Source organism: Legionella busanensis (assembly GCF_900461525.1).
GTDB lineage: Bacteria > Pseudomonadota > Gammaproteobacteria > Legionellales > Legionellaceae > Legionella_C > Legionella_C busanensis.
Window position 1 is genome coordinate 1330073 of sequence record NZ_UGOD01000001.1, and the last position, 57671, is coordinate 1387743.

Genomic DNA, 57671 nt, shown 5'->3' on the forward strand with positions numbered 1-57671 from the left:
CGCTTATTCTCATTTCTTGCAACAAGAAAAAGCGTTGGAATATGCACGTGAAGCTGTGCGTGAAGCTTTAATTAATTTGGAAGCTAAAGCAGCACCCGCTGGAACAATGCCTGTAGTACTTGGCCCAGGTTGGCCTGGGGTGTTATTACATGAAGCTGTAGGCCATGGTTTAGAGGGCGATTTTAATCGCAAAGGGCTATCTGCTTTTTCTGGTAAATTAGGTCAGCAAGTAGCAGCAAAAGGAGTCACTGTTGTTGATGACGGTACGCTGCCTGATAGACGTGGTTCTCTAACTATCGATGATGAGGGTACACCTAGTCAATGTACAACATTAATTGAAGACGGCAAGCTAGTTAATTATATGCAAGATAAACTAAATGCCCGCTTAATGGGGATGCAACCCACCGGGAATTGTCGTCGCGAATCATACGCTCATTTACCTATGCCGCGCATGACTAATACTTATATGCTTGCCGGCAAACATGAGCCAGAAGAAATTATTCGCTCAGTCAAGCGAGGCTTATATGCTGTTAATTTTGGGGGCGGGCAAGTTGATATAACTTCTGGTCAATTTGTATTTTCTGCTAGTGAAGCTTATTTAATTGAGGATGGTAAAATAACTCAACCGGTTAAGGGCGCAACACTTATTGGTAATGGGCCTGATGTAATGAAAAAAATCAGTATGATAGGTAATGATTTAGCACTTGACCCAGGCATTGGTGTGTGTGGAAAAGATGGGCAGTCAGTGCCCGTTGGTGTAGGCCAGCCCACATTGAAGATTGATGCTTTAACAGTTGGTGGTACAGCTTAGTAAGTTTACTTTAAAAGGATAATTAGTTAGATTCAGTATCTATTGTAAAGTCATTTTATTTAATAGAGCATTTGTATATTTTATTAATTTAGTTATGCTTAAGTTTAATATTATTTAATATTTTGTAGATTAAGTAAATTGAGTTAATTTCACCGATTAAGTTTATCTAATGAGAAAGAGTAAGTTGCCTGAGAAAATAAAGCATCTATTTTGGTATAGCTAAATTTTAAGCCATCACGATAAGACATTTCTTTCCCCTAAGAATTTTTTTCTTTATCGGCGTTCTTAGCTAAAAGTTGAATAATTTTATACCGTGATTAATTGGCTTTAGAACTCAAAGGAGGGCAACGTATAAGGCTCTAAAGACTGATAAAAAGCTAGGTTTATTAAAACAAATTTCTTCTGACAACTGAGACAAAATAAAATAATTAAGTTTAGGAATTGATTTTAAATAACTGCCCATCTTAAAATTTAGCAAAAATAACTTGGAAATTTTAATTAAAACTATAAGTTTCAATAATATTTTATAGTTTTTATTATTATTTTAATTCATTAAAGGATGAAGTAATGCCCGTAAAACCTACCGCTAAAAAAGATGATATACAAGTAATTAATCAAATTTTTACTGCAACTTTTATACCTGTACATGGCTCTTCTAATGGTACAGCAAAAGAAAATATCGAAAAAATCTTATCTCTTGCAACAAATGGAGATATTGTTGGGGGTGATTTTAATATTAATTTTTTAGACCAAGCAAATGTGGAAGTATTTATTAAATACTTAGATGAACAGCAATGGCGCATAGCTATTTCAGAAAATGTAGTTAAAGACTTACAACCTTGGTTTAAAATGCGTTCTGTTAATTCCTTATATAGCCAACAACTTTTAAAAATTGGATGCCAGATATTTTCCTAAAAGATTTATCTTTTAAATTAATTAAAAAAACGAATCCTGCTGAGCCGAGCATTCCTGATTTTTTACAAGCTAAGTTAACTGAGTTACAAAATATACGTAAGCAATTATTAAATGCAGCAGAACAATTAAAAGCGAATGGTAGCTTTGATGAAACATCTATTAGCTTACTGTGTGATAAATTGGGGGTAGTAAGCTATCACAATCTTGAGCAATCTTTTGGTAACGATCACCCTTATAGTTATTATTACGATAATGACACAAATACCTTATTTTTCTCGCAAAACAGTGTTCAACACATAGCTTATGATTTTGAAGCGCACTTTAAAGACGGGAATAAGGTGGATGTAAACGACTTAAAAGAACTTTATTCAGATTTAGATAACCTTGTCTACATAGAAATGTATAAGTTACTTGCTCTACGTGATGGCATCGAAATTAAAAGGGAAGAAATTAGACAATTAAGTAAACAAGATAAAATAGGTTTTATTAAAAACCATTTAAAGACCAACCGAACTAGCTCTAATCAAGATAGTACATTTACTCTCTCCAAAGAGGATATAGCTATTTACTTCAATACTATTCTTCGCTCAAAAGAGTTGGCAGCAATTAATGTTCTTTTAAAAAAACCTTTTAATCTCTCAGAAGAAAGCTTTATTACAGCGCAGCTAGAATCATTATTATCAGATAAAAATTTAGCTGCTTATAGAACTGGCATTGATAAAATTATTAATACCATTTATCAAGCATTAAGTCCTAATAGAGCAAAACCAGGTGAGCAAACAATTGCATTAAATGGAAACGGGTTTTTACCCTTTAGAACGAGTAAGAGTGAATTAATACCTCTTGCTAAAATTGAAGCGATTCAAATTGATTTTCAAATAGAAGCATTGAATAAATTACATGAGCAATACCCAAAAGCTATGTTTGTTGTTGCGATGATAGAAGCGAATGGGCAAGAACATAAGTGTGAAATTATAAGGCAGACTGTAGAAAGGATAAATTTAGAAGCAAAAAAGAGCTCACCAGTTAGCATAGGATCTAGTAGATCAAGCTTATTTAATCAGCAACCAATGTTAGATAAAGAAGACACCTCGAAATATCAATACGGATTCAATTAATCTTTATTCATATTAACTAGCAAGCGTAGGTTTAGCCATCGGCCCAACAAACTAAACTGAATTTTTCCATGAAATTTCCATAAAAAAGTTTTTTATTTAAACAAGAATTTGTTGGGCCGGTGGCCCAACCTACACTTACATTTTTTTCGCTAAATAAATTTTAGACATATATGGAATATTTAGCATGCCGTGTTGATCTAAATAATTATTAGCTAATTTCAGTAATTTTTGCTTAGCTACTTTTTCACTTAAATTATTAATAGCTTGTTGTCCTGAAGTCGATGATTTTGCCATTTCCCAGAAAGCTTCAGGGGCCATATCTTTTACCCAGTTCACTTGTTTTTCCATTGTATTTGCAAAATATTTTGTCAGCTCTTCTTTGAAAGGAAAAGCGCGATAATTTCTTGAATAATGCTTTTGATTTATATCATAGGAATTCTTTTCAAGGAAAATTTCAAAATACTCTAAAAAAGGGCTTGCTTGCCAATTGCGGTTATTTTCAATAATGGCAATGGTGCCATTTGTTCGCAGCACTCTTTGAGCTTCGGTATAAAAAATCTGTCTGTTAAAATATTGCATAGCTTGTGCAACTAATATAATATCAACCGTGCTATGTTCTAGGGGTAAATTTTCAGCTTGTCCTGCAATAAAAATAAGATTTTTATTAAAACCAATCTTATTAGCTTCTGCTAGCATTCTAAGATTAGGTTCTATGCCAAATACTATTGTATTTTTTTGTATGGATGCATAAATACCGCGTGTAGCAATACCAGTTCCACAACCAACATCAACGATAATAAAGGGTTTGGTATTTAAAGAGGGCTTTGCATATTCAAAAAGGGTAGAGAATAATTGGGCAGGATAATTTGGCCTTGCTTTTGTATAACTTTGAGCATCACCTAGAAATAATTGTTTACTTTTTTTGTCCATAAAAATCTTAGTTTAAATTTATCTAAATAGTATGAATGAACGCTAGGTCATGCATACCTTAACTTGCTGATAATTATAAATTATTAATTTATTATGATAAAATTCATTTTTTATTAATTTTGAAGTTTTATGAAAATAGATTTAAATACCATTAATACAATTGTATCTGTTATATCAACTGAGCACACAGCAATACCAAGTGTTTCGCTTTTTGTAAATTATTGTGAAGAATTAATGGTTGAGATGGTAGGATTATATGATGCTCATACACAAGAGCCATCTTCGTTTTTATTCAAAAAATTAGAATCTATAGCTGAACAAATTGAAAAAATCTACGTATATAGCTTCGAAAATATAACTAAGGAGAGTAGTTATTCTGATATATTTAGAATAGAAAACTCAGCTTTCAGAATGTCTGTCATGCTCTTTGTAAAACACATAATATTTCAAGCACAGCAATTAATACTTCAACCAGAAAATAATTTAGATACATCAAAAAATTTTATAGAAAAACAAAATGTAATTGAGAGCGATGTCAAAAAATTAATGGAGTTCATTAAATTAAAAATTCAAGTTTACTTAGTTGATGAAAATTCTGAGAGCCTCACGAAGATTGACCAGAAAGTAAATGAAGAAGTACATAGAGTCGCTCAACTTTTATTTGGTGAAGAAGAATCAAGCGTGGCTGTCAAAAAATTACGGAGTCTAGAGACTGTTTTTACAGAGTTGGGCGAAGAAAATGCTTTTCATCTTGATGAGTTAAATAAGGCAAAAAAAGAAATTAAAGAGTTACAGCAAAAGCTTGAATTAACCAGTACAACTTTTATGACCGAACTGAGTAGATTAGAAGCCCAAAGAAGTTTTGATAGTCAAAGCAATATTAGCGTACTTAATCAATTACAATCACTCATTCTCGAAAACAATAATTTAACAAAAAACATTAAAAGTGATATGCGCCAGATGCAAAATGAAATTCTAAGTTTAAAGGGACAAAATGCAGCATTTTCCTTTCCAGGTAATAACTCGTCTCAGCCAATACCTAATGAGCATGATAAAAAGCATTCCGGTATTAGTAGTTTTTTTCGCAATCGATGACACTATTGTAGGTTGGGCCACTCGGCCCAACAAGCCCACCTACTTCAAAGTGATTACCGATTTGCTATGTCTTACCTCAGATGTAGGAGATTACGTAAGATACTCAATCGCCTTTTTTAATTTACATGCCATTTATTCTAGTGACTTGATTAACTATAAAAATAAGCTGCACTTGGCAAAAAATTTTTGTGATATTACATTGGATTAGACTGAATTTTCCCATGAATTTATATAAATAAGTTTTTACTTTAATCAAGGATTTGTTGGGCCAACGGCCCAACCTACGCTAACTTCAATAAAAGCGTCTGAATCTCAAAAATACGTTCTTCGGCAGTAACTTTATCGAGTATAAAACGTAATTTAGTTGGCCCTTCGAGTTGATAGCGTTTTGCATGGACTTGAATTAAGTTAATTAAAACGCTGGCATTAATTTTAGGATTTTCGCTAAATTCAATTTTTCCCTGTTGCTCTGAAGCATTGATTTTATTAATGCCTAGTTGCGTAGCTAGTAATTTAAGCTCCGTAATTAAAATTAAATTTTTAACCGGCTGTGGTAAAAGGCCAAACCTATCAATCATTTCTATTTGTAATTCTCTTAACTGATCTTTATCTTTGGCATTTGCAATTCGTTTATACATAATTAAACGGGTATGAATATCATTGATATAATCTTCAGGAATAATAGCGCTCATTCGTAAATCAATTTCAGGGCCTTGTTGCATGGGCGCAGTAAGTTCGGGCGTTTTACCTGCTTTCAAGTCTTCTACGGCTTTATCTAACATATCCATAAATAAGTTAAAGCCAATGGCTTGCATATTGCCGCTTTGTTCTTCACCTAATAATTCACCTGCGCCTCGAATTTCCATGTCATGAGTTGCTAATGTAAAGCCTGCACCCAAATCCTCTAAAGAAACAATTGCTTCTAAACGTTTTACCGCATCTCTTGTTAGTAACTTTTGATTGGGCGTTAGAAGATACGCATAAGCTTGATGATGGGAGCGACCAACTCGCCCTCGTAGTTGATGCAATTGAGCTAAACCAAATTTGTCTGCCCGATCAATAATAATTGTATTAGCAGTTGGAATATCTATGCCTGTTTCAATAATTGTTGTACAGACTAAAACATTAAAGCGGTGATGATAAAAGTCAGACATGATCTTTTCTAACTCACGTTCACGCATTTGACCGTGTGCCGCGCGTACTTTAGCTTCAGGGACGAGTTGCTGTAATTCTTGACCTATTCTCTCAATGGTCTCAATATTGTTGTGAACAAAGAAAACTTGCCCACCACGTAGAATCTCTCGTAATAATGCTTCTCGAATAATATTGTCTGTTTTTTCCTGCCAAAATGTCTTAATGGTTAGGCGCTTTGCTGGCGGTGTTGCTATTAAAGAAATATCGCGAATGCCAGCCATAGCCATATTTAATGTACGAGGTATAGGTGTTGCTGTCATTGATAAAATATCTACGTTTAAACGCAATGCTTTAATATGTTCTTTTTGTTTCACACCAAAGCGATGTTCTTCATCGATAATTAATAGGCCTAAATTTTTAAATTGAATGTCTTTAGAAAAAAGTTTATGCGTACCAATAACAATATCGACACGCCCATCTTTTAATGACTCAATAATTTTTGCGGTTTCTTTGGTGCTACGAAAGCGAGAAAGCAATTCAATATTGACAGGAAAATCAGCGAAACGATCTCGGAAGTTTTCATAATGCTGCGTCGCAAGCAAGGTAGTAGGAACTAAAACGCAAACTTGCTTACTATTTTGTACTGCGAGAAAAGCAGCGCGCATAGCAACTTCGGTTTTACCAAAACCGACATCACCACAAATTAATCTATCCATGGGGCGTGGCGATTGCATATCTTGCTTGATTTGCTCTACGGCATGTGCTTGATCAGGTGTTTCAATAAATGGAAATCCGCTGGCAAAGCGTTGATATTCTTGTTGATCAATTTGGTAAATAAACCCAGGTTTGGTCTCACGTTTAGCATAGATTTCCAGTAATTCGATGGCGACATCATGAATTTTTTCAGCTGCTTTTTTCTTTTCTTTTTGCCACTGATCACTACCTAGTCGATGTAAGGGTGCATGCTCACTATCTAAACCAGTGTAACGGCTGATCAAATGTAAAGACGTTACAGGTACATAGATTTTATCATCACCTGCATATGCTAAAACTAGAAATTCGTTGGCAGTACCATCATTCTGAATGGTTTTTAAACCTTGATAGCGTCCTACACCAAATTGTAAATGTACAACTGGTGCATGCAATTGAAGTTCTGCTAAATCGCGAATGATTAAATCAGGATCAACCGATTTAGTCGTGCTTCGCCGTTGCGGAGTACTGTAATCACCATACAATTGTGCCTCAGTGATAAGCACAATTTTTTCCTCAATTAATTCAGCGCCATCTGCTAAGGGACCAACAATAATACCCGTATGGTGATTACTATTTAGAAAATCTTGCCAAGTATTGTAAAGGATTGCTGATAAATTTTGCTGCTTCATTAAATCAAGCAGTACTTCACGTCTACCTGCACTTTCTGCAACGATAAGAAATCGATTATCAGGATTAGCTAAATAATCAGCCAATTTTTTTAAGGGATTAGCTGCTTTGCGATCGATAAATAAAGAAGGCCCAGCTTGAATAGGGAAATTAAAGACATTTTTCTTTTCTTTTTTATCATGATAACAATGAATTTGCTGATAAAGATTTGCTTTAGTTAGAATTTCATTAGCTGAAATAAAGGCTTGTTCCGGTTGTAGTAAAGGACGTGAAACATCGTAGCGACGTTGTTCATAACGAGAAGTTACTTCATGCCAAAATGTTTCTGCTTGAGTAGAAATATCATCAATTGTAAAAATAGTAGCATCTTTGGGAAGATAATCAAAAAACGTAACAGTATTGGTAAAAAATAAGGGTAAGTAATATTCGATACCAGAAGGAAATTGTGCATTACTGACGGATTCATAAATAGGAATTAAACTTGGGTTTCCTGGGAATTGCTCCCTAAATGAGCGACGAAATAAAGTAATGCTTGACTCGTTTAAAGGAAATTCTTTTGCGGGTAGCAATTTAATTTCTTCAATTTTAGCAATGGTACGCTGTGTTTCAGTATCAAACCGACGTAAGCTATCTATATAATCATCAAAAAGTTCAATTCTAAATGGATGCGTGCTTCCCATAGGAAAGACATCAATAATAGAGCCTCGAATAGCAAATTCGCCTCGCTCAAGTACTTTATTAACTGCATAATAACCTGCTTCTTGCAAATGATATTGAAATTGTGATAAATCTAATTTTTGCTGTTCTTTAAGTATAAAGGCATATTGATGAAGAAATTGAGGCGGTGCTAGTCGATGCATTAACGTAGCAATTGAGCTTATAATAATCGCGTTGCTCGTTTGTTGCACGCGACTTAAAGTCAATAAGCGTTCAGAAATAATATCTTGATGCGGTGAAAATTGATCATAGGGCAGTGTTTCCCAATCTGGAAAAAAAAGTATTTCTTCTGAATTAGAAGAACTATAGAAAAATTGTAGCTCCTCAAGTAATTGCGTAGCAGTTAAATTATCTGGCGTAATAATTAATTTAATGCCGGCGTTTTTTTGAAAGTATTGAGCTAATACTAAGGGAAGGCTTGAGCCATATAATTGGCCCCAAGTTTGTTTTTTGCCAGGTTTTGGAATAGATGTCAGCATAATACTACAATTAAGCAAAAAATAATCAGGCAGTATACTATAACTATTATAATTTTCGGTAAAAAATTATAATTAAAAGCTGAGATTAATTCTTCCACTTAAATTGAAATTAAGTGGAAGATTATTTTCTTATTATTCAGGTAAGCAAGAAGGGTTACAGTTGTTAGGGTTTATGCTATTTGCATCACAAGCATTCTTAGCCATAGCAAAAGCTTGATCCTGGCTGGGTGCAAAAAAAGACCAGTGATCGCCCTTTAAGTTACTAACAACGCAATGCCAACGACCACCACTTACGCCATTATCAACACAAGTAGGATTGCAATTATTTGGATTAACACTATTTGCATCACAGGTGTTTTTTGCCATAGCTTGCGCGCTCGCTGCTGTAGGTGCAACAAAGGTCCAGTGCTGACCTTTTAAATTAGAAACATTGCATACCCAATTCGCCTGCACTGAAAATGTAACTAATGTTAAAGCTGCAAAAGCACTTGTAATTAATTTTATTTTCATAAAATGTCCTTATTAAAGTTTCGATCAAATATAATTTAGTCGATTCCTTTTGCAAATGAAATAAATGATTAATCTAATCTTATTTATTTTTGTTTAATTGCTAAACCTTGCAAAATCATATCATACCTTTGTATTTGGGAATCTATCATGTCTTGTGCATCAGAGTTAGTATAAAATAGATGGTAGGCTATACAGGAATGATAAATTAGAAATAGTTGTTTAACTTAGATTACTTAATAAGTCAAAACCAACCTATTATTACCTCATTTCATCCATTTAAGAACTCACTTTTCAAGCTTTGGCATTCTAGGATATTTTCAATTTTTAGTACTTTTCTTACATCAGACGGATTATGCTTATTTTTAGGTACGAGATAAAGATTTTCAGGTCTATTGCCTTCACCACTGAAATAAACAGAGTCAGTATGGATAGCTATTTCAGGGTTGAGCTTTTTAATATTTTCTAAAATTTTTTCTGCTTCCTCGATATCATCATTCATGTATGCAACGATATTAGATGGATAAGCATAAATAGTTGTTATATCATGACGAGCTAAAATATTTTTTATTTTAACGAGTATGTCTTTCTCAGACCAAGATTGTTTTATAATAGACATATTAGAAATGATTGCTTTTATTTGCTCAAAACCATAGCTTTTGAAAAGCTTTTCTAAATAATTAAATTCTTTTAAAGTGTGATTAGGGTTATTTAACTTCTTAGAAAACCTATTGCCAAATGGATAGAGTGATAAATCAAGTTCTTTGCAATCTTTAGATATATAAGCTTCTAATTCATTAAGGAACTCTTTTTCATTTTTGACGTGGTGAATTATTTCTTTGACCTTTCGCCAGAAGAGAGTAACTTGTACGCTATTATCTAAAACAATTAATTTAGGGGCACCTTCACTTAACTGACAAGCTAATTCAACTGAGCGCATACCAGATGTGCCAATAAGGGCAATTTTTTCTTTTTTAATATGCCTAGGCAGCTCTTTTTCTTGCTCTTTAGAGAGTTCAGGATCATTCCCTTTTATCAAGATAGGATACAGTTGTAATTCTTTTTGAGATAATTGTTGAATTCCATAATTTTTCCTTGCTAAAAAACCCCTAGTAAGTGCTTGTGCTTTCGTTATAGAATCAATCTTATCATTAGAATCGGGCCTTTTCCTTTTTTCATCTGAAGATGAACCTGGTGTTTTTCCCTTGGTATCTATACTTTGATTTGATGATGAAAATAATCCGTTAAATGTATTTCTTAGTTTAGTTTCAAATTTCTTTTTCATGATAAACAGACAGTGAACTGATTGGCTTATATCTGATTTTATCGAAGATAGATTAAGAGATTATTAAAAACCGATCTATGTGTTTTTATATAGATAAAATTGGATTTCTTTTGATCAATTTTATATTGGATACGTATTACTAATTTAAAATTAAATCTATTTTTAATATTTAATAATTAAAAAATTTATTTCAAATTACTATTTTTGACAAGGACGTTTAAAGATGAGGGACTCCCAAACAGGTCTTGTTAGAGCTCTTGGCTTAAGTGCTTTAGTGGTTTACGGCATAGGTGATATTCTTGGAGCAGGTATATATTCCATTGTTGGAAAAATAGCAGGCCATGCTGGCTCTTTAACTTGGCTTTCTTTTGCCTTAGCAATGAGCATTGTATTGCTCACGGCACTTAGTTATAGCGAACTTGTTAGCCGAATTCCCAAAAGTGGTGGCGTATCGATCTTTATACAAGAGGCCTTTAACCAAAAATGGGTATCAATTTTTGTAGGTTTACTTCTATTTAGTGCAACCATTTTTTCTATGGCAACGCTATCCCAAGCCTTTGTCGGATACCTTAGAGCGTTTGGCTTTAACCTTCCTAAATGGTTGGCTATTTTTATTTTTTTAAGTATTTTATTAGGCATTAATATTCGGGGTATAAAGCAGTCGTCTATAGCTAATATCATTAGTACATTGATAGAGTTAAGTGGTCTTTTAATTGTATTGGGTTGTGGTATCTGGTTTTTATTAAATTCAGATAAACAATTAAATATAACAAGCTTAGATAAACTACCTGGAATAGGAGATATTTTTAGGGGTGCAGCGTTGGCCTTCTTTGCTTTCACAGGTTTTGAAGATTTAGTAAATGTTGCTGAAGAAACAAAAGATGCAGAAAAGAATATTCCACGTGCTATTTTATCTTCCCTGGCTGCTGCTGGAATCTTATATTTGGCTGTAAGTTGGATGGCAACAGCCATTATTCCCGGCAATGAACTTGCTCAGTCGGATGCACCCTTGTTTGATGTCGTTAGAAGATCATATCCAGCATTTCCCCTTTATTTATTTCCAATTATTGCTATTTTTGCTGTATCTAACACGACTTTATTAAATTATATTACGGCTTCACGCTTACTTTATGGTATGGCTGAAAGTAAGCTTATGCCGAAGTTCCTACAAAAAGTACATAGCAAGTATCATACGCCTTATATTGCTATTTTACTCATCTTTCCTGTTGTATTAATTTTAGGATTTATGGGATCGTTATCTGAACTTGCTGGTGCTACCAGTACCATAGTTTTAATGGTGTTCTCCTTTAGTAATATTGCTTTAATTAAAATTAAGCTAAATGATAAAGGCAAAAAGAATAATGAAATATTTTATATTCCTAGCATTATTCCTTGGCTTGGATTAACTCTGAATATTATAGCAATTACATTTTTGCCTTTTCATAATATTGCTCAAGCAGTTGTATTTGTTGTGATCAGTTTAATTTTAAGCGGGGTAGTTTTACAGTTTGAAAAGAAATTTAAACCTAATACCTTAAATGCTGATTAATAAGAGCCCTGATATTTATTGATTCGCATTTTGTAGAAAATATTTTATGTCTTTACTGCGTTAAGTTTTATAATCTTTTCATTTAGCATATTAACAAAATATGCTGGGTTAATAAAAAAAATCTAAAAGCTCAAAAAATTTATTCCTTGCAAACATAAAACAATTATTATTCAATTCGAAATAAATTAAATGAAATTCAGATGCTTAGGTGATAAAAATGTTAATAAAAATTAATTTTACTGTATCAAGTTATCAACATCAGCATGGACGACAACGCTATTATGAAATGTCTTTTTGGCGAACTTATAAGTACGTTTGTGAAGAAGTTACTGATTCAAATAGTACTAACGGTAGAAAACAAACTGATTGGGAAAATGGACTTAATATTTCACCAATTCAACGTAACTTTGATCCTGAATCAAATCTTAAAGCAATTTATGAGTATGATAATTTTGTTGTTGTTTCATTGCCTAAAAACTGCAGTAAGTTTGTAAAGGAAGAGTTTACCAAAAAATTTGCAGACTATATTAACAAAAATTTTACAAGCGGCTCTGGTCTAACTTCTTATGAAGCCCATCAAGCAACAAAAATTATACTTAAAGCGCTAAATATAGATACTAAGCATTATAAAGAGCATATAGCTTGCAGCTTCTTTTCACGACTTGAATTTTCAAATAAAGAATTCGATTTGCCAGTTGAAACTAGTGTGCAGATACAAAATTTTTTATCGTTACAAGATATTAAAAATTTGGCTATTACGTGTAAATCAAAGAGCGAAGGCATATCTGTACAATTAAAATTGTAAAATTAAAATTCATAGCTACATTTTTTAAAAGTATTGAATTCAACTATAGATTAAACAAAATTTAAATTTAACAGCTAAACCTTGATTAATAAAACGAATGATATTAATTGATTTGCATTTTAAGGGAAATGCATTTATTATGGCTAAACTGCGTTAAATTTTATTAGTAGTTTGGCTTAGGAATTAAGTATGCATTATCACCACCTGAAAAAAGCTAATGCATTTTTGCTAATTTTATTACCTTTGAATATTCTCCTCCGCTGCGGCGGATTAATATAAGCATTTTTACATCATTAATTTCGAGATTTCTAATTTAGAAAATCCTAAGTCTACATAATATGGAGAATAATTCGTGCGCACCCGTTCAATAGCCTGGATTGTTTGGTTAATAGCGTCCATCTTTTATGCTTATCAGTATATTCTAAGAGTAATGCCTAGTGTCATGATCGATAATATTACACACCGCTTTCACATCGATACGGCAATTTATGGGCAATATTCAGGTATTTATTATATTGGTTATTCTTTAATGCATCTTCCTATAGGTATTATGCTTGATCGTTTTGGCCCAAAACGAGTTTTAACAGGCTGTATACTTATTAGCGTAGTTGGGTTGTTACCTTTAATTTATGCTAGTAATTGGATTTATCCTATTATTGGAAGAGCACTTATAGGCATGGGTTCATCAGCCGCGATATTAGGTATTTTTAAGATAATTCGCATGACATTTAATGAACAGCATTTTACCCGAATGTTGAGTTTTTCTGTCACAATTGGTTTATTAGGTGCCATTTATGGTGGAGGGCCACTTCGCTATCTATATGATTTAGTAGGCTATGATGATGTTATCAAAATTTTTGCACTTTTTGGGGCCCTATTAGCATTGTTAACTTATTTTATCGTACCTGATTTAAAAGAAGTGCAGACAACGACCGTTCTTAGTGATATTAAGTTGGTTATTACTAATAAGTATGTCATTCTACTGTGTTTATTTGCAGGATTTATGGTGGGCCCTTTAGAGGGCTTTGCAGATGTTTGGGGGCCAGCTTTTTTAAGGCAGTTTTATAATTTAAATAGTAGTACAGCAAGTTATTTGCCTTCTTTAATTTTCTTGGGTATGTGCTTTGGAGCGCCAGCTTTAAGTTTTCTTGCCGAAAAAATAGGTAACTATTTACTTGTTATTACTTTAGCTGGCCTAGTTATGTTGCTGAATTTCATAGGTTTGGTAGTTGGTTTTTTTACAACAGAAAGCATGATGTTTGCTTTTACAATTGTAGGCATTTGTTGTGCCTATCAAATATTGGCTATCTATAAAGCTTCAACTTATATGCCTGAGAATGTAGCTGGCTTAACAACAGCTATTGCTAATATGATTATTATGAGTTTTGGTTATGCAATCCACACCGCAATTGGTATCGTAATAAACTACTTTAAAGAAACAGATGTAGCTCATTCCTTTATTTATGGGATTAGCGTTATTCCCTTTACATTATGTATTGGTGTATCGGGTTTTTTCATTTTATTACTAGTAGAGCAAAGAAAGTTAAGAAGTTTTGCGTTAACACATTAATTTTCTTATTGATTGATACAAAATATTAAGTATTACCAAGGAAGGTAATACTTAAACGCATGATAAAATCAACTATATAAGGTAAAAAATAAGCCGTTGCAAAGCCTGTTATCAAACCAAATAAATGACCCTCCCACGAAACACCTCGCTTGCCTGGAAAAATACCATAAAATATACCAGCAAAATAATAGACAGAGATAATTCCTAAAATAACCGCAGTAATACTCTCATGCGAATAAATATTTGCGACTAATAAGGCCCAATAACCTGTAATTAATGAACTGGCACCTATATGTATTCCTGGTTTTGCAAAAAGCCAAGTTAATAAGCCACTTCCTAAAATAATGATAAGCGTTACAATAAGATAATAAATAAATCCATCGATTAAAATAAAATCGCTTAAAACTAATAAAGGGATAGAATTAAAAAATAAGTGATTAAAATTTGCATGTAAAAATGGTGCAAATAAAATACCGGGAATTCCAATCAACCGCCTAGGAATAATACCTAGATATAAAAGCCGTTGTTGAAATAAAAATAAATTTATAAAAAAAATACCCCAAAGAACAACCATAATGGTAATTAATACGGGTAAGTTTGTTTGCGTATTGTTAATAATTTGATTCAAACTATTACTAATTTCATTAAGCATCGTTTACATCTTCTTTATTAGTGACATTACAAGTTAAATTTCCTTTAGCAAGTTGTACTTTAATCTTTTCACCAGGCTTAACTTGTTTACTATTAATTAGTATCTGATCATGATAGCTAGCTATAGCATATCCTCTTTCTAAGGTAGCTAAAGGGCTAACCGCATGCAGTGTTGCTAAATGACGGATTAAATGGTGTTTAAGCTGTTCTACTTTCTGAATAATTAAGTTATCCAAATTTTGTTTTGCTTTTTGCATAGATAATTTTAAGTGTTGAATTTCAGTAATAGGATTCTTAGCCATTAAAGTGGCTAAACTAAGGTTAATCCGGTGGTGATAGTTGCGTAATATCTTCGTTATATGCTGATTTAATTGTTTTTCTAAGTAATCTATTGTTTGCCAGTGCTGAGCAATAAGTTGTTCAGGGGATGAAAGGGTTGCTATCTTATGCGCCAGAATTAGACGCTGTTGCTGGATAATCCGACAAATAGCAACATGCATTCGTTTTTTAAACGTATTTAAAAGATTAAGTAATTCCACTTTATCTGGTGTTGCAGCTTCAGCCGCGGCAGTGGGGGTGGCTGCCCGTAAATCAGCTACAAAATCAGCAATAGTAAAATCTGTTTCATGGCCAACCCCGGAGATAATAGGTATTTTACTTTTATGAATAGCAAAAGCGAGCTGCTCATCATTAAAAGGCCATAGGTCCTCTATACTTCCACCACCACGAGCAAGCAAAAGTACATCAGCATGCTTATCAGCATTGGCTCGCGAAATAGCATTAATAAGTTGTTCAGCTGCTCTTTTTCCCTGGACTTCACAAGGGTATATCATAACATCCGCTAGGGGAAATCGTCTTGCTAAGGTGCATAAAATATCCCGTATAGCTGCACCTGTTTGTGAAGTAATAACGCCAATAACTGCTGGAAAACGTATAAGTGCCTTCTTAAGATGTTCGGCGAATAAGCCTTGCTGTTCTAACCTTTTTTTTAGTTGCTCAAATTGCTGATATAATTCACCAACACCAGCTTCGGTTAAGCTTTGAACAATTAGTTGATAATCACCCCTTGCTTCATATAAACTTAATTTACCATGAGCAATAACTTGTTGCCCGTCTTTAAATTGCCTGCTGTTATACGTTTGATAATTACGAAAGAAAACACATCGTATCTGAGCATTTTGATCCTTTAAGGTAAAATAGAGATGGCCTGACGTTGGTTGAGTTAGGTTAGAAAGTTCACCTAATACTGCAACATTAGCCAGTTCATGCTCTAACCAAGCACGAACCTGTTGGTTAAGCTCGGTCACTGTAACAGGTGCTAATTCTTGTTTTAAAATTGTCAATTTTTTCTACTAAAACTTTAAAGTAAAGTGAGAACTAATTTATACACAATTGATTGATGTTAAAAGTCTTTTTATTAATTTAATACATATTTACATGGATAGGTGATAAACAATGAAGTTAATACGAGTAATTTTTTTAGCCTTACCTTTTTTTGTTAACAATACAAATGCAGCCTCAACTATTGTTCATATGAAAGGAAATAGTGTACCAAGTTTACCCTCAAATTTTTATCAGGTTAAGGGTACGCATAAAGATAATCCTTATCTTAACTCTACTGGTATAGGACGTAGCAAAGGAAAGCTTATAGAAAGTATGGATATTATTGAAGATAGTTCTAAATTGCTTGATTGGCGAGCAAAAATAATTAACTCTTTTAATAAAAAACAACTTTTAAAATTAAAATCTTCAAATAGCCCACTGTTAGCACAAGACAACAGAATTAAAACGAAGAAAAATACCGCAGCCAAATTATCTGAAAACGTTAAATGGTATATTACAGCGGGGCATTTTCGAACAAAAGCTAATGCTATTGCTTTTGTTAGTCGTTTAAAAAAGTTAGGATTTTCAGTACTTATTCAACCGCTGACTAAAGGGACTTCCGTATTAATTGGCCCTTATGATTTTCGCCCGCATGCAGTAATTAGTATGCAAGAGTTAAGAAATAATGCTAATGTTCGAGGCGCTATAATTCATTTTAAATATAGCTATGGTTAAGCTCAATCCTAGTTTATCTAGCTTACTAAACTAAACTATAACGATTATTGTTATTAGCTATAATATTTATTAATTAACATATTATTAACCCATTAAGATGCAACAGATACAACCGTGCTTATTTAAAGCATATGCTTCTCAATACGAAGAGCTAATACTTAAGGAACTTCACATTCATGGTGAAGTTCCAACATGGCTTTCAGGAAGTTTTATTAGCATTGGGCCTAGCCAATTTGAGGTTGGATCAACTAATTTTAATCATTGGTTTGATGGTTTTGCTATGCTTAAAAAATTTACCTTTAAGTCAGGCTGTATTCATTTTCAAAATCAGTTTTTACAATCACAAGAATATATTGAAAGCAATAGGCGTGGTAAATTGAATGCTAATGAGTTTGGCACTTATGCAAGTAAATCTAAATTAGGAAGGGTATTATTTTCTTTAAAGGAGTTAGTTGGTAGTAAATTACATGACAATTGTGTTGTAAATACAACTCGTATTGATGATAGTTATATTGCTATGACAGAAAGTAAAAACGTTGTTTCATTTAACATTAAAAATCTAAGTACAACGAAAAACTTTAATTTTAACGATAAAATCACAGAGCATCTTACTACGGCGCATCCTCATTTTGATCCTACTACTGGCGAATTAATTAATATCGCTATTGAGGTTGGTAAAGCTAATAAGTACCATATCTATAAAATAGATCCTTTAAGTAAAACACGTAAAATTATTCAAACCTATTTATCTCATAATTTGTTCTATATTCATAGTTTTAGTATCACCAGAAACTATATTATCTTATTTAAATCACCCTTAGTTATAAATAAATTTAAATTATTATTCGGGTTGCCTTTTAATAATACCTTGGCTTATAAAGAAAATTTGCCATCCGTGTTTGTTATTGTTGATAGAAGAAACGGAAAACTACATGAAATAGAGGCAGAGCCTTTTGTGTGCATACATAGCATAAATGCTTATGAACATAAAAATGAAATCATTTTAGATTTAATATGCCAGCAAGCAGGTAATCCATATGATAAATTATATTTATCGAATCTTTGCTCGAGTAAACCGACTTTACCAACTGGCGCAATAAAGCGGTATGTTGTTGATACTCAAGCTAGAAATTGTAACCAAGAAATTTTAACCAGCAACAATCAGGAATTTCCACGAATAAACTACAAAAGATGTAATGGAAATAATTATCAATTTATCTATACAAATTCGATCGATGGTCCAAATAATCAATTTTTTAATACCATACAAAAAATGAATACTCAAACGGGCAGCATACAACATTGGCGTAAAAAGGATAATTATGTTGGTGAAGCTTTGTTTGTATCAAAACCTCACTGTCAGTCAGAGGATGATGGGATTTTATTGTCTATAGCATTTGACATAAATACGCAATTATCCACTTTAATAATCATAGACGCTTTATCAATGCAGTTATTAGCAGAGGCATATTTGCCCATCCATTTACCTTTTGGTCTACATGGAAACTTTTACAACGATACAATTGTTTAACTTGCAATAAAATAGACATCTTTAGAAACTAATAAGTTTTCAAAGACATCTAATATTGAATTGTCGTTACTCTGCAAACAAAGTATTAAGGTAAAGCAAAATGCCAATTCATCTCCTCAGAGAGTTTTTGCAACATGATTTCACCACGTATACTATTGCCCTTAGAGTTTACGCGAGGACTAATAACTGCTATACCTGCTTTACCTGGTACAACAGCAATAGTATATCCTGAAACACCACTTTTAGCAGGCATTCCTGTTTTTACCATATGAGTTCCTGTTTCATCATATAATCCACAAGTTGCCATAATTGCTAATGTTATTTTACATGTTTCAGGAGAAATAATTTTCTCATTAGTCATTGGATCACGACCTGCATTAGCAAGGAGGGCTGGCAGGTAAATCATTTGTTCCAATTGGGCTTCATAGGAGCAAATAGTAAAATACAAGTCCAGTGTTTCATAAACATCAGTACGTAAGTTATTACGGCTTTTTAATAAGTAAGCTAAGGAGCGATTGCGGTTACCAGTTCTTTTTTCAGAAGCAAAAATAAGAGGATTGATACTTAAGCGCTGATTAAAAAGTTTTTGTACCCAATGCTCTAACCAGGCAAATTGTTGTTCTCCTACACCGGGAATATGTGAGCAAAGAGTTATTGCACCTGCATTTAGCATAGGATTTGAAGGTTTAGGTCCAAATTGTTCAAGGCGCGTAATTGAGGCAAAATCATCACCTGAAGGCTCTACCTTGACCCATTGAAACACTTTGTCTGGGCCTAGCTCTTCTAATAAGCCAATAAGTGGGATTAATTTGCCTGTACTTTGTAGAGTAACGGGAAAGAGAGGCATATTACTGTAAGAAAGGCTTTTCCCATTTAAAACGGTTACAGCGATACCTGTTAGGTCATTATCTACATTCGCAAGTTCAGGAATATAATTTGCTGTTTGGCCGTCATGATTGGTTTGTGCAAATTCAACAATGCTTTTTAATAGATTTAGTGAGATATTTTTAGACATTGATTATAAAATAAATTAAAAGGTCGTATTATGCTAAATTTAGCACAGCAAGACAAATATAGGGCAATTTAGAACTAAATAAAAAATGACTTATTTGGCTTGGATAAATGCTTGTAATTGCTTACCAATATCTGTTGCTCGCATTAAACTCTCGCCAATTAAGAATACATTAATATTATTTTCTAGCATGAGAATAATATCATTAGGCGTGTTAATGCCACTTTCAGTAATGATAAGTTTATCGGCAGGAATGTCTTTCGCTAATTCAAGTGTCGTAGTTAAAGTAGTAACAAATGTATGCAGACTACGATTATTAATACCAATTAAAGGGGTGGGTAGTTTAAGGGCTCGTTCAAGTTCTTCTCGATTATGGCTTTCAACTAAAACAGCCATATCTAAAGCCTGCGCTTCCTGGCAGAAATCCATTAATTGCATATCACTTAATAAATCAACAATTAATAAAATACAATCGGCTCCTAATTCGCGACTTTCTGCAATTTGATAACTATCAATAATAAAATCTTTTCTTAAAATAGGTAGGGAAGTGCTCTGCTTAGCCAGTGCCAAATAATTATTATTACCTTGAAAAAATTGTTTATCAGTAAGTACAGATAAACAACTTGCTCCATTTTTTTCGTAAATCTTAGCAATAGTTACTACATCAAAATCTTCCCGAATAATACCCTTGCTGGGAGATGCTTTTTTTATTTCGGCGATGATGGCAGGACGAGAGTACTTAATTGCAGCAACAAAATCACGTGGTTGATCTAAAGCTAAAACAGCTAGTTCTTGCAAAGGCCTTTCTTTTTTTGCTTTCTGTACTTCTAATAATTTATGCTCGGCTATTTTCTTTAATATACTAGTGGTCATAATTAAGTTACGTTTCTGGTAAAATCTCGAAATTGTAAAAATTGTCGTTCTGCAGCACCATTGTTAATAGTAGCTGCTGCCAGTTCAACTCCAGACTTAAAATCACTAACTATTTCAGCACAATATAGTGCTATAGCAGTATTTAGTAGGATACTATCATACGCAGCGCCTTTCTCGCCTTTAAAAACATGCTCAATCAGGTCTAAACTTTGTGCTGAGGAGTTCACAATTATATCATTTAGATTAGAATGGTAGCAATTAAAATCTCTTGGGTTTATAGACCAAGTAAATTGTTTACCGTTACAGTACTCAATGATCTGGGTAGGGGCTGCAATACTAATTTCATCTAAACCATCTTCTGAATGAAGAATAATGATCCGCTTACCACCTAAATTAACTAGGACATTTAATAACTTTTCTTGCCAAGTTTTTGAGAATACTCCAATAACTTGTTTCTTAACTTTAGCTGGATTTAATACAGGCCCTAATAAATTAAAGAAAGTTTTTATTCCTAGTTGCTTGCGTACTTCTTTAACCCTTTGAGCTGCTTGATTGAAGTGTGGTGTAAAGAGAAAACAAATATTATTTTGTTGTAAACAACACTTTAACTGTTCATCAGATAATTTGATATTAAATCCTGCTTCTAATAATAAGTCTGCACTTCCACTTGAACTTGAAACAGAATAATTGCCATGCTTCGCAACTTTTGCACCCGCTGCTGCTGCAACAATACTGCACGCTGTGGAAATATTAAATGTGTGCTTACCATCTCCACCTGTTCCGGCAAGATCAATGACATCATCACCTAGGTTAATGGTACGCATGGCAGATTGGATTGTTTTAGCCGCTGCAGTAAGCTCATCTATAGTTTCACCTTTAGCACGCATTAAGACTAAAAATGCACCAATTTCTGCATCAGAAATTTTATCTTCAATACAAGCCGAGATTACGCCTTGCATTTCAGTAAAAGTTAAATCCTCTTTATTAATTAAATGTTCAAAAATTTTTGCAAGCTTCATAATTTAAAAAATTAGCTAATAATTGTAAGCCATATTCACTCAAAATTGATTCAGGATGGAATTGTAGCCCAAAAAGAGGGTATTGACGATGAGAGATTGCCATGATTGTATCATTTGCCCAGGCATCAATGGCAAAACTTGTAGGTAACGTAGCAACATCAATTGCAAGGGAATGATAGCGCATACCCTGAAATGGATTAGGCAAATTTTGAAAGAGTTTGCGTTTATGATGAATGATAGGTGATGTTTTACCATGAATAGTCTCAGGAGCCTGAATAATTTTTGCTCCAAATGCATGAGCAAGACATTGGTGGCCTAGGCAAATACCTAAGATAGGTATGGTTTGATAAAAATGTGCAATAGTTGCTAGAGAAATACCAGCATCTAGAGGGCCTTTAGGTCCAGGCGATATAACAATATGAGAAGGTGATAATTGTTCAATATCAGTAATAGTTAAATCATTATTTTTAAAAACGCGGACATCTTGATTCAATATTTGAAAATATTGGACTAAATTGTAAGTAAATGAATCATAGTTATCAATTAATAACAGCATGTTAAGCCTATAGAGAAAATTCCTCACCCAGGTAGACAGTTCGAACCTGTTGATTAGCTAAAATTTCATTTGGGGTTCCTTCACATAAAATTTTACCTTGATTAACAATGTAGGAGCGTTCACAGATATCTAATGTTTCTCTTACATTATGATCAGTAATTAAAACACCAATGTTTTTTTTACATAAATGAGAAATAATTCGTTTAATGTCAATAACTGAAATAGGATCAACACCGGCAAAGGGCTCATCCAATAGAATAAAAGCGGGCTCAATAGCGAGTGCGCGTGCTATTTCAACCCGGCGCCTCTCACCACCGGAAAGGCTTAAACCTAAATTATTAGCGAGATGTGAAATATGAAATTCTGCCAATAACTGCGTTAACTTATGCTGACGTGCTTCTTTATCCAAATCTTTACGTAGCTGCAAAATAGAATCAATATTTTCAGCAACAGTCATTTTACGAAATACAGATGCTTCCTGTGGTAAATAACCTATACCAAGGCGAGCACGCTGGTGCATAGGTGCTAAAGTAATATCTTGCTTATCTAGAAAAATTTTACCCTCATCGCATGCTTGTAAACCAACTATCATATAAAAACAAGTGGTTTTGCCAGCGCCATTAGGACCTAATAAACCTATACACTCACCACGTCGAATTGTGATGCTAATATCACTAACAACAACTCGCCCTTTAAAAGCTTTTTTTAAATGAAATGCTGATAATTCATTAGATTCTTGGTGCATTGCTAATGTAGTATTCGATTGTAGTATTGCACGACCTAAATTGTCTTGTGCCTGTCGTTTACTGAAACTTAATAGATGACGAGAACCTAATATTTTATTTACAAAAGCGAGTTTTGAAAGAAATCTACTCATGTTTTTTTACCCGGATGAAAAATAATTGTAGTTCGTACATTTTTATCACCGTAGGAAACTACATGCTTTTGCTTAGTGTCATAAGTAATTTTAGGAGCAGATAAGGAATCATCGCCTTGCTCAACGCGTGCATTGCCAATTAATGTAATTAAATGTTTCTCAGGATAGTAGCGAATTTGTAATGCATAAGCATGAAGAGGTGGCTTGTCAGTATCTGTTTGTGTCCAGAAATGGGCAAGTTCTTTAGAAGACCCTTCTGCTCTCGCAAAAATAAGCTTATTTTCTTGATTACCTTTAGTAATTGCTTTATGAGCTCTTAGATGAGTTGTTCCCTGATCAAATTGAACATTTCCTATATAAACACCACGATGAGTCGATTGATTTAAATCCGCTGAGTCAGCTGATAGTTGCGCAATTGCTGCTCGATCTGTTTCTAAAGCATAAGTTTGAAAACTGAGAAAACTAAGCAAATATATAAAAATAAATTTTCTATTACACATGATTAGGCTCATAAGTTGCACGTGCTTTATTTAATAATTCAACTCGTTTTTCATCAAGATAAGCATTCATGCCTTGGGAATGAATAATACTGCCAGGTTGTTCAAATATTACAGCAAGCGCAGTAGTGGCAAATTTTTTCTCAGGATAATAAATAAGTTCTTCTGTTTTTAAAGTACTTTCAGGATTTTTTATACCTTTACCTTGATGAATAATAACATTACCAACCAAATTAATTTGTTTGCCTTTATCCAGTGCTAATGCCTTTTGTGAATAAATGTTCCAGTTAGATTCATTTTCTTGACTGAGAACAATATGGGGGGTATCAAATATATAAGTATTATTCACAGGGATATGTTTTGCTTGAGGACTTTCTATAAACTGAGCCAACGCGCCTTTAGCGTCGAATTGCCAGACTTTGAGTCCTTTAATAATTGAGTCAGGCGTGTTTGCTAATATATGATTATCTAATTTTTCTTGAGATGAGGAGCTTGCATAGTACCAACCTGAGCACGATAAAATTATAAGTAAGCAAAAGCCCCAGGCAGATTGTTTAGCAGCATTCATGATAATAAATACCTTGTTAGTGCCTCTTCTTGTTTTTGTTGGACGCTTAAAATAAGATCACATACTTCTCGTACAGCACCACGTCCACCATTTTGTTCGGTTTGCCAGACAGCAAATTCTTTAATTTGTGGTACAGCATTAGCAACAGCAATGCCTAGGCCTACTTGCTGTATGATTGGTAAATCGGGTAAGTCATCACCAATATAAGCAAAATGTTCATTCGTTAATCCTAGGCGCTCTTTAAGTTGAAGATAAGCGTTGCGCTTATCGACTTGGTTTTTAAAATAATGTTGAATGCCTAGTTGCTCCATACGAAAGTCAACTACAGGATTACGGGCCGTAGTAATAACTGCTACATCAATACCTGCTGCCATAAGTAGTTTTAAACCCATACCATCTTGAACGTGAAAGGCTTTTAATTCATTGCCATAATTATCTAAATAAAGTAGGCCATCTGTTAAAACCCCATCTACATCACAAATTAAACATTTTATTTTTTTTGCTCTTTCTATTAAGTTAGTTGTTGTCATTATTACTCACTTCTTGATAAAGGTGTAATCTGCTTTATACAGAACTATAGCAAAAGATTATAACAAAAAATTTAATAAACGCCTGCTTTAAGAAGATCATGTAAATGAAGTACCGCAAAAGGGCGTTTAAAATCATCAATAACGACTAATGAGGTAATCGTATATTTCTGCATCAGAGCTAATGCTTCAACAGCTAAAATTCCTTTAGAAATAGTTTTACAGTTTTTATTCATAACCTCAGTAATTGGTGTTGTATTAATATTAATCTGTTGATTTAAGGTACGTCTAATATCGCCATCTGTGTAAACGCCGAGTAAATAGCCTTGTTTATCGATAACGCAGGTCATACCTAACTTTTTAGCAGTCACCTCAATTAATGCTTCGCTTATTGTTGCTGTTTCTTTAATTAATGGTAAAGCTTCGCCTTGATGATAAAGATCATCTATTCGTAGTAAAAGGCGACGACCCAAGGAACCTCCAGGATGCGACAATGCGAAATCTGTTTCATTAAATCCTTTGGCTTGTAATAAGGCAACAGCTAAAGCATCACCCATTACGAGTGTAACGGTAGTACTTGTGGTGGGTGCTAGACCAAGTGGACATGCTTCTTGTTTAACACTAATATCAAGCGAAACATTTGCTGCTTTTGCTAGTATTGATTCTGGATTACCAGTTAAGGCAATGATCGGAACTTGCAACCGTTTCAGTAAAGGTAATAGTATAACAATTTCATTCGTGTTTCCTGAGTTTGAAATAGCAATGATAATATCATCTTTGGTAATCATTCCCATATCGCCATGACTTGCTTCACCTGGATGTAAAAAAAATGCAGGCGTTCCGGTGCTTGATAAAGTAGAAGCAATTTTATTAGCGATATGTCCTGATTTTCCCATGCCTGTAACGACAACACGTCCACGCGAGTTAAGTAATAATTCACAAGCTTGCTCAAAACGATTATCAATGCGTTGGGTTAGCTCAAGGACTGCTTGTGCTTCCATTTCAATAACAGCTAATGCTAATTTACCAAAATTCATTTTCTTATTCTAAGTAAGCAAATTAGTGAGCTTATCATACAAATTATTACCTAACAAAAATTAATTTTAGGTAAATTTTAATAATTAAATAATCCATATCGCTGCTTTTTTTAATTACTGTTCACCAACTTTATTAATATTTTTTTAAAAAAAATAAGTTAGTAATATTGATAAAGGAGTAGAAATTTAATAATTTTGATAGCCAATATAAGCAGTTGTTAATTAAATAATTAATATAAAAATAGTAATTTTTTTTTAGCAACTATATACTTATTCTTTAATTAAATAAGAGAGTTTCATTATGCAGAATAGTTTGGTGCAAATCACCAACCTAACATTCAGCCGAGGCACTCGAATCATATTTAACAATATTAATATGACAGTGGAGCGTGGCAAAATTACTGCTATTATGGGACCTAGTGGCAGTGGTAAAACTACCTTATTAAAATTAATTGGTGCTCAACTTAATCCAGATGAGGGGGAGATACTCATTAATGGGTTAAATATGCAGCATTTACCGCGTAAAGAACTTTATAAAGTAAGGCAGAAAATAGGATTATTATTTCAGTCAAGCGCATTATTTACACATTTAACTGTATTTGAAAATGTTGCCTTTCCTTTAAGAGAACATACTAAACTTAATGAAGATATGATACGTGATATCGTACTTATGAAGTTAGAAGCTGTAGGGTTAAGAGGTGCAGCTAATTTAATGCCTGCTGAGTTATCAGGCGGTATGGCTAGACGGATAGCCTTAGCAAGAACAATTGCCCTTGATCCTGAGCTTATGATGTATGATGAACCTTTTACTGGTCAAGATCCAATCTCCATGGGCGTTTTAGTACGTTTAATTAAACGGTTAAATGAATTATTACATACAACAACAATTATTGTATCTCATGATGTAGAAGAAACTTGCTCTATTGCGGATTATGTGTACTTAATTTCTGAAGGCCATTTTATAGGATATGGAACGCCTCAGCAGTTACGAGAATCAACTGTACCACAAATTAGGCAATTTATGCATGGTGAACCTGATGGTGTAGTTCCCTTTCACTATCCAGCTAGACCCTTAATTGAGGAACTGTTAGATGCTTAATAAACTAGCACAGGCAGGGCAGCGAAGTATAATTATTCTTCAAAGTATTGGTAATTCAGGGCGATTTTTGAGTGGCGTTTTTCTTCGAAATCCTGATGTCCGTCGCCTATGGCCTAATCTGGTAAGTCAAATTCATTTCGTTGGCGTTTTATCCTGTTTAATTATTATTGTTTCAGCTCTTTTTATCGGGATGGTAGTTGGTCTGCAAGGCTACAATACCTTACAAAAATTTGGGGCTGCGAGCCAATTAGGGCAATTATTAGCATTAAGTATCACCCGTGAATTAGGACCAGTTATTAGCGCATTGCTTTTTGCAGGTAGAGCAGGCTCGGCTGTTACAGCAGAAATTGGTTTAATGAAGGCAACTGAACAGCTAGCTAGTATGGATATGATGGGTGTCGATCCATTAAGCCGTGTAATTTATCCTCGTTTGCTAGCAGGCATAGTTTCACTACCTTTATTAACATTGATCTTTTCTGCAGTAGCTGTGTATGGTGGTTATTTCATCGGTGTGGATTGGTTGGGTGTGGATTCAGGAAGTTTCTGGTCTAATATGCAGTCTGCTGTAAGTTTTAGAGTTGACGTGCTTAGTGGCATTATTAAAAGTGTTGTTTTTGCCTTTGTAGTTTCTTGGATTGCTGTTTTTCAAGGATTTATGTGCATTCCAACGGCAGGAGGAATTAGCCAAGCTACTACTAAAACAGTCGTATATTCGTCATTAGCGGTCTTAGGGTTAGATTTTCTTTTAACAGCCATGATGATTGGAGGTTGGTAAATGAATAGTAAACAACGTTATATAGATGTCAGCGTTGGATTTTTTATGTTGCTTGGTTTACTAGCTTTATTAATAATGGTAATGAAAGTGAGTGGAATTACAGAGCTTGCTTCAAACAAAGGTTATCATGTAACTGCTGATTTTACTGATATAGGCGGTTTAAAAGTAAGAGCGCCTGTGACCATAGCAGGTGTGAAGGTAGGTGAAGTCACAAAAATTGAATTACAGCCTAGTGAGCTTAATGCCAAAGTCACTATGTTATTGCGCTCAGATAAGCCCATTCCTTTTGAAGATGCGACAGCGCGTATTTTAACGGAAGGCTTATTAGGCTCTAATTATATTAGCATTGTACCTGGCTTTGATGATGATAGTAGTTCTGATCATCCTTATTTAAGAGAAGGGGATAAAATCCCTAAAACGCAGGAAGCCATAATTCTTGAAAATTTAATTGGTCAACTTTTATTTAATATCAAAAAATAGGTGGAGAACATGAAAGTAATAAAACTAATTTTTTTAGGCTTTTGTATATGTTTAGCACAAACTTTGTGGGCTCAGTCTTCGCCTATTCCGATGCTGCAAGATACAGCTGATCAAATTGTAACCACTCTTAAACAGAACAAAACGAGCCTTAAAAAAAATCATACTATTATTTATCAGGCTGTTGAGCGTCATCTTTTACCCAGGGTAGATGTAAATGGCATGGCACGATCGGTTTTAGGACGTCAAGCTTGGAGTAAAGCAACACCGTCAGAGCGTAGCCAATTTACCCAAGCTTTTACGCAGCTAGTAATTCGCACTTATTCAAACCCATTAGCTGAATACACAAGTGAAACAATAAAGTTTTTACCTATTAAAGGTTCCTTGGATAAGCGTTTTGTGCGAGTAAATAGTATAATTATGCGGCCTAATGGAAAAAATATTCCACTTAATTATAGTTTAGTTGCCAAAGATGGTGATTGGAAAATTTATGATTTAAGTGTGGAAGGAGTAAGTTTACTACAAAGCTTCCGTTCTCAATTTGCTCAAGTATTACAATCTTCAAATATGCAAGCGTTGATCAAAGAAATGCAAGCACGAAGTAAAAAGGCTGCCTAAGAATGGCCGACTCCTCTTTTAAAGCATCTAAGTGCTTAACGTTTTCAGTGATTGAAACGGAAAGAAAACGTTTACTAAATTATTGTCGTGCTAATAAAGGCTTAACGCTAACGATTAATCTTGAAGAAGTGTCCTTATGTGATAGTGCAGGGCTTGCTTTTTTAATTGAGTTTAAAAGATTAGCACGAAAATATAAAAAGCAAAGTAATCTAGAGGGTATGAGAGAGTCTATTTTGGCTTTAGCAGAGTTTTGCGGAGTAGCAGACATGTTAGCTGATGAAGGCAGATTAGCTGAAGGCCCATAATATTATCATTATATTGGGCACTTAAAATGCGATTGTTATATCTTATATTTATCTGCTACGACTTGTTCGTAGCATTAGACCTCTTGCCTAACCTATTTATTTTACGTGATTGCTGTGTTGCAAGGTCTTCTTCGGTGCTCATTTACGCCATGTAAACTCCGCTCCTCAAAACCCTTGCGCCTTGCACTCACAAAAAATAAATAGGTTAGGCAAGAGGTCTATTCTTTAATTTTCCTGATTAGTTATAATGTCAACACTTTGGCTGCTTTTCTATTATAGTTATAAATAGAAACTGTACTTTATTAGTTTTACAGCATAAACTTGCTAACTTTTTTTATGAATTAAACTCAAGTCTTTTCGATAGTTTGCCGATGTTCTTATGCAGAAGTAGTAAAGAAATAAATAGACAATAATTTTTACTAAAAGATTTGGGCAGCTTCGGCTGATAATAATAAAAAATATTAGTAAGTGAGATGTTATGTTAACCAATGATGCTTTAGAAGAACAATTACGTAATCTCGAACATATCCATTATGCCAAGGTCGAAGGTGATGGGTACCATTACCAGATAACCATAGTATCAGATGTTTTCAAAGATAAATCTCCTGTTATGCGGCAACAATGGGTTTATGGAAAATTAAAAGAATACATTACTTCTGGGAAACTGCACGCGCTAAGTATGAAGACCTGGACAAAAGAAGAATGGGAGAAAAAACGTGGATAAGTTAATTATTAACGGCAATAAAGCATTAAATGGAGAAGTTTTTATTTCCGGCGCCAAAAATTCAGCTCTCCCAATTATGGCCGCCACATTACTGGCTACAGATAATGTCACAATTCGTAATGTACCTCGACTTCGTGATGTTAATACTATGATTGCGCTTCTTAAGCAATTAGGCGCAGAAGTAGTTATTGATGAAGAAATGAATGTTCAAGTAGATTCAGGCTCCGTGAATGAAATTGTTGCTCCTTATGAGCTAGTTAAAACAATGCGGGCGTCTATTTTAGTATTAGGCCCTTTATTAGCTCGCTTTGGTAAAGCAGACGTATCGCTACCAGGCGGATGCGCTATCGGGACAAGGCCGGTTGACTTACACTTGAAGGCTTTAAAGTCTATGGGTGCAGATATTACGGTTAAAAATGGTTTTATTAAAGCGCGCTGTAAACGAGGGCGTCTACAAGGTAGGCCGCTTTTGTTCGATACCGTAACTGTAACAGGCACTGAAAATATTATTATGGCTGCTGTTCTAGCAGAAGGAAAAACAACGATAAAAAATGCTGCTAGGGAACCAGAAATAGTCGACTTAGCAAATTTTTTGAATCAAATTGGTGCTAAAATTTCTGGTGCTGGTACAGCAACCATTGAAATTGAAGGTGTAGAAGCGCTTGGCGGTGGCACTTATTCTGTTATGCCTGATCGTATTGAGGCAGGAACTTATCTAGCTGCAGGAGCAATAACCAGGGGTAAAGTTACTGTAAGGCGAGTTAAACCTGAAAATTTACTATCCATGTTATGTAAATTTGAAGAAGCAGGTGCTGATTTAACAATAGGTGAAGATTGGGTTTGTTTAAATATGCATGGCTTAAGGCCTCAATCAGTCAATATTATTACCGCACCATATCCTGCTTTTCCTACTGATATGCAAGCTCAATTTATGGCTTTAAATACAGTTGCAGAAGGTGCATCTTCTGTGACTGAAAATATTTTTGAAAATCGTTTTATGCATGTTCAAGAATTACAACGTATGGGCGCTCAAATACAACTTAACGGTAATACAGCCTTAATTAATGGTGTTGATCATTTAACAGGCGCGCCTGTTATGGCTACTGATCTACGTGCTTCAGCTAGTCTTATTTTAGCTGCTTTAGTCGCCGATGGAGAAACCTATATTGAACGTGTTTATCATGTCGATAGAGGTTATGAGCGTATTGAAGAAAAATTGTTAAGGCTCGGAGCCGATATTACACGTGAGTCAGCTAAATGATTATAAGACAAGAGTTAGAAGCGTATGTTCATCGATTATTAGCCTGTTCAGATTTTAATGATTATGCTCCAAACGGTTTACAGGTAGAAGGGAAAGAAAAAATATCTTCTATTGTAACAGCTGTAAGTGCTTCTGAAAGTGTAATTAAAGAGGCTTGTGTTTTGCAGGCAGATGCTTTGCTTGTTCATCATGGGTTTTTTTGGCGTGGTGAAAAGCCTACGATTACAGGTATAAAACGCTCAAGGATAGCTAAACTATTAAGCCAGGATATTAATTTATTCGGTTATCATTTGCCACTCGATTGTCACCTCGAGCTAGGCAACAATGCTTGTTTAGCTCAACTACTAGATTTGCAAACAGTAAAACAGCATCGTCTACAAAATACGCCGAATTTATTATGGTCAGGTTCATTTACGTTAAATAAAACTAGTGAAGAAGTAATTTCTTTGTTAACTAAACAATTAAAGCAAAAACCAATCCATGTGACTGGCAATAATAAATCAATCAAAACGATTGCTTGGTGTAGTGGTGCAGCACAAGATTTTATTGAAGATGCCTATGCCTTAGGCGTTGATGCCTATTTAAGTGGTGAAATCTCTGAGCGAACCTTTTATCAAGCGCAAGAATTAGGTATGCATTATTTTGCTTGTGGCCATCATGCAACTGAGCGTTATGGTATTCAAGCCCTAGGAGAGCACCTAGCATCTAAATTTAATTTAACGCACCAATTTATTGATACAGAAAACTTTATTTAATAACTTCAGAAACTGCCATTAAGGGCCAATCATCGGAAAAAAGGTCTTCAAAGCTTGTCCACATGTAGAATGGGGATGCTTAGATAATTCTTGTACACAGCGTTTTTTCAGCGCTTTTTTCAACTGACTTTCTCTCCTCATTGGAAGTTTCCAAAGAAGTTTAATATTGGATTTATAAATTTTAACTTTTTATAAATTAATAGATCCAGAAAAAGCCTCCCGGATCTATTAACTAAAGTTTTAACTCTACATTGATGGCGTTAAAGCAGTTTCTACGTTGTTTTCTTTTAAAATTTGTTCTTTCTCATTAGGAAGTTCTTCAATCCTTACGGTTTGTTTTTCTTTTAACTTAGTTATTAATTCCTGTAAATGAGGCAAATTTGGCTCTGAAGCTGTTATCCACTTTATCTTAGTTTCTTCATCACCTATTTTTATAGCAAAGCCTTCTTTTGTATGATTAATAATAATAGGTTTTGGCTCATAATTAGCTGCAATTATTTTTTCAAATTCTGGTAAATCCATAAATTGAAGTTCCATACCATTAAGGACACGGTGGCCATTAGTTAACGTAAAACCGGTAAGGAGTTCATGTGCTTTACCACTATAAGCTACTGCGATTAATGAGCAGGCGCTACCGAGTAACTTCCAACTTAAATCAAGAGACATACCAATACTCCAACCTAATCCTTTACCTAATAAGCCCATAGCAGAGCCTAAAAGATAAGCAAATGAAACGCCAAAAAAAGTATCTAGTAATTTCCCTGCATAAGTTGGTGCAACTAACATAATACCCATACTTGATGTTGGGCCTAAAAATAAAACTAACCCACTAGCAAAAATAGCTGTAAAGGATTGGCGCATAGGTAATAAAGAATACGATTTAGAAGTCAGATCCCCTAGCAGCCAACCTACAGAAGTGCCAGTAGCTCGCAAAGGGAGCGCGAATAAGGGTACTGTAATAGCAGTAATAGGATAATCTTTATACTTGTTCTGAACTGGATCCGTATGGGAAATAAATTGTTTATTAACAAATTGGGTGAATTTATTCCATTCGAGCTCATTTATATAAGCATTTTTAGCGTTAGTCGTCGCTGCTAGTAATAAGTGATTAACTTTAGCTAACGGCATGTTAGAAATAAACGTTTGAGTTGTTGATAGGCAACTGACATAAGATTCTTCATCTACTACATTGGTGCGATTTAAAGATAATGCTTCATCTAATAATTGCATGAGTGTTGCATTGCTGCCACTACGAATCGTATAGGTTTCATCAATTTGATTACGAACAAAAAAAGTTATAGTAGCTAAAACTCTTAAAGCTAATAAATGCTCTTGAAACTCTTCTGTAGAGTTAAAATTTAAGTCAGGTTTTAATTTGGGTTTAAGCAGCGTTAACCAGTTTTCAATGAATGTGATTTGCTTAAAGCGAGTTTTTACATCTTTTTTACCGAAAAACAATGAAACTTTATAAGGATGAGGCGATGACTCTAAATTTAATTTAGTACGATTTTCATAATCAGCGCGAAGGGTTTGTAACTTTGTTAAAAAACTATCAGTAAGTGTTAGATGCATTTTTACCTCACGTCCATGGTTGAGATGAGTCTTTTTTATATTACGAGTGTTTATTTAAAAAATGCAATTTAATTATTTTTTTCTTTAAATTTTAGAGCAATATTTTGAAAAAATGTAACAAATGATATAGTTAATTTTCGTTTAAGTAAGGTAAAAGCATGCCGCCATTGAAAAAAATTGCTTATTTATTAAGGTTACCTCAATGGAGTAAGGCTGCTTTTGTTTTTTTAGGCGTTATTTATTCTGGGTTGCCAAGCTATTTACTGCATGCTCTTTTAGCGGCATTTGCATTTTGTTTATTATCAAGTGCTGTATATATATATAACGATTTACACGATCGTGAGCACGATAAAGTACATCCAAAAAAATGTAGACGTCCTTTAGCCAGTGGCGAAATTTCTTTAACGTTAGCGCAAGTCCTTTTATTTTCTCTTTTAATAATAAGTTTAGTTTTAGCCTTAAACATTTCAAATTTACTCTTTTTAATTTTACTTTGTTATTTAATTATTAATCTTGCTTATAACTATATTTTAAAAAAAATTCCTATTTTAGATGTTTTATGTATAGCAAGTGGTTTTATGCTTCGTGTTCTTGCAGGGACATTAGGTATTGGTTTGCCTATCTCTTGGTGGTTGACATGTACAGCTACCCTAATTAGCTTATTTATTGCATTTAGTAAGAGAAGCCTTGAAAAAAAGTTGGGTCTAAGTACTGAAACAAGGGTAGTATTAAAAAAATATTCCCAACCAATGCTTGATAGTTTAATCATGCTCACTGGCGTAGGTTCGTTTCTATTTTATTTGCTTTATACCATCGTTGTGCGAGAAGAAGCTTTTTACTTTCTTATAACACTCCCTTTTGCAGCAATTGGCCTTTGGCGCTTTGCTTGGTTATCCAATCGTCCTGTTACTTATAATGATGATCCTATGGCTGTTTTTTTTCATGACTTTTTATCACGTTTAAATTTATTAATTTTTTTATTCTTAACATTCGTGGCGTTAGCAAATGGCTAATAAAAAATGGCTTTTACTATTTGCAATTATTATTTTTATTTACTTAGTTATATTACAAATATATGCTATTTGGCCTTTTACTATTGATGATATGTACATTAGCCTTCGCTATGCGAAGCATTTAGCAAATGGTCAAGGTTTGTTATGGAATATTAATGAACCGCCTGTAGAAGGTTATTCTAATTTTAGTTTTGTAATGCTAGCAACATTAGCAATAAAGTTAAATTTAAATCCCGTTATTGTACTTAAATTTGTCGGTTTAATTGGATTATTGCTTTTAACTTTCAGTATTTATTTACTTACTCGTCTATGGTTTACACCACTTTTATCTTGTCTACCTTGTTTGGGGGTTCTTGTTTATCGCGGGCAAATTATTTGGTCTGTAAGTGGCTTTGAGACAACTGTTTATCAGGCATTAATTTGCTTCTCACTTTTTGCCTTATTAAAGGCTTTAGGTTATCGCTTATACCCTAAGCAAGAAGCTAAAAGGAGTCAGTTAGCTTTTATAGTAAGTGGTATTTTATTAGGCTTAGCAAGCTTGACTAGACCAGAAGGCCCTTTTTTTGTGATACTATTTTATAGTATCGCGTGGTTTGATAAAAAAAATAATCTTAACTTTTATAGAAAAGATCTATTAATAGGCATACTAGCTTTTTCTACTCTTTATATTCCCTACTTTGCATGGCGTTTATACTATTTTGGACAGCTATTTCCAAATCCTATTTATTGCAAGGGCTTGGTTGACTCTTATTTTGGTCAAATTGATAAAAATTATTTAAAGTTGGCCTGGCCCTTTTTTTTGTTAGCATTACCAGCTATATGGCAAGCACAGGATCATCGTCATTATTATTTTTGGCTGCCAAGTGTCCTTTATTTATTACTTTTAATAAGTGCAGATCCCATAGTTGCTTTTGAAAATCGATTGTTTTTACCTGCTTTTGTTTTACTTCTACCTTTAAGCTTAAAGGGATTAGGAGAAATTATTGCTTATTGCTTGCAGGATAAGGGGCAAAGTAGTTTTTATCAATTCGCTTTAATAATTATCTCAATTTTGGTGGGATTTAGTTTTATACCAATATTAAGCTTAGCCAATTTAAAATATTTTACCTTAAATCCTCAGAAAGGTGAGCTCTTAAGAAAGCAGGTAGCTACATGGCTTGAGAAAAATATTGCAAGCAATAGTCATGTGGTACTAGCTGATAGTGGGTTAATTCCTTATTATAGTTCTTTGGCTTTTATTGATTCTTTTTGCTTAAATAATAAAGATATGACAACGCTACCTCGTAAGCTAATGTCAATTCAAGGATGCGAAAAAATTATTAAACAAAAGCCTGAAGTTATTATTTTAACATCTCTTATTGAGAAAAAAATAACTTATCCTTCTGTAGATGCGTGTTTATATAACTATATAAAATTAAGTAAATTTTACCGATTTAGGATAGCTTTTCAAACTTCTGAGTCAAATCCTAAGTATCGTTATGATATTTATACAGCATTGCATTAAAGATATAGTAAGATAGACTTATTCTTTTGTGGGTTTGGATTAGAGATACTTAAATGTATAACGCAAGCAATTATAGGCTAATTATATTAAATTATATAAAAGGATTAGATAACGAATGCAAACCCTAAGTGCACTTATAACTAAAGTTTATAAAAAATTACCAGTAATTACATTTGATGTGCTATCTATTCCTGTGGCGTGGTATCTATCTTATTGGTTAAGATATAACATGAATCCAATGCTTAGCCATTTTAAGAGTGAGCATTCCTTAGAGGCACTTTCTATTCTATTAATCTTTCAGGTTAGTTGTTATTATTATTTTAAGGTTTATCGAGGTTTATGGCGTTTTTCGTCAATCAATGATGTAATTCGAATTATTAAAGCAGTTATTACTGCAGTTATTTTAACGTTGCCCGGTCTTTATCTAGCGTCCCTTCTAGCATATATTCCACGTTCTGTTTTACCTTTATATAGTATAATCTTAACTACTTTACTCTGTGGTGGACGTTTGCTGATGCGTGCTTATCGTGAACGTAGTAATAGTAATTTAGCACAGTCCGTATATCGAGTTTTAATTATTGGCGCAGGCCATGCTGGTGAAAGTTTAGCTCGTGATATGAGGCGGAATTCTACTTATGCGCCGGTTGGTTTTGTTGATGATAATCCAAGTAAGCGAGGTATGGAAATTCATGGAATTAGAGTTCTAGGTTCTTCCAGAGACTTACCAGAACTTGTATTAGCCTATGCGGTTAATTTAATTTTTATAGCGCTTCCCTCAGCTCGCTCAGCAGCTATGCGCCGTATTGTTAATCTTTGTGAACAATGTAAGGTTCCTTTCCAAACAACCCCTAGCTTATCTGATTTGGCTTCGGGTTTAGTTAAAGTTAACGCATTGCGTGAAGTAAATATTGAAGACTTATTAGGGCGAGATCAGGTTCAGTTAGATTGGAGTAAGATTGGTGCGGCTATTTATGATAAACCTATAGCTGTGACAGGCGGGGGCGGATCAATTGGGTCGGAATTATGTCGTCAAATTATGAAATTAAAGCCAAGTAAACTGCTTATTATAGATAATTCAGAATTCAATTTATACAATATTGAGCAGGAGCTTAAATTGGCATACCCACATTCAGTGATTATGCCTGTACTAATCTCAGTAACAGATCAAATTGCGATAAACATTCACTTAAGTAAATTTAAGCCCTATATAGTTTTTCATGCTGCAGCTTATAAACACGTTCCTATGCTTGAAGATCAAATTAGAGTTGCTGTTCAAAACAATATTTTAGGAACACAAATAGTAGCTGAAGCTAGTGTTAATGTCGGCGCTAAGAAATTTATTTTAATATCAACTGATAAAGCGGTAAATCCCACAAATGTTATGGGTACTACAAAACGTGTAGCTGAAATTTATTGTCAAAATTTAAATGAACGAGTAGAAACTGAATTTATTACAGTAAGATTTGGTAATGTACTGGGATCAACCGGAAGTGTCGTACCACTATTTCAAAAACAATTACAGACAGGTGGACCCTTAACAGTTACTCATCCAGATATACAACGATATTTTATGACTATTCCTGAAGCATGTCAGCTTATTTTGCAGGCAATGATTAATGGCTTAGGAAGTGAGATTTTTGTGTTGGATATGGGTGAACCAATTAAAATTAGTTATTTAGCTGAACAAATCATTCGTTTGGCTGGAAAAGTACCAGGACAAGATATTCAAATAAAATATATAGGTTTAAGGCCTGGAGAAAAGTTATTTGAAGAATTATTTCATGAATCTGAAGAACTAACCCAGACAGAGCATGAAAAATTATTTAAAGCAAAATTTCGTAAGCTTGATTGGCATGAATTAAACCAAACAATTCGTTTGTTAGCTTCTGCTTGTGATAAACATAATAATGATGAGTTACACATTTTATTAAAAAGTTTGGTACCAGAATTTAAGTCGCAAATGGATGTAGTATTTTAAAATTTATTCTAACCAGATTTATAGTCAAAATTTTTCATGCCAAAGATAATTATTAGATTATATTGGCCTGATGTGATAAGTAGTAAATTAAGAAATATATTACCATCTAGGCAAAGGGTGAAATTCGATTGCAAGATGTGTCTAATACGGCATTTTGTTATAGTAGCACGTATTATAACAATTAATTTGGGATACAACTTAAAGACGGCCTTATAAATAAGGGATTTGGTTAACTCAAGGAATGTATCATATGATTGATAGAGTTCAAATCGAATGGCGATTCAGAAGATTAGCTGAAATTGCCCTATTATTTATAGTCATTACAAGTTGCTCCGATCAAAAATCTTCCTCTGTTCAACCTAAACTTCAAGTTCCAGTTAAGGAGATTAAAACTTCATTTATTCCTATTTTCAAAGAATATATTGGTCTTACACAATCTATATCAAGTGTTGATATCCGCGCTCGAGTAGAAGGCTTCTTAATTAAAATGAATTTTGTTGAAGGAGCGATAGTTAAAAAAAATCAGCTATTATTTGTTATAGATCCAAAGCCATTTGAAGCACAGCTTAATCTAGCTCAAGGACAGCTTTCGCGCAGTATTGCTGAAAAAGAATTTCAACAGCTTGAATTCTTAAGATTAAAAGCCTTAGTCGCCAAAGGTGATATTGCAAAAGCCCGTTTTGATCAGGTAACTGCGCTATATAGAGAAGCAATAGCTCAAGTAGATATTCAGACAGCTCAAGTAGAACAAGCGAAAATTAATTTAAGTTATTGCTCTATGTATTCACCTATTGATGGCATTATTAGTCATAAATATGTTGATGTTGGAAACTTAGTTGGCGCCGGAGAAAAAACATTATTAGCTAATGTAGTTCAATTAAATCCAATTTATGTTGAATTTAACCCCAGTACAAGTGATTTTACAGAGCTGCTTAAGTATCGCTCAAATATGCCTTTTAAGGTAGAAATCACTTTACCTAATGATAAAAATACTCGTTTCTATGGCAAAGTAGATTTAATTAACAATCAAGTTAATGTCTCCACCGCAACTATTCTAATGAGAGCTCTTATTGATAATCCTAAGAATTTATTGTTGCCAGGTATTTATGTTGATGTAAAACTGATATTAACTAATAAAAGTCCCGCTATTTTAGTGCCAATTGCTGCTGTTATGCAGAATCAAGAGATGCGTTCTGTCTATATTGTTACTACTAATAATAAGGTTCAAGCAAAAACTGTTACAGTTTCAGGACAAATAGATGAAAATTATATTATTATTTCAGGCCTTAAAGACGGAGATAAAGTTATCTTAAGCGGCTTACAAAAGCTTCAACCAGGTATGGAAGTTATACCTCAATTAGTGAACATGAATTCGACATAAAATATATTTGCTATATTTGTGTCGAATTTAGTTATATTTAATCTAGATCCTGTATAAATATTTTGCATTGTACGGGATAACGTTCGTTTAGCGATATATAAAGAGCCTTTGTCTCTTTATATATCGAACTCACGTTAGTTAGTAAGTAGGGATTAAAGACATGGTTAAATTTTTCATATACCGCCCTATATTTGCTATGGTGATTGCTATTTTGATGGTATTAGTAGGTGTTATTTGTATTTTTATTTTACCTGTTGCTCAATATCCTTCAATTGTTCCACCGGTTGTACAAGTAAGTACTCAATATTTAGGTGCAGGTGCGAGTGTAGTTTCTGACACCGTAACAACCCCGTTGGAGACAAATATTAACGGCGTTGAAGGTATGATTTATATGACTTCTTCCAGCACTAACAATGGCAATTCTAATATTAGTATTACTTTTGACGTTGGTTATGATGTTGATATTGCTGCAGTGGATGTTTTAAACGATACAAATACGGCTACTCCTTTACTACCTGAGACTGTCGTTAAATCAGGTGTTACTATCCAGAAGGCTTCAACTAGTTTAGTTGTGGTAGTTAATTTACTAAGTAAAGAAAATAATCTTGATGAATCATTTTTAAGTAATTATGGTCAAATTCAAGTAACACCAGCCCTACAACGCATACCTGGCGTAGGTAGCGTAACGAATTTCGGTTTATTAGAATATTCTATTCGAATATGGCTTGATCCAAATAAATTAGCCAGTATGAGTATTTCCCCTCAAGAAGTTATTCGGGCAGTAGAGGAACAAAATCAACAAGCAGCAGTAGGTGTCATTGGGCAGCCCCCTGTACCGCGAAACATTCCTTTTCAATATCAGCTCTCAACACTAGGGCAACTAGATGAAACTGATCAATTTAAAGATATTATTGTTCGTGTTAAAGACAATGGCGAGATCGTTCGTATTAGAGATCTTGGTCGTGTTGAGATGGGTGCTGAAACGTATATGAATACCTCTAATTTTAGTGGTAAGCCAACAGCAAGTATTGGTGTCTATCAGTTGCCAGGATCAAATGCTATTCAGGTAGCTAATAATATTCGTCAAGTCATGAATGATCTAGCAAAAAACTTTCCGCCCGGCATGACTTATACAATAGCCTACGATACAACTAAGTTTGTCCGTGAATCATTAAAAGAAGTTATCATTACTTTATTTGAAGCCATTGTATTAGTTTTTATTGTTGTTTTTATTTTTTTGCAAAATTGGCGCACAACGTTAATTCCATGTATTGCTATCCCTGTATCTTTAATTGGGACATTTGCTTTATTTAAGATTTTTGGCTTTTCAATTAATATTTTGAGCCTTCTAGGTTTAGTATTAGCTATTGGTTTAGTTGTAGATGATGCCATTGTTGTTGTTGAAAATGTGGAAAAGAAACTTGAACAAAGCTTTACAAACATAAGAGAAGCAACGCTTGCCGCAACAAGAGAAGTCCAGGGCCCAATCATCGCAACTACTTTAATCTTACTTGCTGTATTTGTACCAGTAGCATTTATTCCCGGTATGACCGGCAGACTATATAATCAATTTGCTTTATCTATAGCATTTTCAGTTGCTTTATCAGGGATAAATTCTTTAACTCTTACTCCCGCTTTATGTGGACTTTTATTAAAACAGAAAAAAGAAAATAAATTTTTTATTCTGCGTTGGTTTGAATTAGGCTATGAAAAATTACTTTATTATTATCAACGTGGCGTTAAACATTGTATTAACTATCGTAAGTTGGTTTTAATTATCTTTGGCTTACTTACTTTACTAACAGCGCTAATTTTCTATCATCTTCCCACAGGTTTTATTCCAGATGAAGATCAAGGCTATTTTATGATAGTTGTGAAAGGTCCTGATGGGTCATCGCTTTACCGTACAGAGCAAACGATTAATAAGATACAAACTATTTTAGATAAAACAGAAGGTATAGCCAGTAGTATTGCTGTTAATGGCTATAATGTTATTGACTCTATTAATGAGCCAGATGCAGCAGTCGTATTTGTTATATTAAACCCCTGGGATGAGCGTAAAACAGCTAAACTAAATGTAACGGGTATTATGGCTACGTTACAAAAGCAATTAGACAAAATTAATGATGCTATGATTTTTACCGCTAATGCGCCTGCAATTCCTGGCCTAGGCTCAGTTGGTGGCTTTCAGCTAGAAATTCAGGATAGAAATTATAAAGGTGTGGATTTTTTAGCTAAAGCTGTAAGTCAATTTGTAGAAGAGGGAAAAAAACGCCCTGAATTAAAAGGTGTTTTTTCTGACCTAAATACTAAAGTGCCTCAATTGTATTTAGACATTGATAGAACACGAGCAAAAGCACTTAATATTTCAATTACTAATTTACTGACTACATTGCAAACTTATTTAGGCGCCTATTACGTTAATAATTTTACTAAATATGGTCAAACGTACCGGGTTTTGGTACAAGCTGAAGGGAATGCACGTGCTGATGCAACGGATATTACAAAATTATACGTTAAAAGTGATACTGGAAAGATGATTCCTTTATCAAGTTTAGTGAAAGTTAAATCAATTAACGGACCCTTTAATATTCCCCATTATAATCTTTATACTGCAGCGACTGTTACCGGCGGCCCTGCACCTGGCTATAGTTCAGGCCAGGCATTAGCTGCTATTGAGGAAGTAGCAAAAAATGTGCTGCCACCAGGTATCGGCTATGAATGGACCGGAATTACATATCAGCAATTAAAAGCTGGTAATTTGGCGGCATTAATTTTTTTACTCTGTTTGATATTTGTATTTCTTTTTTTAGCAGCCCTTTATGAAAGTTGGTCTATGCCTTTTATGATTTTGCTCGCTGTCCCTTTAGCATTATTAGGCGCAGGTCTTGCTTTAATGATACGTTCTTTAGCATTAGATGTTTATGCACAAATTGGTTTGGTTTTACTAATTGGTCTCGCTGCTAAGAATGCTATTTTAATTGTTGAATTTGCTAAAGATAAACGAGAAGCGGGTGCAGGTATTATTGAAGCTGCAACAGAGGCTGCGCGTTTGCGCCTACGTCCTATTTTAATGACAGCTTTTGCCTTTGTATTAGGCGTTTTACCTTTAGCAGTTGCTAAAGGTGCTGGCGCTGCTAGTCGTCATTCGATTGGAACTACAGTTTTAGGCGGGATGCTTGTAGCAACAATTTTGAGTCTATTAATTGTACCTGTTTTTTATGTGGTTATTGAAAAAATACGAGAACAGCGTCTAGAAAGAAAAAATGTTACACAACAATATAGATAATAAATAGCGATACCGCTATTTACATCTTTTCTTTCCTAATATTTATCAAGATAATCTAATTCTTTTTAGGAAAAATATCTTTAAATTGAATATGCTGGTTACGTTCCATAGCTTCAGATCTTCGTTTATGAAACCCACCTAAAACATAGATAAGGATGGGTACAACGAAGCTGGCAATGCCCATAACAAATGCAATTTTATAGGTTGGATCTTTATTCATACATAAAAAGATTAAGCAAGCAACCATTAATAATATAGCAATAATACCTGTATAGGGTGAGCCAGGTGTTTTATATTGTAAATCCTTGGTTGTATAGCCTGCCTGATATAGACGGCGGCGAAAATTAATTTGTGCCCAACATAAAGAAATCCAAGCTGTTGCGCCTGTAAAGCCTGAGACAAGGAGTAAAGCAATGTATAAAATAGATTGGCCAAAGAAATAACTTGTCGCTAGTAAAACCCAGATAGAAATAAGGGTAACAATTCCTGCATTTTGCGGAACAAAGTTACGATTTAATTTGCTAAGAGGGTGAGGCGCCATACCATTTCGAGCTAGCGCATTAAGTGAACGTACAATACCATAAACCCCAGAATTAGAACAGGATAAAGCCGCTGTTAAAGTTACGAAACTTGTTGCAGCACCTGCCCAGTGTAACCCATAAAAATTCAGTGCATCAGCAAATACAGAATTATTAAGGCTTGCTTTTTGCCAAGGAAAAATTAGCACTAAACAAAAGACTGGAATAATGTAAATAAATAAAATTCGATATGTTACATTACGTATAGCCCGTGGAATCATGCGAGCTGGATCAATTGATTCGCCAGCTGCAAGTCCAATGATTTCAGAGCCTTGATAATTTACTAATAAAAGTACCATCGCCGTTAATAAAGCAAAAATACCATTAGGAAATAAGCCACCTTGATCAAATATAAACTTAGCACCAATAATACTAGCTGGCTGAGGGCCATGAATAATACCGAAAAATATTAAGATAGCTAAAAAGACAAAAGCTATTAAAGCAACAATTTTAATTACGGCTAACCAAAATTCTATTTCACCAAAAGTACCTACTTTAGCAATATTAACATAAGTAATTAATAAGCCAAAAAGTACCGCCCATAAATAGCCATTTATACCGGTAAAATGCTCCATAATTATACCACCAGCGATACATTCAGCAGGGATATAAGCTACCCAACTTATCCAATAAGACCAGCCAACTCCACAAGCAACAGCAGGGGAAATAAATTCGGCAGTATAAGTTATAAAGGAGCCAGAGATGGGAATAGCTACAGCTAGCTCTCCCATACATAACATAGTCAAATATATAATTAAACCACCTAAAATATAGGCAATAAAAACAGACGGCCCAACTTGATTAATGACAGCCCCTGTACCTAGAAAGTACCCTGAGCCAATAATTCCTCCAAGGGCAATTAGTTGTACATGTCGGTCTTTTAAGCCGCGTTTATAACCACCATCATTGAGGGGTTTTTTAATAGATATGCTTTGATCAGTCACTAATTTTATAATCTCAGGGTTGATAAATTAAATTGTACAATAATTAGCAAAATTGTCTATATTTTTAAAAATTTACGGCTATAAAAAGTGATTTTTATAGGAAAAACCTTAAGAAGGCAAGATTTATTTTTAAAAAATTTAGAATATCAATAATTAAGTAAAATTATTATAAAGAAAAGCTCATCAAATATAGTTTATTTAATGACAAATTAATAAAATTAAGGAATAGGTAAATGGCGGAGAGAGAGGGATTCGAACCCTCGATACGTTTTACCGTATACACACTTTCCAGGCGTGCGCCTTCGACCGCTCGGCCATCTCTCCTTTGCCGCAAGAATAGCTGTTTAGATAGCTAAAATCAATCCCGAAGATTAGTCTAAATATTTATTTAGAAAACGAAAGCTAAATAAGTAGATTAACTTTAATTAAATTAGTTTAAAAATGTAAACGTCCTCATTACTTATAGTTTATAATTAGTTTATAAAATTTATTTAAATTAAATTTATGAAAAAACAAATTCTCTTAAGTTTAAGCGGTATATTATTTTCCAGTCAGCTTTTGGCTTTTCAATGTTATTTTACTTTAGTAAAGGATACTTGTTGGACAGACTATGCTGTTACAGTAAAAGTATTAGATGCGGTAAATAATAACACTAACTTGTTAACTATTACTGTGCCTAAAGGACAAGCTTGGGGAAGAGAGCCCTTTACCTGTCAGCCTAACCAAAAGTTACTCTATCAAGCTTCTTTTGAACCCTATATTTGGGAAAATCAAAAGAACGAAGTTTATAATGCTATTAATTATTGGACTTTACCTATGGCAGCTAAAAAAGGTGAAACTGCTTGGGAAATACCTGTTTGCTATCCTAAAGCATTTTCAGAGGTACCACTTCCGCCTCAGGCTACTAATAATTGTGTCTGTAACTTTAGCCAAATACCAGCTATCCCACCTAAAAAACTTGATTAAAGATACAACCGCTATCATGACTTTCTTTGTAGTAGAGTTTCGCAGAAGTCTAATGGCTTTATTTACAAGAGTTAGGTATTATTCTTTCTAACTTAATTATCAAATGAGATAGCCTTTGCCTACCTTAAGACAACAGATTGCCCAAATGCTTATTATGGGCTTTAATGGCCTTCAAGTAGACTCATCCAGTCCAGTTAATGATTGGCTAACCAATGAAGGTATAGGTGGCGTTATTCTTTTTGATAAAGATGTTGTAACGAATTTGCCTGAAAAAAATTTAGCTGATATGCAGCAAATTATAAAATTAACACAACAATTAAAACTATATGCGAAGGCAAATCATACACTTGGTCATGTACCTTTATTTATTGGAATTGACTATGAAGGTGGGGCTGTTGATAGATTAAAAAGTATTGCTGGCTCTCCTCAAACATTGTCGCCGGAACAAATGACTAGGTTATCAGAAGAAGAGTTTGGTAAACGAGTTTCTGAGATGGCAGCGTTTTTAAAAAATTTAGGGTTTAATTTAAATTTTGCGCCATTACTTGACTTAGATCTTAATAAACAAGAAGGGATTATTGGAAAATTAGGTCGAAGTTTTTCTGCTGATCCTAAAGAAGTTATTAAATATGCAAAGCTTTTCGTAACTACCTTTGCTAAACATAATATTAACTGTTGCTATAAACATTTTCCAGGACATGGCAGTGCTATTGGTGATACACATACAGGTTTTGTTGATGTAACTTCAACCTATAGAGAGGAGGAGCTTTATCCTTATAATGCCCTAGCTTCTTCACAATCTATACCAACTATGATTATGACTGCTCATGTTATTAATCGTCATTTAGATGCAAGCGGAATACCAGCAACCTTGTCTAAGCTTATGTTAAATGATTTATTGCGAAAGAAATTTGGCTTTGATGGTATAATTGTAAGTGATGATTTACAGATGCAAGCCATTAGTCAGTATTATTCAATAGAAGAAAGGTTATGTCTTAGTATTAATGCAGGCGCTGATATGCTTATTTTTGCTAATCAGCTAGGTCATAATGATGCTTCTGAAGTTATCGATATAATAGTTCGTTTAGTCACTGATAAAGCGATCTCTATTAACCGAATTAATGAATCATATCAGCGAATCTTAAATTTAAAACAAGCTCAATTAGCTACTGTCTAGAAAGCCTCTTGATTTGCTTATCAATTGTGTTAAAATATTTCCTAGTGTTCAAAAATCAATCAAGAAGGTATCTATGGATAAATTTAATTTAATGACAGGATATTTTATTTGTACTTATGCTCATTACTGTTGTTGTTCTAATGGTTGCTGCTAATCCGTTACGTCATTAATTAATTTATCAGTATTGTAGGTAATCTTCATGTGTACAAAAACTCAAAAACAAAACTTCTGGCTAAGCCCTCTTTTTTTATATTCTTTAATGATTATTTTAGGGCTATTAAGCGGTTGGTCGGGTAGCCCTGAATTAAAAACATTGGGTTTATTTATTGCCGATGTTTTTATTCGAATTTTTAAATGTATTAGTCTTCCAATTATAGTTTTATCAATTATTGTAACTTTATCGAGTTATCGTACAGACGGTTCAATGCGTTCTGTATGGCGGCGAGCTATGACATACACGCTGGGTACAACGTTTGTTGCTGCAACCATAAGCTGTTTACTATATATATTAATTAAGCCAGGATTAATAGAGTCTTTTACACAGCCCATTTTAAGTAATGATAGTAATCAAGTTACTTATTTAAGCTATGTTAGTCATCTAATTCCATCAAATATTCTTTCGCCTTTCTTAGAACAGCAGGTATTAGGTGTGCTTTTAATAGGAATTATTTTCGGAATTGCTATTCGTTTTATTCCTGACCTTGAATCACGGCAAGCCATTACTTCTTTTTTTAAAGGAGCGCATGGTATGTTTATGGTCATTACAAGTTGGATAATTAGAATTATCCCCCTTGGACTTTATGGCTTTATAACAACGACGGTGATTCAAATACGAGAAGGAATGACTATCAAAGGGATTGGTGAATATTTGTTAATTATTGTATTAGCTAACCTTATTCAAGGCTTTGTTATTTTACCTTTGTGGTTAAAATCTCAAGGTATCAAACCTTTTAAAGCGATGAGGGGCATGTTGCCTGCTCTGTCAGTTGCATTTTTTTCCAAATCATCAGTTGGCACATTGCCTGTCACTATGGAAACTGCAGAAAAGAACTTAGCTGTTAAGCCTGAGGTAAGCCGCTTTGTTTTACCTCTATGTACCAGCTTAAATATGAATGGTTGTGCAGCCTTTATTTTTGCAACAGTTATTTATTTAATGCAAAATCATGGCATTGTGATTTCTTTACCTAGCATGGCACTTTGGGTGGTTATTGCAACCATAGCAGCGATTGGGAATGCTGGGGTTCCTATGGGATGTTTTTTCTTAAGCGCAAGCTTGCTTGCTAGCATGAATATCCCAATTACTTTAATGGGTATTATTTTACCTTTTTACAGCTTGATTGATATGTTAGAAACTGCTTTAAATGTTTGGTCAGATTCTTGTGTTGCTAAGGTTGTAAATGAGAAATTAAGCTTAGCGCAGGTTGATATTTCTAGTGAAGGAAATTTAAAGTTAAAAGTAGTATAAATTATTGTTTATGAACCTCCCGTTATTTTTGGCATAAGGTAAATATTCCACATCTTTGGATCCCACGGCTTATCCGCGGGATCCAAAATCGTGCCATTTTGTTGGATGCGTTAGACAAACTCTAAAATTTAGGCACAGAGAAATGGGCTACTTTGTCAAAATTTATGATAATAACTGGAGGCAGATAGCGTAATAAATCTCACTTAAAATCTCTAAGTCCCTAAGAGATATACATTCATTAACCTGATGAATTGTCTTATTAAGGGGACCTAATTCAATAACTTCTACTCCATAAGGCGCAATAAAACGTCCGTCGGAAGTTCCTCCATCTGTAGAAAGCTCAGGCGATTTGCCAGTAAATTTAGTAATAGCTTGAATACAGCTGTCAAGTAGTTTGCCTTGAGGAGTTAAAAAAGGTTCACCATTTAAACGCCAATTTATTATCGCATTTAGACCATGCTTTTCGAAACAGTTTGCGACTTGCATTTTAAGGCTATCGGCTGTTTGTTCAGTCGAAAAGCGAAAATTAAATTGTAGTTGTAACTCGCCTGGAATTATATTTTCAGCATGTCCACCGGAATGGATATGGGTGATTTGAAAGGAAGTAGGTGGGAAAAATTCATTTCCCTCATCCCAATATGTACTCACCAATTCCTTTAAAGCAGGCGCTAGTAAATGAATAGGATTTTGCGCAAGATGTGGGTAAGCTACATGACCTTGTTTACCTTGTAACGTGAGTTGACCAGTCAATGAACCACGGCGGCCAATTTTTATAACATCACCAATAGTATTCTTGCTTGATGGTTCACCAACTATGCAAAAAGTAGGGTGGATGCCACGATTTTTTAATTCACTCATTACATGAGGGGTGCCTAAATTAAACAAGCTTCCTTCCTCACCGCTGGTAATTAAAAAGCCCAGGCTACCTTTAAAAAGATGCTTATGTGCAATAAAATGTTTTGCCATAACCATCATGGCAGCCAAGCTTCCTTTCATGTCTGCTGTTCCCCGGCCATAAGCTAAACCATTTCTTTCAACTAGTTCAAAGGGATTAGTATGCCATTGTTTTTCATCACCAATAGGGACGACATCAGTATGGCCAGCAAAAACCAGTAAAGGGGCTTCAGTGCCGAAATAAGCAAAAAAATTAGCAACTGGCAGGTTATTAAATGGTAAACAGGTAAAGCCAAGCTGATTAAAAAAATTAATCATATAGTTTTGACAGCCATTATCCTCTGGGGTAATTGATTTAAATCGTACTAGTTCAGCTAATAAAGAGTGAATCAAAGTCATTATTGATACTCTCTCAACAATTCGTTAATACTTACCTTCGCTCGTGTTTTCTCATCAACTTGTTTTACAATAACGGCACAATATAAACTATGACTGCCATCTTCACTAGGTAGATTACCGGGCACTACGACTGATCCTGCGGGAATTCTTCCATAAGTAATAGTACCCGTTTGACGATTATAGATTTTAGTACTTTGGCCTAAAAAAACGCCCATTGATAAAACGGAGTTCTTTTCAACAATAACACCTTCTACTACCTCTGAGCGTGCGCCTATAAAGCAATTATCCTCGATAATGGTAGGGTTTGCTTGTAAGGGCTCTAATACGCCACCAATACCTACGCCCCCAGATAGATGAACATTTTTACCAATTTGAGCGCAAGAACCAACCGTAGCCCAAGTATCTACCATAACACCTTCATCAATATAGGCGCCAATATTAACATAGGAGGGCATTAAGACGGTATTTCTGGCAATAAATGCACCTTTACGCACCATAGCATGTGGTACAACACGAATTTGTGCTTCTTGCCATTGCCCAATATTATAATTGGTGAATTTAAGCGGCACTTTATCATAAAATTGGCAAAAACCCGCCTCAATCTTCTGATTGGGATATAATCTAAAGGACAGTAAAACCGCCTTTTTTAGCCATTGATGAGATACCCACTCGTTATTAATACATTCAGCTACTCGATAGTGTCCTTCATCTAGCCCACTTAGTACTTCATCCACAGCTGATAAAAGCTCCTTCGATATATTATCTAAAGTTAACTGTTGACGTTTTTCAAATCCTTCGTTAATAATTTTTTCTAATGAATTCATGATAAGAACTATAAAAAAGAGGTCTAGTTAGTATACTTAATCTCTCCTAAGAATGAAGTAGCCTAGGAAGAAAAATAGATGCTCACTCTAGTAAGCATCTATTTTTTTAAATTCGGTTATAAGGGTGTGGATTGTAATTTACCTATTAACTTATCTTTTTCTTCCCATTGTTGATTTAACCAATCTCGAAATTCTAATTGCTTATTTTCATCATAAGCTAAAGATTGATCAAAGAACTTATTAGGAATAGGAATTTGCCTTAATTTAACATAAATTGTATCAATACGATTACAGAGGAAATCCCATAAAGTAGGGGCTTTGGCAGAGTATACAATAGTAAGATCGGTAATCGTTTTAATACGGTTTTCTAAGGCACTGATTACAAAACTTATTCCACCTGCTTTTGGTTTTAATAAAAAGTTATAAGGGGATTTTTGGCTTTTCTTTTTCTCGGAATTAAACCGTGTACCTTCAATAAAATTCATAACCGCTGAGGGCGTATTTTTAAATAAGGTCATCGCTTTATTGGTAGACGCTAAATCTTGCCCTTGTTTCTTAGGATTTTTTGCTAAATATTCTTTAGAATAACGTTTCATAAATGGGCAACCCATAGCCCACCATGCAAAGCCTAATAAAGGAACCCATTTTAATTGATCTTTAATGAAAAATTTTAAAACAGGAATTTTTCGATTTAAAATAAAATGTAAGACAACGATATCTAACCAGCTTTGATGGTTTGCTACAACTAGATACCAGTTATCATTCGTTAACCTTTCTAAACCACTTACTTGCCAATTCACCTTATTAGTTAAACTAATATACCGATTATTAATACCGCACCAATAAGTAGTGATCTTATCGATAACCCTGGTGCAAAAAATACGCCAGCGCAAATTAGGGAAAAGTTTTAGTATGCCAATGACAAGAATAGGTATAAAAAAAACAATTGTCGACACAATTAATAGCAAAACAGTTAAAATACCAAGCCACTGGCTACCTTTTTTGTACTGCATTCAATCTTTCTCCTTACTCTAATTTAATGCATAATCTAAATCAGAGATTAAATCTTCTATATATTCAATACCTACTGACAAACGTACAAATCCATCAACAATACCTAAAATCTTTCTTGTTTCAGGAGGAATTGATGCGTGTGTCATAATAGCTGGATGTTCAATTAAGCTTTCAACGCCTCCTAAACTTTCTGCCAGAGTAAAAACATGACAGCGCTGTAAAAAGCGCTGAGTAGACGCTAAATCTGCATCTAGTACAATTGATATCATACCGCCAAAAGCTTGCATTTGTTTCTGGGCAAGTTCATATTGCGGATGACTAGGTAAACCTGGATAGATAACTTGTTTGATTTTTGGATGTTGTTCAAGCCATTGGGCAAGCGCCATAGCATTTTCACAATGGCGCTGCATACGAATTGCAAGCGTTTTTAAGCTACGTAGAAGTAAAAAGCTATCAAAAGGACTAGCAATAGCACCGCAAGAATTTTGTAAAAATGCTATTTTTTCAATTAATTCAGGGTTATCACCAACCACGACCGCCCCACTAACAACGTCAGAATGACCATTAATGTATTTGGTTGTTGAGTGTAAAGTAATATCAAAACCCAGTTCTAGCGGGCGCTGTATCCAAGGCGTAGCAAAAGTATTGTCAGCTACTGAAATAAGATGATGTTTTTTTGCTAATTGGGCGATTTCAGCAAGATTTGCTAGTTTAAGCATAGGGTTAGAAGGAGTTTCTACCCAAATCATCCGTGTATTAGGCTGGATAGCATTAGCAATTGACGCTGAGTCAGTCATATCCACAAAAGTAAAAGATAAGCCTGAAGTACGGGTTTTTACCTTATCAAACAAGCGATAAGTACCGCCATACAAATCATTGGTAGCAATAACATGATCGCCTTGGTTTAAGAGATCAATAACCGTATTAATTGCAGCCATGCCTGAAGCAAATGCAAAACCTTGCTTGCCTGATTCTAAGTTCGCTAAACATGCCTCATAAGCAAAGCGAGTTGGATTTTTAGTACGTGAATACTCATAACCTTGATGAATACCAGGTGCTTCTTGTTTGTAAGTTGAAGTTGCATAGATAGGGGTCATAACGGCACCTGTTGAAGGGTCAGCCTGCTGCCCTGCATGAATGGCACGTGTATCAAAATGATTTTTGTCCATTAATATTCCTATTTTTAGAATTAAGCAAAACTTAAGAATGCAGTATATACTTTAATTGATATAGTAAACGCGTATCTTGTTAAAAATTATTTTTCATAGTCGCTAACAAGGTTGTTATTTTAGTGAGGGATCGATGCGTAGGCAAGAAATCGACTACCAAAAAGTTGCCTTAGCAGCTGAAACAGTTAAGAAACGCGGTATAGAGCCATCGCTAACCAATGTTTGTGAAGAGTTAGGCATTGTTACTATCACCCCCAATCTACCTACCTTATTAGAAAAATGGTATCACTCTCAGCCTGAGTTTCAACGCAAAAAACAAAGCCCTTTATCAGAAAATATTCAAGTAAATACAAGCGCAATTGTCGAAAAAAATGTTGAGCTTGAAAAGTCTCTCTCATTATTACGTGCAACACTTGAGTGTACTGCTGATGGAATTATGATGGTTAACGGCAAAGGCCAAGTAGTTGATTGGAATCAAAAATTTGTCGAAATGTGGCGTATTCCTTCTCACATGCTTGAATCAGGTACAGAAAGTATTGGCTTTGAATATATTTTAGAGCAATTAAGTAACCCTGAAGCAGTTATTGCTGATGTACAATTTTTATACGAAAATCCTGATTGGCAAGGTGAACTACCTTTAATTTATTTTAAAGATGGTCGGATTTTTGCTCGCTATACGCAACCTCAACGTATTGGCTCAGAAATTGTTGGCCGAGTTTATAGTTTTCGTGATGTTACACAACGCCAAATGGCTGATGAGAGCCTGCGCGTTCGGGAGCGTGCTATAGAAGCAAGCACCCATGGTGTAGCTATTTTTGATATTACGAAAGAAAATCTACCAATAATCTATATAAATAGAGCGTTTGAAAGAATTACCGGATTCAATGAAAAACAAGTTCTGGGTCAGAACTTGGCTTATATTCATGGAAAAAAAATTGATCAAGCTAACTATAAGCGGATTACTTTAGCAATTAAGGAATTAAGAGAAGAAACAGTTGAGCTTGAAACATCAAGGCGCTCAGGCGAGGTATATTGGTGTGAAATGAGTGTAGCACCTGTAGCTGATCTTTCCGGAAATGTTAAACATTATGTTGGTATTATCAATGACATAACTGAACGGCGCGAAATGGAACAGCAATTGCTTATGCAGGCAACCCATGATTCTTTAACTGAATTACCTAATCGCGTTTTATTGATGGATAGGGTAGAGCAAGCTATTTTACAAGCGAAGAAAAAGAATGCTAGCCTGGCTTTTTTATTCCTAGATCTCGATCGATTTAAATTTACCAATGACACTTTAGGTCATAGTATTGGCGATAAATTATTACAAGCTGTTTCAAATCGATTGCTTATTGCAACAAATGATTTTGATACAGTCGCTCGTTTGGGGGGCGATGAGTTTGTTATTCTTCTCCAAGATATTCATTCTGAAAAACAAGCTGAACAAACAGCAGACGAAATATTAAACTTAATTGAAAAACCATTTCAAATTGGTCAGCATAATTTAAAAATTACTGGCAGTATTGGAATTAGTTATTATCCTAAAGATGGGCTTGATTATGAAACCCTTATGAAGAATGCTGACTTATCGATGTATCATGCGAAAGACAGTGGGCGTAATAGTTATCGCGTATTTGAACAAGAAATGAATAAGCGTGTTGTTAATCGTATGCAGCTTGATAATGCTTTAAGGGATGCTTTAAAGCGCAATGAATTTTATTTGGTTTATCAACCGCTTATGGATTTAAGAAAAAATATTATCGTGGGCTTTGAAGCATTAATTCGTTGGAATAGCCATATTTTAGGTCAAGTATCACCTGCAGAATTTATTGGTACTGCTGAGGAAAATGGCTTAATTGTCGATATTGGTAAGTGGGTTTTAGAAGAATCATGTAGACAATTAGTTGTTTGGCATAAAGAAGGCTATAAAGACTTAAGTATTGCCGTCAATATTTCAGGTCGGCAATTTAGGCAAACAAAGTTACCCGAATTAATACAAGAAATTTTAATGAAATCAGGCTTGCCTGCCTCTTATCTTGAACTAGAACTTACCGAAAGTTTATTAGTTGATGATGTTAAACATGCCGTAGAAACCATGTATCAATTACGTGAGATGGGTGCAAAATTAGTGATTGATGACTTTGGCACAGGTTATTCAAGTTTGTCTTATTTAAAGCAATTTCCTGTAAATAAATTAAAAATTGATCGTTCATTCATTAGCGAATTAGTAAATAAAGAAAATGATGCTGCTATTGCTAGAGCAATTATTAATTTAGGTCACAGCCTCAACCTGGAGGTGCTTGCTGAAGGCGTGGAAAATGAGTTACAAAAAGAATTTATCATTAAACATGGCTGCGATTATGCTCAAGGTTATTATTTTAAACCACCTAATAAACCAAATGAGCTTAAAGAATTTTTAGAACAAAATAGCTTACCGCAACTTGATGAAACTTAAATTTTTCATTACTGATTAACTTAATTATTATCTTTATTTTTTCAAATTTAACTACCCTACCTTTTCTAAATTATTCAATACTAAATAGTAAGCAGTTACCCAAAAAACAATAAGAATGGGTATGATTTTTGCTGCTTAATTTTATTAAAGTTAAATTCTTTAGGTATTGAATTTATTTATTTACGCTCTCGTAAATAACCAAATTAATACTTTTGTGAGGATTATCATAAATCTATGCAAAATAATTACTGAATTTGTTCGACTTCTTTGGAAACTCGCTACAGAGAGTGCAGTGCAAGAAGAAACGGAGCGCATACCCTTAGTGTACATATGAGTACATAAGGATTTGAGCACCGTATCGACGAAGCATTGCGCCTGTGTAGTAGAGTTTCCGAAGAGGTCTATTAAGTATCTGCAGTCAGTCCTACTTGGAGGAGAGCAGGATGAGAAATGTAACCATTATTGGTTCAGGATTATCAGGCGCACTATTGGGATTATATTTGGCTAAACGAGGTTATGATGTTGAGCTTTTTGAGTCACGTCCGGATATTCGCTTGGCACAAGTGGATAGAGGTCGTTCAATTAACCTTGCTATGTCTTGTAGAGGCTTAACAAGTCTTTCCCATATTGGGTTAATGCCTAAAGTTAAAAAAATGATGGTCCCAATGCGAGCTCGCGCTATTCATGAGGCGGATGGCAGTGTTCGCTATCAACCATTTGGCCGTCACCCTAATGAATATATTAACGCAATACAAAGACATGATTTAAATGAATTTATTTTGAATGAAATTGAATCGCTACCTAATATCAAATTAAATTTTTCCACCCGTTTATTAGAAATAAGTTTTGATAATAAATCTATTTGTTTTGAAGATAAATTAGGCCAAAAATTACATAAATCTTATGAACACTTGGTAGGCACAGATGGCGCTAATTCAAAAGTTCGTGAAGCTATGGTTAAAAAAAATATAGTTGAATTTAAAAGAGATTTTTTAAATTATGGCTATAAAGAGCTTTCCATAAGTGGTGCCTCGCCTGAAAAAATGGCTAAGGAACATCTTCACTTATGGCCGCGTGATTCCTTTCTTTTACTTGGTAATCCTAATTGTGACCATTCGATAACCGGCTCATTATTTCTTGCACATGAGGGGAAAAATAGTTTTGCAAACCTTACAGATGAATTTAAGGTAGAAACTTTTTTTAAGCAATTTTTTCCTGATGCTTATGATGAAATGCCAAATTTAGTCGCAGAATTTTTTCATAATCCTACAGGCAATATGAGTACGATTAAATGCTCCCCTTGGTATTACCAGGATCAATGTTTACTAATAGGTGATGCTGCGCATGGATTAGTTCCTTTTTTTGGCCAAGGTATGAATAGTGCTTTTGAGGATTGTCGAATTTTTAATGAGACATTGGATAAATATCGTGATGATTGGAGCAAAGCCCTACCAGCCTTTTTTCATGAACGTAAAGCCAATACTGACGCTGTAGCAAAAATGTCTATGGATAATTTTCATGAAATACAAAGTGATATTTGTGATGAAAAATTTAATTTAAAAAAGCAACTAGAGCATATTCTAATGAATCGCTATCCAAAACGTTATGTCTCAAAACACGCGCTAGTGATGTTTACAAACACCCCATATGCTCAAGCTTTGGCTATTGGACAGATTCAAAATGAATTTTTAAATCAAATTTGTGCTGATTTAAATAACATAGAAGCACTTAATTGGCAGAGAATTGATAGTTTGATGGAGGATTATGACAAAAAATTGGCGAATTTGAACCTTCATTAAAAATACATTTTAAATACAATGACATTTTAGTCAAAACTTTGTCAAAAGTATGGTTTTTGGGGACAATATTTTGTCACCACGGGTGCTTTTTACTTAAAAAAAGCAAAGGAATAAGCCCATTAAGCTTTATTTTGAAGACTTTCTAGTGAAAAAGTGATTAAAAATCTGGCATGGCTCCTGCAATATTAAAATTGTCCATCAAATTATGTCGCGGAGACAGTTATGAAAACTATACAACTATATATTGATTCTAAACAGCAAGAGTTCATGAATCATCCTTTTTTTGAAGTTTTAGAGCAATTAGATACTATTGAGGAAATTAGTTACTTTGTACCAGAATTAACTTTCTGGGCAATGACCTTCCAAGATATTTTAAGGCTTAATGAAGAAAGAGTAACTGATCCGTATCTAAAGAAAGTTGCTCGTCACCATCGTTTAGAAGATGCTGGTCATGAAAAATGGTTTATTCATGATAAGAAATATTTAGGTAAAATAAGTGATAACAAAGCATGTAGCAAAGATGACGTATCCTGGCTATACAGTAAAGAATCACAATTAACACGTGATGCAGCTTACTCTATCATGTCAGAAATTTATAAAGCTGATGATGAGATTATTAATATTGTCTTACTCCTTACTTTAGAGTCATCTGGCCATGTTTTCTTTGAAAAAGTAGTTAAACAAGTGCAAAAAACAGGTGAAGATAAAAACTTAAAATACTTTTCAAGTTCGCATTTAGAAGTTGAAATGGCACATGCATTATTTGAGCAAGAAATGGAACGACAATTGTTTTCAAGAGCAATACCGGTAGAAACACGCCGTGAAGCATTGAAAATGATTGACCGATGCTATGATGCCTTCAGCAAGATGTTCGATGGTTTACTTATCGCTTGCAACCGTCGCCTTGAGCTCGCAAGAGAACAAGAACTACAAAATGCTGCTAATACTATTGAATATGCAGCTGCCAATCAAGCAGAATCAAATCAAGCAGCACAATAATAAGCAAGTGTAGCTGAGTTGGACAAGCGTATGGACAGAGATGGACATGCGCTTGTTTTTATTTTTAATAATTGTTTTTGCATTCACTGCTATAAAGTTTCCTTCTTATATTTTCTTAAGCTTCCAACATTATTTATAAATCGCTACTTAAAAAAGATTTAAATTTATGAAGAATTTTTATACTTTTTAAATCTTTTGATTTAATACAATATTCTATCAAAATGGCTAAATTTTAAAAAATTTATTTTTGACTTTAATAAAATGCTCCTCTACGTTTAACCTTGTTAATAGATCATTTTATTAACAAAAAGGACTATTTATATGCCCGCATTCTACAAAGTTATTTTAGCGTTGATTAAAGAAAAATGATATTTAGCGCTGAAGTATAGCCAATCAAAAATCATTTTAACTGCGCCAATAAAATATTTCAGTGCATGTGGTGCCATATGAATATGCGTTTAAACAGTATTTAAAAGGAGTTAGATATGCGTTTAAAAACGGCCTTAATAAGCTGTACTTTTCTAGTGATAAGTTCAGTGTCGATAATAAGTTATGCTGAAGAGTTTTTAGCCAAAGAAAATAATGAACAACAAAATTTGGTAGATTATTGGACACCAGAACGTATGAAGAATGCTAAAGAAATGCCTCTACCTTTAGTGAATTTTAAAAGTACTCAAGAAATACCTATGGATAATGAGCAAAATTTATTGGGTAATCCTGAGTCAGGTGATGGCGC

Annotated in this window: 50 protein-coding genes and 1 tRNA gene (2 of these 51 running past the window's edge); 29 read left to right on the plus strand and 22 right to left on the minus strand. The window is 34.2% G+C overall.

What is annotated here, in order from left to right; translation table 11 throughout:
- The 3 genes from tldD to DYH30_RS06040 all read left to right on the plus strand — a co-directional run.
- Positions 1-811 carry the 3' portion of a metalloprotease TldD gene (gene tldD, locus DYH30_RS06030; protein ID WP_115330782.1) on the plus strand. The gene continues 632 nt to the left of window position 1, outside the view, so the window shows 811 of its 1443 coding nt (coding positions 633-1443); its start codon lies off the left edge, out of view; the stop codon is at positions 809-811.
- 567 nt (positions 812-1378) lie between these two features.
- The gene (locus tag DYH30_RS06035) at positions 1379-1726 is read left to right on the plus strand and encodes a hypothetical protein (RefSeq protein WP_115330783.1); all 348 of its coding nucleotides are present in this window, start codon (positions 1379-1381) and stop codon (positions 1724-1726) included.
- Positions 1708-2844: a hypothetical protein gene (locus DYH30_RS06040; protein WP_115330784.1), complete on the plus strand. Its 1137-nt coding sequence runs from the start codon at positions 1708-1710 to the stop codon at positions 2842-2844. The genes DYH30_RS06035 and DYH30_RS06040 overlap by 19 nt, the downstream gene beginning before the upstream one ends.
- 135 nt (positions 2845-2979) lie before the next feature.
- Here the strand turns inward: DYH30_RS06040 and DYH30_RS06045 are convergent, their stop codons facing one another.
- Complete coding sequence (locus tag DYH30_RS06045) at positions 2980-3774, minus strand: class I SAM-dependent methyltransferase (RefSeq protein WP_115330785.1); 795 nt, start codon at positions 3772-3774, stop codon at positions 2980-2982.
- A 129-nt stretch (positions 3775-3903) separates the two neighbouring features.
- Between DYH30_RS06045 and DYH30_RS06050 the strand changes: the two genes are divergently transcribed.
- A complete protein-coding gene (locus DYH30_RS06050; protein ID WP_115330786.1) occupies positions 3904-4869 on the plus strand; it encodes a hypothetical protein in 966 nt (321 codons plus the stop codon).
- A 281-nt stretch (positions 4870-5150) separates the two neighbouring features.
- Here DYH30_RS06050 and mfd read toward each other — a convergent pair whose 3' ends face one another.
- The 3 genes from mfd to DYH30_RS06065 form a co-directional block, all read right to left on the minus strand.
- A complete protein-coding gene (gene mfd / locus DYH30_RS06055) occupies positions 5151-8579 on the minus strand; it encodes a transcription-repair coupling factor (RefSeq protein ID WP_115330787.1) in 3429 nt (1142 codons plus the stop codon).
- Positions 8580-8711: 132 nt separating this feature from the next.
- The gene (locus DYH30_RS06060) at positions 8712-9089 is read right to left on the minus strand and encodes a hypothetical protein (RefSeq protein ID WP_115330788.1); all 378 of its coding nucleotides are present in this window, start codon (positions 9087-9089) and stop codon (positions 8712-8714) included.
- A 268-nt stretch (positions 9090-9357) separates the two neighbouring features.
- Positions 9358-10371: a hypothetical protein gene (locus tag DYH30_RS06065; protein ID WP_115330789.1), complete on the minus strand. Its 1014-nt coding sequence runs from the start codon at positions 10369-10371 to the stop codon at positions 9358-9360.
- Positions 10372-10594: 223 nt separating this feature from the next.
- Here DYH30_RS06065 and DYH30_RS06070 point away from each other — a divergent pair, with 223 nt between their 5' ends.
- From DYH30_RS06070 to DYH30_RS06080, 3 genes are all read left to right on the plus strand, one after another.
- Positions 10595-11920 carry an APC family permease gene (locus tag DYH30_RS06070; RefSeq protein ID WP_115330790.1) on the plus strand — a complete coding sequence of 442 codons (1326 nt, stop codon included), beginning with the start codon at positions 10595-10597 and terminating at the stop codon, positions 11918-11920.
- 217 nt (positions 11921-12137) lie between these two features.
- Entirely contained in the window at positions 12138-12725 is a 588-nt protein-coding gene (locus DYH30_RS06075; RefSeq protein WP_115330791.1) for an F-box protein, read from the plus strand.
- Between the two features lie 352 nt (positions 12726-13077).
- Positions 13078-14295: an MFS transporter gene (locus tag DYH30_RS06080; protein ID WP_278043108.1), complete on the plus strand. Its 1218-nt coding sequence runs from the start codon at positions 13078-13080 to the stop codon at positions 14293-14295.
- A gap of 25 nt (positions 14296-14320) precedes the next feature.
- On the opposite strand, the gene DYH30_RS06085 is transcribed toward DYH30_RS06080, so the two are convergent.
- Positions 14321-14947, minus strand: coding sequence for a rhomboid family intramembrane serine protease (locus DYH30_RS06085; RefSeq protein ID WP_115330792.1), 627 nt, complete (start codon positions 14945-14947; stop codon positions 14321-14323).
- A complete protein-coding gene (xseA, locus tag DYH30_RS06090; RefSeq protein ID WP_242604642.1) occupies positions 14940-16289 on the minus strand; it encodes an exodeoxyribonuclease VII large subunit in 1350 nt (449 codons plus the stop codon). Before xseA ends, DYH30_RS06085 begins: the two co-directional genes overlap by 8 nt.
- Before the next feature lie 112 nt (positions 16290-16401).
- Here xseA and DYH30_RS06095 point away from each other — a divergent pair, with 112 nt between their 5' ends.
- Both DYH30_RS06095 and DYH30_RS06100 read left to right on the plus strand, forming a co-directional pair.
- Complete coding sequence (locus DYH30_RS06095; protein WP_115330793.1) at positions 16402-17004, plus strand: SPOR domain-containing protein; 603 nt, start codon at positions 16402-16404, stop codon at positions 17002-17004.
- 97 nt (positions 17005-17101) lie between these two features.
- Positions 17102-18535, plus strand: a complete 1434-nt coding sequence (locus DYH30_RS06100) for a carotenoid oxygenase family protein (protein WP_115330794.1) — start codon at positions 17102-17104, stop codon at positions 18533-18535.
- 85 nt (positions 18536-18620) lie between these two features.
- Here DYH30_RS06100 and glsA read toward each other — a convergent pair whose 3' ends face one another.
- The 9 genes from glsA to DYH30_RS06145 form a co-directional block, all read right to left on the minus strand.
- The gene (glsA, locus tag DYH30_RS06105; protein WP_115330795.1) at positions 18621-19550 is read right to left on the minus strand and encodes a glutaminase A; all 930 of its coding nucleotides are present in this window, start codon (positions 19548-19550) and stop codon (positions 18621-18623) included.
- A 90-nt stretch (positions 19551-19640) separates the two neighbouring features.
- Positions 19641-20420, minus strand: coding sequence for an indole-3-glycerol phosphate synthase TrpC (gene trpC / locus DYH30_RS06110; protein ID WP_115330796.1), 780 nt, complete (start codon positions 20418-20420; stop codon positions 19641-19643).
- Positions 20421-20422: 2 nt separating this feature from the next.
- On the minus strand, positions 20423-21439 hold the full coding sequence (trpD, locus tag DYH30_RS06115) for an anthranilate phosphoribosyltransferase (RefSeq protein WP_115330797.1): 1017 nt from the start codon (positions 21437-21439) through the stop codon (positions 20423-20425).
- Positions 21417-21995: an anthranilate synthase component II gene (locus DYH30_RS06120; protein WP_115330798.1), complete on the minus strand. Its 579-nt coding sequence runs from the start codon at positions 21993-21995 to the stop codon at positions 21417-21419. Before DYH30_RS06120 ends, trpD begins: the two co-directional genes overlap by 23 nt.
- Before the next feature lie 7 nt (positions 21996-22002).
- Positions 22003-22740, minus strand: coding sequence for an LPS export ABC transporter ATP-binding protein (lptB, locus tag DYH30_RS06125; protein WP_115332516.1), 738 nt, complete (start codon positions 22738-22740; stop codon positions 22003-22005).
- Between the two features lie 128 nt (positions 22741-22868).
- Positions 22869-23372, minus strand: coding sequence for a lipopolysaccharide transport periplasmic protein LptA (gene lptA / locus DYH30_RS06130; RefSeq protein ID WP_115330799.1), 504 nt, complete (start codon positions 23370-23372; stop codon positions 22869-22871).
- A complete protein-coding gene (gene lptC / locus DYH30_RS06135) occupies positions 23365-23937 on the minus strand; it encodes an LPS export ABC transporter periplasmic protein LptC (protein WP_115330800.1) in 573 nt (190 codons plus the stop codon). Before lptC ends, lptA begins: the two co-directional genes overlap by 8 nt.
- Positions 23934-24467 carry a KdsC family phosphatase gene (locus tag DYH30_RS06140; RefSeq protein WP_115330801.1) on the minus strand — a complete coding sequence of 178 codons (534 nt, stop codon included), beginning with the start codon at positions 24465-24467 and terminating at the stop codon, positions 23934-23936. The genes lptC and DYH30_RS06140 overlap by 4 nt, the downstream gene beginning before the upstream one ends.
- A gap of 71 nt (positions 24468-24538) precedes the next feature.
- Positions 24539-25501 (minus strand): KpsF/GutQ family sugar-phosphate isomerase, encoded by a 963-nt coding sequence (locus DYH30_RS06145; protein ID WP_115330802.1) that lies wholly within the window; start codon positions 25499-25501, stop codon positions 24539-24541.
- Positions 25502-25802: 301 nt separating this feature from the next.
- Between DYH30_RS06145 and DYH30_RS06150 the strand changes: the two genes are divergently transcribed.
- The 8 genes from DYH30_RS06150 to DYH30_RS06185 all read left to right on the plus strand — a co-directional run bounded on the left by DYH30_RS06150 (position 25803) and on the right by DYH30_RS06185 (position 31515).
- A complete protein-coding gene (locus DYH30_RS06150) occupies positions 25803-26600 on the plus strand; it encodes an ABC transporter ATP-binding protein (RefSeq protein WP_115330803.1) in 798 nt (265 codons plus the stop codon).
- Entirely contained in the window at positions 26593-27375 is a 783-nt protein-coding gene (gene mlaE / locus DYH30_RS06155) for a lipid asymmetry maintenance ABC transporter permease subunit MlaE (protein WP_115330804.1), read from the plus strand. The genes DYH30_RS06150 and mlaE overlap by 8 nt, the downstream gene beginning before the upstream one ends.
- Entirely contained in the window at positions 27376-27855 is a 480-nt protein-coding gene (gene mlaD / locus DYH30_RS06160; RefSeq protein WP_115330805.1) for an outer membrane lipid asymmetry maintenance protein MlaD, read from the plus strand.
- Between the two features lie 9 nt (positions 27856-27864).
- Entirely contained in the window at positions 27865-28470 is a 606-nt protein-coding gene (locus DYH30_RS06165) for an MlaC/ttg2D family ABC transporter substrate-binding protein (protein ID WP_115330806.1), read from the plus strand.
- Between the two features lie 2 nt (positions 28471-28472).
- Positions 28473-28775, plus strand: a complete 303-nt coding sequence (locus tag DYH30_RS06170; RefSeq protein ID WP_115330807.1) for an STAS domain-containing protein — start codon at positions 28473-28475, stop codon at positions 28773-28775.
- A gap of 478 nt (positions 28776-29253) precedes the next feature.
- Complete coding sequence (locus DYH30_RS06175; RefSeq protein ID WP_115330808.1) at positions 29254-29499, plus strand: BolA family protein; 246 nt, start codon at positions 29254-29256, stop codon at positions 29497-29499.
- Positions 29492-30760: a UDP-N-acetylglucosamine 1-carboxyvinyltransferase gene (murA, locus tag DYH30_RS06180; protein ID WP_115330809.1), complete on the plus strand. Its 1269-nt coding sequence runs from the start codon at positions 29492-29494 to the stop codon at positions 30758-30760. Before DYH30_RS06175 ends, murA begins: the two co-directional genes overlap by 8 nt.
- Positions 30757-31515 (plus strand): Nif3-like dinuclear metal center hexameric protein, encoded by a 759-nt coding sequence (locus tag DYH30_RS06185; protein ID WP_115330810.1) that lies wholly within the window; start codon positions 30757-30759, stop codon positions 31513-31515. Before murA ends, DYH30_RS06185 begins: the two co-directional genes overlap by 4 nt.
- Before the next feature lie 246 nt (positions 31516-31761).
- Here the strand turns inward: DYH30_RS06185 and DYH30_RS06190 are convergent, their stop codons facing one another.
- Complete coding sequence (locus DYH30_RS06190) at positions 31762-33087, minus strand: hypothetical protein (RefSeq protein ID WP_115330811.1); 1326 nt, start codon at positions 33085-33087, stop codon at positions 31762-31764.
- Positions 33088-33245: 158 nt separating this feature from the next.
- On the opposite strand from DYH30_RS06190, the gene DYH30_RS06195 reads away from it, so the two are divergent.
- From DYH30_RS06195 to DYH30_RS06215, 5 genes are all read left to right on the plus strand, one after another.
- Entirely contained in the window at positions 33246-34100 is an 855-nt protein-coding gene (locus DYH30_RS06195; RefSeq protein WP_115330812.1) for a decaprenyl-phosphate phosphoribosyltransferase, read from the plus strand.
- Positions 34093-35604: a protein LphB gene (locus DYH30_RS06200; RefSeq protein WP_115330813.1), complete on the plus strand. Its 1512-nt coding sequence runs from the start codon at positions 34093-34095 to the stop codon at positions 35602-35604. Before DYH30_RS06195 ends, DYH30_RS06200 begins: the two co-directional genes overlap by 8 nt.
- Before the next feature lie 115 nt (positions 35605-35719).
- Entirely contained in the window at positions 35720-37582 is a 1863-nt protein-coding gene (locus tag DYH30_RS06205) for a polysaccharide biosynthesis protein (RefSeq protein ID WP_115330814.1), read from the plus strand.
- A 250-nt stretch (positions 37583-37832) separates the two neighbouring features.
- Entirely contained in the window at positions 37833-38963 is a 1131-nt protein-coding gene (locus DYH30_RS06210) for an efflux RND transporter periplasmic adaptor subunit (protein ID WP_160116164.1), read from the plus strand.
- A 160-nt stretch (positions 38964-39123) separates the two neighbouring features.
- Positions 39124-42252, plus strand: a complete 3129-nt coding sequence (locus DYH30_RS06215; protein WP_115330816.1) for an efflux RND transporter permease subunit — start codon at positions 39124-39126, stop codon at positions 42250-42252.
- A 55-nt stretch (positions 42253-42307) separates the two neighbouring features.
- Here the strand turns inward: DYH30_RS06215 and DYH30_RS06220 are convergent, their stop codons facing one another.
- On the minus strand, positions 42308-43774 hold the full coding sequence (locus DYH30_RS06220) for an amino acid permease (protein ID WP_115330817.1): 1467 nt from the start codon (positions 43772-43774) through the stop codon (positions 42308-42310).
- A 234-nt stretch (positions 43775-44008) separates the two neighbouring features.
- Positions 44009-44098 (minus strand) — tRNA-Ser (locus tag DYH30_RS06225).
- Between the two features lie 180 nt (positions 44099-44278).
- Here DYH30_RS06225 and DYH30_RS06230 point away from each other — a divergent pair.
- From DYH30_RS06230 to DYH30_RS06240, 3 genes are all read left to right on the plus strand, one after another.
- Positions 44279-44740: a hypothetical protein gene (locus DYH30_RS06230; protein WP_115330818.1), complete on the plus strand. Its 462-nt coding sequence runs from the start codon at positions 44279-44281 to the stop codon at positions 44738-44740.
- Between the two features lie 115 nt (positions 44741-44855).
- The gene (locus DYH30_RS06235; RefSeq protein WP_115330819.1) at positions 44856-45917 is read left to right on the plus strand and encodes a glycoside hydrolase family 3 protein; all 1062 of its coding nucleotides are present in this window, start codon (positions 44856-44858) and stop codon (positions 45915-45917) included.
- Positions 45918-46116: 199 nt separating this feature from the next.
- Positions 46117-47382, plus strand: coding sequence for a dicarboxylate/amino acid:cation symporter (locus tag DYH30_RS06240; RefSeq protein ID WP_115330820.1), 1266 nt, complete (start codon positions 46117-46119; stop codon positions 47380-47382).
- A 162-nt stretch (positions 47383-47544) separates the two neighbouring features.
- Here the strand turns inward: DYH30_RS06240 and dapE are convergent, their stop codons facing one another.
- From dapE to DYH30_RS06260, 4 genes are all read right to left on the minus strand, one after another.
- Positions 47545-48675, minus strand: coding sequence for a succinyl-diaminopimelate desuccinylase (dapE, locus tag DYH30_RS06245; protein ID WP_115330821.1), 1131 nt, complete (start codon positions 48673-48675; stop codon positions 47545-47547).
- On the minus strand, positions 48675-49499 hold the full coding sequence (dapD, locus tag DYH30_RS06250) for a 2,3,4,5-tetrahydropyridine-2,6-dicarboxylate N-succinyltransferase (RefSeq protein ID WP_115330822.1): 825 nt from the start codon (positions 49497-49499) through the stop codon (positions 48675-48677). Before dapD ends, dapE begins: the two co-directional genes overlap by 1 nt.
- Positions 49500-49615: 116 nt before the next feature.
- Positions 49616-50512: an acyltransferase gene (locus tag DYH30_RS06255; RefSeq protein WP_115330823.1), complete on the minus strand. Its 897-nt coding sequence runs from the start codon at positions 50510-50512 to the stop codon at positions 49616-49618.
- Between the two features lie 18 nt (positions 50513-50530).
- Positions 50531-51682, minus strand: a complete 1152-nt coding sequence (locus DYH30_RS06260) for a cystathionine gamma-synthase (RefSeq protein ID WP_115330824.1) — start codon at positions 51680-51682, stop codon at positions 50531-50533.
- A 133-nt stretch (positions 51683-51815) separates the two neighbouring features.
- Between DYH30_RS06260 and DYH30_RS06265 the strand changes: the two genes are divergently transcribed.
- The 4 genes from DYH30_RS06265 to DYH30_RS06280 all read left to right on the plus strand — a co-directional run.
- Entirely contained in the window at positions 51816-54137 is a 2322-nt protein-coding gene (locus DYH30_RS06265) for an EAL domain-containing protein (protein WP_115330825.1), read from the plus strand.
- Between the two features lie 443 nt (positions 54138-54580).
- Positions 54581-55936, plus strand: coding sequence for an FAD-dependent oxidoreductase (locus DYH30_RS06270; RefSeq protein ID WP_115330826.1), 1356 nt, complete (start codon positions 54581-54583; stop codon positions 55934-55936).
- Positions 55937-56158: 222 nt separating this feature from the next.
- Positions 56159-56935 (plus strand): hypothetical protein, encoded by a 777-nt coding sequence (locus tag DYH30_RS06275; protein WP_115330827.1) that lies wholly within the window; start codon positions 56159-56161, stop codon positions 56933-56935.
- Positions 56936-57420: 485 nt separating this feature from the next.
- Positions 57421-57671, plus strand: partial view of a trypsin-like serine peptidase gene (locus DYH30_RS06280; protein WP_115330828.1) — the start only. The gene runs 880 nt beyond the window's last position; only the first 251 of its 1131 coding nucleotides appear in the window; it begins with the start codon at positions 57421-57423; the stop codon falls past the right edge of the window.

Excerpts from the sequence above, each read along its gene's own strand:
- DYH30_RS06170 (WP_115330807.1), top strand. The coding sequence starts at position 28,473 with ATGGCCGACTCCTCTTTTAAAGCATCTAAGTGCTTAACGTTTTCAGTG.
- DYH30_RS06145 (WP_115330802.1), bottom strand. The coding sequence starts at position 25,501 with ATGAATTTTGGTAAATTAGCATTAGCTGTTATTGAAATGGAAGCACAA.
- DYH30_RS06265 (WP_115330825.1), top strand. The coding sequence starts at position 51,816 with ATGCGTAGGCAAGAAATCGACTACCAAAAAGTTGCCTTAGCAGCTGAA.
- lptA (WP_115330799.1), bottom strand. The coding sequence starts at position 23,372 with ATGTGTAATAGAAAATTTATTTTTATATATTTGCTTAGTTTTCTCAGT.
- DYH30_RS06035 (WP_115330783.1), top strand. The coding sequence starts at position 1,379 with ATGCCCGTAAAACCTACCGCTAAAAAAGATGATATACAAGTAATTAAT.
- DYH30_RS06165 (WP_115330806.1), top strand. The coding sequence starts at position 27,865 with ATGAAAGTAATAAAACTAATTTTTTTAGGCTTTTGTATATGTTTAGCA.
- mlaE (WP_115330804.1), top strand. The coding sequence starts at position 26,593 with ATGCTTAATAAACTAGCACAGGCAGGGCAGCGAAGTATAATTATTCTT.
- DYH30_RS06210 (WP_160116164.1), top strand. The coding sequence starts at position 37,833 with ATGATTGATAGAGTTCAAATCGAATGGCGATTCAGAAGATTAGCTGAA.
- DYH30_RS06050 (WP_115330786.1), top strand. The coding sequence starts at position 3,904 with ATGAAAATAGATTTAAATACCATTAATACAATTGTATCTGTTATATCA.
- DYH30_RS06150 (WP_115330803.1), top strand. The coding sequence starts at position 25,803 with ATGCAGAATAGTTTGGTGCAAATCACCAACCTAACATTCAGCCGAGGC.
- DYH30_RS06060 (WP_115330788.1), bottom strand. The coding sequence starts at position 9,089 with ATGAAAATAAAATTAATTACAAGTGCTTTTGCAGCTTTAACATTAGTT.
- DYH30_RS06085 (WP_115330792.1), bottom strand. The coding sequence starts at position 14,947 with ATGCTTAATGAAATTAGTAATAGTTTGAATCAAATTATTAACAATACG.
- lptC (WP_115330800.1), bottom strand. The coding sequence starts at position 23,937 with ATGAATGCTGCTAAACAATCTGCCTGGGGCTTTTGCTTACTTATAATT.
- DYH30_RS06095 (WP_115330793.1), top strand. The coding sequence starts at position 16,402 with ATGAAGTTAATACGAGTAATTTTTTTAGCCTTACCTTTTTTTGTTAAC.
- trpD (WP_115330797.1), bottom strand. The coding sequence starts at position 21,439 with ATGAAGCTTGCAAAAATTTTTGAACATTTAATTAATAAAGAGGATTTA.
- DYH30_RS06195 (WP_115330812.1), top strand. The coding sequence starts at position 33,246 with ATGCCGCCATTGAAAAAAATTGCTTATTTATTAAGGTTACCTCAATGG.
- DYH30_RS06120 (WP_115330798.1), bottom strand. The coding sequence starts at position 21,995 with ATGCTGTTATTAATTGATAACTATGATTCATTTACTTACAATTTAGTC.
- DYH30_RS06140 (WP_115330801.1), bottom strand. The coding sequence starts at position 24,467 with ATGACAACAACTAACTTAATAGAAAGAGCAAAAAAAATAAAATGTTTA.
- DYH30_RS06175 (WP_115330808.1), top strand. The coding sequence starts at position 29,254 with ATGTTAACCAATGATGCTTTAGAAGAACAATTACGTAATCTCGAACAT.
- DYH30_RS06190 (WP_115330811.1), bottom strand. The coding sequence starts at position 33,087 with ATGCATCTAACACTTACTGATAGTTTTTTAACAAAGTTACAAACCCTT.
- DYH30_RS06185 (WP_115330810.1), top strand. The coding sequence starts at position 30,757 with ATGATTATAAGACAAGAGTTAGAAGCGTATGTTCATCGATTATTAGCC.
- DYH30_RS06100 (WP_115330794.1), top strand. The coding sequence starts at position 17,102 with ATGCAACAGATACAACCGTGCTTATTTAAAGCATATGCTTCTCAATAC.
- DYH30_RS06240 (WP_115330820.1), top strand. The coding sequence starts at position 46,117 with ATGTGTACAAAAACTCAAAAACAAAACTTCTGGCTAAGCCCTCTTTTT.
- trpC (WP_115330796.1), bottom strand. The coding sequence starts at position 20,420 with ATGACCACTAGTATATTAAAGAAAATAGCCGAGCATAAATTATTAGAA.
- DYH30_RS06200 (WP_115330813.1), top strand. The coding sequence starts at position 34,093 with ATGGCTAATAAAAAATGGCTTTTACTATTTGCAATTATTATTTTTATT.
- DYH30_RS06205 (WP_115330814.1), top strand. The coding sequence starts at position 35,720 with ATGCAAACCCTAAGTGCACTTATAACTAAAGTTTATAAAAAATTACCA.
- DYH30_RS06260 (WP_115330824.1), bottom strand. The coding sequence starts at position 51,682 with ATGGACAAAAATCATTTTGATACACGTGCCATTCATGCAGGGCAGCAG.
- DYH30_RS06215 (WP_115330816.1), top strand. The coding sequence starts at position 39,124 with ATGGTTAAATTTTTCATATACCGCCCTATATTTGCTATGGTGATTGCT.
- lptB (WP_115332516.1), bottom strand. The coding sequence starts at position 22,740 with ATGCACCAAGAATCTAATGAATTATCAGCATTTCATTTAAAAAAAGCT.
- mfd (WP_115330787.1), bottom strand. The coding sequence starts at position 8,579 with ATGCTGACATCTATTCCAAAACCTGGCAAAAAACAAACTTGGGGCCAA.
- DYH30_RS06275 (WP_115330827.1), top strand. The coding sequence starts at position 56,159 with ATGAAAACTATACAACTATATATTGATTCTAAACAGCAAGAGTTCATG.
- dapE (WP_115330821.1), bottom strand. The coding sequence starts at position 48,675 with ATGACTTTGATTCACTCTTTATTAGCTGAACTAGTACGATTTAAATCA.
- dapD (WP_115330822.1), bottom strand. The coding sequence starts at position 49,499 with ATGAATTCATTAGAAAAAATTATTAACGAAGGATTTGAAAAACGTCAA.
- DYH30_RS06045 (WP_115330785.1), bottom strand. The coding sequence starts at position 3,774 with ATGGACAAAAAAAGTAAACAATTATTTCTAGGTGATGCTCAAAGTTAT.
- glsA (WP_115330795.1), bottom strand. The coding sequence starts at position 19,550 with ATGTCTAAAAATATCTCACTAAATCTATTAAAAAGCATTGTTGAATTT.
- DYH30_RS06075 (WP_115330791.1), top strand. The coding sequence starts at position 12,138 with ATGTTAATAAAAATTAATTTTACTGTATCAAGTTATCAACATCAGCAT.
- DYH30_RS06230 (WP_115330818.1), top strand. The coding sequence starts at position 44,279 with ATGAAAAAACAAATTCTCTTAAGTTTAAGCGGTATATTATTTTCCAGT.
- DYH30_RS06070 (WP_115330790.1), top strand. The coding sequence starts at position 10,595 with ATGAGGGACTCCCAAACAGGTCTTGTTAGAGCTCTTGGCTTAAGTGCT.
- DYH30_RS06270 (WP_115330826.1), top strand. The coding sequence starts at position 54,581 with ATGAGAAATGTAACCATTATTGGTTCAGGATTATCAGGCGCACTATTG.
- mlaD (WP_115330805.1), top strand. The coding sequence starts at position 27,376 with ATGAATAGTAAACAACGTTATATAGATGTCAGCGTTGGATTTTTTATG.
- DYH30_RS06040 (WP_115330784.1), top strand. The coding sequence starts at position 1,708 with ATGCCAGATATTTTCCTAAAAGATTTATCTTTTAAATTAATTAAAAAA.
- DYH30_RS06065 (WP_115330789.1), bottom strand. The coding sequence starts at position 10,371 with ATGAAAAAGAAATTTGAAACTAAACTAAGAAATACATTTAACGGATTA.
- DYH30_RS06255 (WP_115330823.1), bottom strand. The coding sequence starts at position 50,512 with ATGCAGTACAAAAAAGGTAGCCAGTGGCTTGGTATTTTAACTGTTTTG.